44 protein-coding genes (2 of these 44 cut by a window edge) are annotated in these 57,671 nt (G+C 47.9%); 21 read left to right on the forward strand and 23 right to left on the reverse strand.

Features of this window, described 5'->3' with window-relative positions; genetic code table 11:
* From Q369_RS0107720 to Q369_RS0107735, 4 genes are all read left to right on the forward strand, one after another.
* On the forward strand, window positions 1-1,609 hold the 3' portion of the coding sequence (locus Q369_RS0107720; protein ID WP_031527228.1) for an FtsX-like permease family protein. It extends 791 nt beyond the left edge of the window; the window shows 1,609 of its 2,400 coding nt (coding positions 792-2,400); its start codon lies beyond the left edge, outside the window; the stop codon is at window positions 1,607-1,609.
* A 72-nt stretch (window positions 1,610-1,681) separates the two neighbouring features.
* A complete protein-coding gene (locus Q369_RS0107725) occupies window positions 1,682-4,036 on the forward strand; it encodes an FtsX-like permease family protein (protein WP_031527229.1) in 2,355 nt (784 codons plus the stop codon).
* 110 nt (window positions 4,037-4,146) lie between these two features.
* Complete coding sequence (locus tag Q369_RS28280) at window positions 4,147-5,571, forward strand: 3-keto-alpha-glucoside-1,2-lyase-like domain-containing protein (RefSeq protein WP_051663961.1); 1,425 nt, start codon at window positions 4,147-4,149, stop codon at window positions 5,569-5,571.
* Window positions 5,572-5,899: 328 nt separating this feature from the next.
* Window positions 5,900-6,268: a type II toxin-antitoxin system HicB family antitoxin gene (locus tag Q369_RS0107735; protein ID WP_031527231.1), complete on the forward strand. Its 369-nt coding sequence runs from the start codon at window positions 5,900-5,902 to the stop codon at window positions 6,266-6,268.
* 5 nt (window positions 6,269-6,273) lie between these two features.
* Here the strand turns inward: Q369_RS0107735 and Q369_RS0107740 are convergent, their stop codons facing one another.
* The 4 genes from Q369_RS0107740 to Q369_RS0107755 form a co-directional block, all read right to left on the reverse strand.
* Window positions 6,274-7,848, reverse strand: coding sequence for an FG-GAP repeat domain-containing protein (locus tag Q369_RS0107740; RefSeq protein WP_031527232.1), 1,575 nt, complete (start codon window positions 7,846-7,848; stop codon window positions 6,274-6,276).
* A gap of 127 nt (window positions 7,849-7,975) precedes the next feature.
* On the reverse strand, window positions 7,976-9,094 hold the full coding sequence (locus tag Q369_RS0107745) for a DUF4932 domain-containing protein (protein ID WP_031527233.1): 1,119 nt from the start codon (window positions 9,092-9,094) through the stop codon (window positions 7,976-7,978).
* 102 nt (window positions 9,095-9,196) lie between these two features.
* On the reverse strand, window positions 9,197-10,285 hold the full coding sequence (locus Q369_RS0107750) for a helix-turn-helix domain-containing protein (RefSeq protein ID WP_084165672.1): 1,089 nt from the start codon (window positions 10,283-10,285) through the stop codon (window positions 9,197-9,199).
* A 33-nt stretch (window positions 10,286-10,318) separates the two neighbouring features.
* Window positions 10,319-14,155, reverse strand: a complete 3,837-nt coding sequence (locus Q369_RS0107755) for a PVC-type heme-binding CxxCH protein (RefSeq protein WP_031527235.1) — start codon at window positions 14,153-14,155, stop codon at window positions 10,319-10,321.
* 111 nt (window positions 14,156-14,266) lie between these two features.
* On the opposite strand from Q369_RS0107755, the gene Q369_RS0107760 reads away from it, so the two are divergent.
* Window positions 14,267-15,157, forward strand: a complete 891-nt coding sequence (locus tag Q369_RS0107760; protein WP_031527236.1) for a hypothetical protein — start codon at window positions 14,267-14,269, stop codon at window positions 15,155-15,157.
* Window positions 15,158-15,196: 39 nt separating this feature from the next.
* On the opposite strand, the gene Q369_RS0107765 is transcribed toward Q369_RS0107760, so the two are convergent.
* From Q369_RS0107765 to Q369_RS0107790, 6 genes are all read right to left on the reverse strand, one after another.
* Entirely contained in the window at window positions 15,197-16,105 is a 909-nt protein-coding gene (locus Q369_RS0107765; protein ID WP_031527237.1) for a bestrophin family protein, read from the reverse strand.
* Between the two features lie 44 nt (window positions 16,106-16,149).
* Window positions 16,150-16,611 (reverse strand): hypothetical protein, encoded by a 462-nt coding sequence (locus Q369_RS0107770; protein WP_031527238.1) that lies wholly within the window; start codon window positions 16,609-16,611, stop codon window positions 16,150-16,152.
* Window positions 16,612-16,755: 144 nt separating this feature from the next.
* Window positions 16,756-18,123: a sensor histidine kinase gene (locus tag Q369_RS0107775; protein WP_031527239.1), complete on the reverse strand. Its 1,368-nt coding sequence runs from the start codon at window positions 18,121-18,123 to the stop codon at window positions 16,756-16,758.
* Window positions 18,107-18,799: a response regulator transcription factor gene (locus Q369_RS0107780; protein WP_031527240.1), complete on the reverse strand. Its 693-nt coding sequence runs from the start codon at window positions 18,797-18,799 to the stop codon at window positions 18,107-18,109. The genes Q369_RS0107775 and Q369_RS0107780 overlap by 17 nt, the downstream gene beginning before the upstream one ends.
* Window positions 18,800-18,979: 180 nt before the next feature.
* Entirely contained in the window at window positions 18,980-19,240 is a 261-nt protein-coding gene (locus Q369_RS0107785) for a hypothetical protein (RefSeq protein WP_031527241.1), read from the reverse strand.
* A gap of 494 nt (window positions 19,241-19,734) precedes the next feature.
* The gene (locus tag Q369_RS0107790) at window positions 19,735-19,983 is read right to left on the reverse strand and encodes a transcriptional regulator (RefSeq protein WP_031527242.1); all 249 of its coding nucleotides are present in this window, start codon (window positions 19,981-19,983) and stop codon (window positions 19,735-19,737) included.
* Window positions 19,984-20,100: 117 nt separating this feature from the next.
* Here Q369_RS0107790 and Q369_RS0107795 point away from each other — a divergent pair, with 117 nt between their 5' ends.
* On the forward strand, window positions 20,101-20,949 hold the full coding sequence (locus Q369_RS0107795) for an aldo/keto reductase (RefSeq protein WP_031527243.1): 849 nt from the start codon (window positions 20,101-20,103) through the stop codon (window positions 20,947-20,949).
* A gap of 67 nt (window positions 20,950-21,016) precedes the next feature.
* Here Q369_RS0107795 and Q369_RS0107800 read toward each other — a convergent pair whose 3' ends face one another.
* From Q369_RS0107800 to Q369_RS0107810, 3 genes are all read right to left on the reverse strand, one after another.
* The gene (locus Q369_RS0107800; protein ID WP_031527244.1) at window positions 21,017-22,183 is read right to left on the reverse strand and encodes a Gfo/Idh/MocA family protein; all 1,167 of its coding nucleotides are present in this window, start codon (window positions 22,181-22,183) and stop codon (window positions 21,017-21,019) included.
* 93 nt (window positions 22,184-22,276) lie between these two features.
* Window positions 22,277-23,104, reverse strand: a complete 828-nt coding sequence (locus tag Q369_RS0107805; RefSeq protein ID WP_031527245.1) for a DUF481 domain-containing protein — start codon at window positions 23,102-23,104, stop codon at window positions 22,277-22,279.
* Window positions 23,105-23,153: 49 nt separating this feature from the next.
* Window positions 23,154-23,603: an RpiB/LacA/LacB family sugar-phosphate isomerase gene (locus tag Q369_RS0107810; protein WP_031527246.1), complete on the reverse strand. Its 450-nt coding sequence runs from the start codon at window positions 23,601-23,603 to the stop codon at window positions 23,154-23,156.
* A gap of 240 nt (window positions 23,604-23,843) precedes the next feature.
* Between Q369_RS0107810 and Q369_RS0107815 the strand changes: the two genes are divergently transcribed.
* Complete coding sequence (locus tag Q369_RS0107815; protein ID WP_229206769.1) at window positions 23,844-27,116, forward strand: DEAD/DEAH box helicase; 3,273 nt, start codon at window positions 23,844-23,846, stop codon at window positions 27,114-27,116.
* A gap of 3 nt (window positions 27,117-27,119) precedes the next feature.
* Here the strand turns inward: Q369_RS0107815 and Q369_RS0107820 are convergent, their stop codons facing one another.
* The 4 genes from Q369_RS0107820 to Q369_RS0107835 are packed head-to-tail and all read right to left on the reverse strand — an operon-like array spanning window position 27,120 to window position 32,003.
* Window positions 27,120-28,262, reverse strand: a complete 1,143-nt coding sequence (locus Q369_RS0107820; RefSeq protein WP_084165673.1) for a glycoside hydrolase family 18 protein — start codon at window positions 28,260-28,262, stop codon at window positions 27,120-27,122.
* A gap of 15 nt (window positions 28,263-28,277) precedes the next feature.
* Complete coding sequence (locus Q369_RS0107825) at window positions 28,278-29,744, reverse strand: fibronectin type III domain-containing protein (protein ID WP_051663963.1); 1,467 nt, start codon at window positions 29,742-29,744, stop codon at window positions 28,278-28,280.
* A 39-nt stretch (window positions 29,745-29,783) separates the two neighbouring features.
* Complete coding sequence (locus Q369_RS0107830) at window positions 29,784-30,686, reverse strand: magnesium transporter CorA family protein (RefSeq protein WP_031527250.1); 903 nt, start codon at window positions 30,684-30,686, stop codon at window positions 29,784-29,786.
* 54 nt (window positions 30,687-30,740) lie between these two features.
* The gene (locus Q369_RS0107835) at window positions 30,741-32,003 is read right to left on the reverse strand and encodes an NAD(P)/FAD-dependent oxidoreductase (protein ID WP_031527251.1); all 1,263 of its coding nucleotides are present in this window, start codon (window positions 32,001-32,003) and stop codon (window positions 30,741-30,743) included.
* Between the two features lie 254 nt (window positions 32,004-32,257).
* On the opposite strand from Q369_RS0107835, the gene Q369_RS0107845 reads away from it, so the two are divergent.
* Window positions 32,258-33,115, forward strand: coding sequence for an SDR family oxidoreductase (locus Q369_RS0107845; RefSeq protein WP_031527252.1), 858 nt, complete (start codon window positions 32,258-32,260; stop codon window positions 33,113-33,115).
* A gap of 58 nt (window positions 33,116-33,173) precedes the next feature.
* Here Q369_RS0107845 and Q369_RS0107850 read toward each other — a convergent pair whose 3' ends face one another.
* Genes Q369_RS0107850 through Q369_RS0107860 form a run of 3 tightly spaced genes read right to left on the reverse strand, consistent with a single transcriptional unit; the run spans window position 33,174 to window position 39,310 of the window.
* A complete protein-coding gene (locus Q369_RS0107850) occupies window positions 33,174-33,554 on the reverse strand; it encodes a response regulator (RefSeq protein WP_031527253.1) in 381 nt (126 codons plus the stop codon).
* A gap of 14 nt (window positions 33,555-33,568) precedes the next feature.
* Window positions 33,569-35,440, reverse strand: a complete 1,872-nt coding sequence (locus Q369_RS28285) for a tetratricopeptide repeat-containing sensor histidine kinase (RefSeq protein WP_031527254.1) — start codon at window positions 35,438-35,440, stop codon at window positions 33,569-33,571.
* 9 nt (window positions 35,441-35,449) lie between these two features.
* Window positions 35,450-39,310 carry a PAS domain S-box protein gene (locus Q369_RS0107860; protein WP_031527255.1) on the reverse strand — a complete coding sequence of 1,287 codons (3,861 nt, stop codon included), beginning with the start codon at window positions 39,308-39,310 and terminating at the stop codon, window positions 35,450-35,452.
* A gap of 246 nt (window positions 39,311-39,556) precedes the next feature.
* Here Q369_RS0107860 and Q369_RS0107865 point away from each other — a divergent pair, with 246 nt between their 5' ends.
* Together Q369_RS0107865 and Q369_RS0107870 are read left to right on the forward strand one after the other, a co-directional pair.
* Entirely contained in the window at window positions 39,557-40,921 is a 1,365-nt protein-coding gene (locus Q369_RS0107865) for an amidohydrolase family protein (RefSeq protein WP_051663964.1), read from the forward strand.
* 76 nt (window positions 40,922-40,997) lie between these two features.
* Window positions 40,998-41,366, forward strand: coding sequence for a VOC family protein (locus Q369_RS0107870; RefSeq protein ID WP_031527257.1), 369 nt, complete (start codon window positions 40,998-41,000; stop codon window positions 41,364-41,366).
* Here Q369_RS0107870 and Q369_RS0107875 read toward each other — a convergent pair whose 3' ends face one another.
* Complete coding sequence (locus Q369_RS0107875) at window positions 41,367-42,245, reverse strand: alpha/beta fold hydrolase (RefSeq protein ID WP_031527258.1); 879 nt, start codon at window positions 42,243-42,245, stop codon at window positions 41,367-41,369.
* A 215-nt stretch (window positions 42,246-42,460) separates the two neighbouring features.
* Here Q369_RS0107875 and Q369_RS0107880 point away from each other — a divergent pair, with 215 nt between their 5' ends.
* The 8 genes from Q369_RS0107880 to Q369_RS0107915 all read left to right on the forward strand — a co-directional run bounded on the left by Q369_RS0107880 (window position 42,461) and on the right by Q369_RS0107915 (window position 51,792).
* On the forward strand, window positions 42,461-43,483 hold the full coding sequence (locus tag Q369_RS0107880) for an SGNH/GDSL hydrolase family protein (RefSeq protein ID WP_031527259.1): 1,023 nt from the start codon (window positions 42,461-42,463) through the stop codon (window positions 43,481-43,483).
* Window positions 43,483-44,646, forward strand: a complete 1,164-nt coding sequence (locus tag Q369_RS0107885) for a glycosyltransferase family 4 protein (RefSeq protein ID WP_031527260.1) — start codon at window positions 43,483-43,485, stop codon at window positions 44,644-44,646. Before Q369_RS0107880 ends, Q369_RS0107885 begins: the two co-directional genes overlap by 1 nt.
* Window positions 44,647-44,678: 32 nt before the next feature.
* Window positions 44,679-45,836 (forward strand): glycosyltransferase, encoded by a 1,158-nt coding sequence (locus tag Q369_RS0107890; protein WP_031527261.1) that lies wholly within the window; start codon window positions 44,679-44,681, stop codon window positions 45,834-45,836.
* Between the two features lie 48 nt (window positions 45,837-45,884).
* The gene (locus Q369_RS0107895) at window positions 45,885-46,811 is read left to right on the forward strand and encodes a glycosyltransferase family 2 protein (RefSeq protein ID WP_031527262.1); all 927 of its coding nucleotides are present in this window, start codon (window positions 45,885-45,887) and stop codon (window positions 46,809-46,811) included.
* Window positions 46,768-47,334: a putative colanic acid biosynthesis acetyltransferase gene (locus Q369_RS0107900; RefSeq protein WP_031527263.1), complete on the forward strand. Its 567-nt coding sequence runs from the start codon at window positions 46,768-46,770 to the stop codon at window positions 47,332-47,334. The genes Q369_RS0107895 and Q369_RS0107900 overlap by 44 nt, the downstream gene beginning before the upstream one ends.
* Window positions 47,331-48,080 carry a glycosyltransferase family 2 protein gene (locus Q369_RS0107905; protein ID WP_031527264.1) on the forward strand — a complete coding sequence of 250 codons (750 nt, stop codon included), beginning with the start codon at window positions 47,331-47,333 and terminating at the stop codon, window positions 48,078-48,080. Before Q369_RS0107900 ends, Q369_RS0107905 begins: the two co-directional genes overlap by 4 nt.
* A gap of 136 nt (window positions 48,081-48,216) precedes the next feature.
* Window positions 48,217-49,425 (forward strand): MraY family glycosyltransferase, encoded by a 1,209-nt coding sequence (locus Q369_RS0107910; RefSeq protein ID WP_031527265.1) that lies wholly within the window; start codon window positions 48,217-48,219, stop codon window positions 49,423-49,425.
* Window positions 49,426-49,521: 96 nt separating this feature from the next.
* The gene (locus Q369_RS0107915) at window positions 49,522-51,792 is read left to right on the forward strand and encodes an NADP-dependent malic enzyme (RefSeq protein WP_031527266.1); all 2,271 of its coding nucleotides are present in this window, start codon (window positions 49,522-49,524) and stop codon (window positions 51,790-51,792) included.
* Window positions 51,793-52,081: 289 nt separating this feature from the next.
* On the opposite strand, the gene Q369_RS0107920 is transcribed toward Q369_RS0107915, so the two are convergent.
* Entirely contained in the window at window positions 52,082-53,929 is a 1,848-nt protein-coding gene (locus Q369_RS0107920) for a glycoside hydrolase family 2 protein (RefSeq protein WP_031527267.1), read from the reverse strand.
* Between the two features lie 195 nt (window positions 53,930-54,124).
* Between Q369_RS0107920 and Q369_RS0107925 the strand changes: the two genes are divergently transcribed.
* Both Q369_RS0107925 and Q369_RS0107930 read left to right on the forward strand, forming a co-directional pair.
* A complete protein-coding gene (locus Q369_RS0107925) occupies window positions 54,125-55,186 on the forward strand; it encodes an isoaspartyl peptidase/L-asparaginase family protein (RefSeq protein ID WP_031527268.1) in 1,062 nt (353 codons plus the stop codon).
* 140 nt (window positions 55,187-55,326) lie between these two features.
* On the forward strand, window positions 55,327-56,436 hold the full coding sequence (locus Q369_RS0107930; protein WP_031527269.1) for a T9SS type A sorting domain-containing protein: 1,110 nt from the start codon (window positions 55,327-55,329) through the stop codon (window positions 56,434-56,436).
* Here the strand turns inward: Q369_RS0107930 and Q369_RS0107935 are convergent, their stop codons facing one another.
* The gene (locus Q369_RS0107935) at window positions 56,437-57,354 is read right to left on the reverse strand and encodes an alpha/beta fold hydrolase (protein WP_031527270.1); all 918 of its coding nucleotides are present in this window, start codon (window positions 57,352-57,354) and stop codon (window positions 56,437-56,439) included.
* Between the two features lie 186 nt (window positions 57,355-57,540).
* On the opposite strand from Q369_RS0107935, the gene epsC reads away from it, so the two are divergent.
* A protein-coding gene (gene epsC, locus Q369_RS0107940; protein ID WP_031527271.1) for a serine O-acetyltransferase EpsC crosses the window boundary here: on the forward strand, window positions 57,541-57,671 show its beginning. Its footprint extends 700 nt past the window's final position; only the first 131 of its 831 coding nucleotides appear in the window; its start codon is at window positions 57,541-57,543; its stop codon lies off the right edge, out of view.

Raw genomic sequence — 57,671 nt, forward strand, 5'->3', positions numbered from 1 at the left:
ACAGCCACTTGCCAACATTCACTTCAATGAAAACTATGATGGCAAGATACGCAGGTCCATTCTATGGATCTTAGCCGGTGTCGGCTTCTTTCTGGTACTGGTAGCAAGCATCAACTTCATCAATATGGCCACGGCGCAGGCTGTAAAACGTTCCAAAGAAATCGGGGTACGCAAAGCATTGGGCAGCAGCAGGCAGCAACTTTTCTGGCAGTTCAACATGGAAACACTGCTGATTACCCTGGTGGCCGCATTCGTTTCCACGTTGTTTTCCATTGCGCTTTTTACCCCGCTCAACAACTGGACGCACACGCAGGCTTTTCAACCCGGGAACCTCCTGCAAATGGAGGTACTGCTTTTCGCCTTGGCCACAGTACTGCTGATCGTATTGCTCGCAGGCTTCTACCCGGCGGTGATCCTCTCGGGCTTCAATCCGGTCGCTGCGCTGAAAAGCAAACTCATTTCCCGCCAGGTTGGTGGCATCGGATTGCGGCGCTCACTGGTGGTGGTACAGCTGATGATCGCGCAGGTAATGATCATCGGCACGCTGGTCATGATGCTGCAACTTGATTTTTTCAGGAATGCGGACCTTGGTTTTGACCAAAAAGGCGTGATCAGGATAACGTTGCCCAAGCAAAATGGAGAAAGCAATAACAGACAGGCTTTCCGCAATGCACTGCTCCAATATCCGGAAGTGAAATCGGTAACCTACCAGTATGATGCGCCCACATTGGATATGGGATTCGGCGGCTCTGTCCGCTTCGATAACCGGACTGAATGGGAAAAATTCGTTATCAAGGTAAGATTTGGAGACGCTGATTACCTCAAAACCTACCAAATGCCGCTGCTCGCCGGCCGCAGCTTTTCCGATCGTAATTCCGTGCGGGAGTTTGTGGTCAATGAAGAGTTGATGAAAAAACTTGGTGTCCGCGACCCGGATCAAATGATAGGCAGATCAATGGAAGATGGTACCTCTGGCTACAAGGGGCGCATTGTGGGTGTGGTCAAAAGTTTCCACCTGAGCTCTTTACACGACGCAACCGAACCCTGCGCCATTTATGCCCAGCCGGAACAGTACCGTGAAGTCGCCATCCGGCTCGACCTATCTTCTCTCACAAACTCTATTTCCCATATCCGGAAAGCCTGGCAGGCACATTACCCCGGCGAGGTTTTCGGCTGGGAATTTACTGAAGAGAAAATTGCCTCATTTTACGCCAAAGAAGAACAGTTAACCAACCTGATCCGGCTTTTCGCCTGGGTCGCGATTGTGATTTGCTGTCTGGGTTTATATGGAATGATCTCTTTCATGGTCACTGAAAAAACCAAAGAAATCGGCGTCAGGAAAGTGCTTGGTGCCAGTGTAGACAGCATTTTAGCCCTTTTCGGAAAGGAGCTCCTGGTATTAACCGGCATTTCCTGTCTCCTTGCAGTTCCGGCAGCATGGTCGCTCATGAACACCTGGCTGAGTCACTTTGCCTACCGCATTGATCTCCACTGGTGGCTTGTCGCAGCCGGTAGCCTGTTTATTGTCCCTGTGATCGTGCTGACAATCGGCTTCAAAGTAATGCAGGCCGCAAAGATGAACCCGGTAAAGAGCCTGGCGAGTGATTGAGATCGGGCGGGCTAAGTGCCACACATCTTGTCTGCTTCCCGTAATAGCAGTAAACACCTGGCCTTTTACAATATGATCCTGAACTACTTCAAAATTGCATTGCGCAGCCTGCGCAGCGGCGGCTGGTATTCGGCACTTAATATCGGCGGATTAGCCGTTGTACTTGCTGTTAGCCTGCTCCTTTTCTGGTGGGTTAAAGACGAGCTGACTTTTGACAGGTTCCATCCGGATGCAGAGCGCACGTACCTCATCAACTCGCATTTCGGAAGTGGACCCGATGAAAATACATTCACTTCCACACCTTCGCCGATCGCAATTGCAGCTGCAACCATCCCCGATATCGAGGAAGTCACCCGCACAGCCCCTTTTCCCGGCGCCATTTTCCGGGCAGGTGCAAACACGTTCAAAGAAAAGACAGGCATTGCTTTCGCCGACACCAATTTCCTGAGCATTTTTAAAGGATTTAAGGTAATTGCCGGAAATGCTGAAAAGCCTTTTACTGCGCATAATGCGATTGTTATTTCCGAAAAACTGGCGAGAAAATACTTCGGAACTATTGACGTCCTCGGAAAAGCTATTGAAAACATTGACACCAAAACAACTTTTGTAATCAGCGCAGTGCTGGCCAATGCACCCGACAATTCATCACTCAGAAACGACATTTACGTCAACATGAACGTCCGCAAAGCCATTGACCCGGACAGGGGCGGCCAGAAGCTGATGGATGAAAGCTGGGACGATTTCGGAGTAGAAACTTATGTCAGGATAAAACCGCATACAAAGATCACAGTCGTTAACCAAAAGCTGACAGCCGCACACGCAGCTTCGGTTGACGGCAAGGCTCAATCTGATTACCGGCTTCAATTAATGGCCGATACCCACCTTCATCCCGTAGAAGGCGGCGATTCGCCTGAACAGCAAGAGAAGATTTTGGGCATTGTGGCAGTGCTCCTGCTCAGTATCGGCTGCATTAACTACGTCAACCTGACCACCGCCCGGGCGACAAGGCGGCACAAGGAAATTGGGGTGAGAAAAGTAGTAGGTGCCGGTTCAAGGCAGCTTGCAGGACAATTACTCATCGAGTCGCTGCTGACTTTGAGCATTTCACTTGTCCTCGCCGTAGCATTGGTGCAGGTGCTACTACCCTTTTATTCAAATATAACCGGCAAATCGGGACGCTTCTCACTTGCTGATCCTGCTGCCTGGCAGTTGCTTGCAGGCATTTTGCTCTTTTGCTTTTTAGCAGCCGGTATCTACCCCGCCATGCTTACTTCCGGATTCAATCCCATTACTGCGCTTCGTGGCGGCGCCAGGCTAACCGGAGCGGCAGGCTTGCGAAAGTCGCTTGTTGTTGTGCAGTTTACATTGGCAACTGTACTCGTCGTGGGGACATTTGTCATTGGAAACCAGCTTCGGTTTATCCGCCAGCGCGACGCCGGTTTTAATCGTGAACACGTTTTTACTTTCGAAGGAAAAGTATTTGCCCAGCAGTTCAAGCAGGCATTGGCGGGCGAAGCGAGCGTTTTGGGCGTAAGTACTTCAACCGACACCCCTGTTAATGTGCAGACAGGTACCGCATCCTGCGACTGGGACGGCAAGCCCAAAGACCGGACACTGGTCTTCGCCCAGATAGGTATAGACAAAGATTTCATTCCAGATTTTGATATTAAGCTGATAGCGGGCAACAACTTTCGCGGAACAAAGTCTGATTCGGCGCATTACATATTGAACGAAACGGCAGTAAGGCAAACGGGCATACAAGATCCGGTAGGTAAGCGTTTCGAGGGCGATGGTGGTGAGGGTATTATCATCGGCGTTGTAAAAGATTTTAGCATGATGTCTGTGCGTGAACCGATGTGGCCGCTGGTGCTGTACAGCGACCCGCCATCTCACCATATTGTGAATGTACACACGACCGGAAAACTTGCGCCGGCTGCATTGGCGGCCGCTGAAAAGCTGTGGAAGCGATACCAGCCCGAGGTTCCTTTTGAATATACATTTCTGGATTCGACTTACGAGCAGCTTTATAAGTCGGAGCAGCAAACCGGACAACTTTTCAACTTCTTTGCGGGCATTGCGATCCTCGTTTCCTGTCTCGGCTTACTCGGCCTCGCTTCTTTTGTTACAGAGCAGCGCACCAAAGAAGTGGGCATCCGGAAAGTTCTGGGCGCGACGGTCATGCACATTACCACATTGCTTACGACCGATTTTGTCAAATTGGTCCTGATCGCAATTGTAATTGCGACGCCTGTTTCCTGGTATCTGATGGATCAATGGCTGAAAGGATTTGCATTCCAGGTTGAGCTCAGTTGGTGGACATTTGCCTTCGCAGGCGCGCTCTCCCTCTTCACAGCCTTGCTTACCGTAAGCTATCAGGCTGTCAAAGCAGCTTTGATGAACCCTACCCACGCGATGAAGGCTGAGTAAGCATCGAAACCAACCCCTGCACACAACTTGAACCAACTTGACGCGCATTTGAACGGGATTTAGCAGGTTTCCAGGCCATTTTTGCCCAAAAACAAACAAGCAAAAATGCTATGAAAAATCTCGTTCACGTTCTGTTCATTCTCTGCGCAATGCAGAGTTTTGGTCAAAAGAAAAGCAATCCCTCCACATCTAAAAAGGTTGATTACACTATCCCGCTCACACCTGAAAAGTGGCAGTTCCAGGCTGACAAAGTAAGTTTTGAAGATCACAATGGAAAAAAGGCGATGAAGCTCGCGCCAAATTCGGGTCAGGTGGTATTGAAAGATTTGGTATTCAGAGACGGCACAATTGAGTTTGACATTGATCCCTCACCGGCGGAATTTGCAGAGTCGGTTTATTTTCACCGGAAAGATGCCAAAGAACAGGAGATTGTCTACCTCCGCATGTCCAGGGTCGGCAACAAGGTGGCAAACCAGGGCATTCAGTACTCGCCTTATTTTGATGGAATCAATATGTGGGATATGTATCCCGACTATCAAGCGCCTGCGATGGCAAAAGCGGGTGAATGGAATCACGTGAAGCTGATCGTGTCGGGCAAAAGGCTGCAAGTCTTCCTGAACAATGCACCTCGGCCGGCGCTGGATATCCCGGAGTTGCAAGGCAGTGAAATGGAAGGCAGTATCGCATTTGAAGGCGCTTCGCATATCGCCAATGTTCAGGTAAAGCCCAACGAAACGGAAGGTTTGAGTCCGCTGGCGCTTCCCGATTTAACCGATCACGACGGGCTCTATCTGCGAAAATGGGCTTCCACTGCGGCTTTTGATCTTCCGGTCGGCAGTGAACTGGCTTTTCAAAATCAGGCGAAACCCGAGTTGTTTACAGATAGCATTGCAGCTGAACGTGCTGGTCTGGTAAACCTTACCCGCAAGCACGGCGGCAACACAACGCGTAAGGCGATCTGGCTGAAAACAAAAATCAGTGCCAAAGAAGCTGTGAAGGTTGGTCTGCAATTAGGTTTCAGCGATGAAGTATGGGTTTTTCTAAATAATCAGATCATTTTCGCTGATAAAAACCTTTTCCAACAAAATATGAAACGTTATCCCGACGGGCGGATCTCAGTTCAGAATGCGACTGTTAAACTGAATCTCGACAAGGGTGAAAACGACCTGCTGATCGGCGTTGCAAACGATTTCTACGGCTGGGGCATTATGGCGCGGCTTGAATACAGCGAAGCAATCTCTGAAACCGACCATATTACAGGCATTGTCAGCCTGGCGAAAGAGATCGCCAACATGGATCTTGAACCTTACATCGGAACTTACAGCAATCCCGAAGTACAGTTCAAGCTTTCGTTCGCGAAAAAAGATAACGCAATTACCGTCCAAGCCACCGGCCAGCAACCAGCCGAACTACGGCCAACTGGCAAGCATGCCTTCGCCTACCCCTCCGCAGCTATCCTATTCGAATTCTCCCCCACCGACAAAAAGGTAATATTCCGGCAAGGCAGCGAGAGTCGGGTGTTTGTAAAGGAGTAATGCGGGGATTGAAGTGAGTTACCATTTTCTTCAAGATCTTGGTTGAATGCGCGGCTGCATTCAACCAAGATTTGTAAATCTCATATTTAAAAATATATTTGTAACTAATATTTAGTTACACGCTCCTTTCTATACACACTTGTGTCAGTATTAGCGTTCTACGGATATCGTGAATTGCCTACAGGAGCAACTGGCGGATCGAGACGAAAATTTGCTGATTCATCGAAGCATATTATTAGTCTTCACAAACCTCATCCAGGGCAAATAGTTAAAGTTTACGTGATAGAACAAGTAATTGGGATTCTCAAAGAAAATGGAAAAGTCAAAAATGATTAACGCACTGTTCTACAATGGATACACAGCAAATATCCATTACAGCCCGGCCGATGAAGTGTTTTTTGGAAAGTTAATCGGTGTAAACGACCTGGTGACCTTTGAGGGTACCTCGGTTGAAGCCTTGAAGCAAGGCATGCAGGAAGCAGTCGACGATTACATTGAGACTTGCAGGGTGCTGGGGAAGCAGCCTGAGAAGTCTTACAAAGGTGTTTTTAATGTACGCGTTTCATCTGATCTGCACAAAAGAATAGCACTGCTGGCTTCCCAGTACAATGTTACGCTGAATGATTTTGTAAAATCTGTTTTACAATATGCATCCTCGCATCAGGAGCTTGGCGCTGAGGTTTTCGGCGAAAAGTAGCTCTCCTACCTAACCGTATTTTCCAAAACAATCACCGAAGGCCCGCTTTCCAGCCACTTTTTGCCAAGACCGGTTTTATCACCCATGGGTAGAAAGTAAACAAACGAACCCAAAACAAGATCAATGTCGCCATCGCCATCGAGGTCGCCTGCGTCCATCACGGACCAGCGCCCCTCGGGCGATTGCGGGAATGAAGCGTCTTTAAATCTGAGCTTTCCCTTATTTTCGAGGTAGATAAAACTTTCCTGCGGGTAACGTGCATAGTCCGGGAAGAATGAGATCGCGGCAATATCGAGGTCTCCGTCCAGGTCATAATCACGCGCCATTGCCTTGTAAGCACCGTTAAGGTGGTAAAAGTAGCTTTGCTTAAAATTCGATTTCCCGTCATTCAGGAAAATGTAAACGCCGTGGTAATCTTTCAGAATAGGCGTTTTATCCGCATTATCTCCGCATACGTACAGAATATCGTCAAAACCATCTTTGTTAAAATCGGCTACTTCCATGTACTGCGAACCGTTGAGCGGCGAAAAAGTGAGCAGGCGTTTTTCCTGAAACCTACCTCCACCCTGATTTTCATAGAGGAGAATGCGCTCGTCGGCTTGCGCCATTAATACAAAAATATCCGGCAATCCATCGCCATTGGCATCCCTGATAATCGTGGTGATCGCGCCCGGGTGCTCGTTCAAAACGTGCCTTTCGTAACCGCCTCTTCCATTGTTCGCATACCATGCAAGCTGCCCCGTTTCGTTGCCGAATTCGCAGGCGACAATGTCTACGTGACTATCCCCATTCAAATCTCCGAATGCTGTGTGAACCGGTCGGCGCAGATTTGGAATGGGAATGTCCGCAGGCGCATCATGTTGCTCCGGCCCACTTTGAACCCACCGCTGAACGGCCCCTTCCGCAGCGTCGGTCGGGAAAATGTTACGGCCAGCTGTTGTGAGGTATATTTCTTTCGACGTTTGATGATAATGCACTGGCGCAGACTCCAACTCCACAGTATATCGTTCCCGCAAATCTGCATTCAGGTAAGTGAGCTTTTTCCGGCGACCTTTGGCGTCGCTGAATACAATCCCCTGCTTATCAGGCAGGATCTTCACCATGGTTGTCAATGCAGGGCGATGTGTCAATGCTGGCCTGCGGTACCTGAAATGCCGGAGACCTATTCTGATTGGATCTTTTCGCATTGGCGCAGGAACGCTGTCGGGCGCATTTTGGAGGTAGTAAGCTTCAATTTTTCGCCAATCTTCTTTCGCCAGAATGGGATTTTCGGGAAAAATACCGGCACTTCTCACCAGTGAACCGCCCGTTTTTGGATCAAATAAACTGTCAGGTCTGCTGCCGCCCGCGTAAATCCCCATTCTTTGTCCCATTGCCGGTAAAACTTTTCGCCAGCTCGACTTAGGTAACATCTCAGGACCGACCAGCAAATGACACCGGCTGCAATGCGCGATCGCGAGTTCCCTGCCAGAGCTATTGGAAACAGCAGGCTCCTGCACACGGACAGCTTCGTTCTGTCTTTTGGATTTACATGAAAAAATAAGCGAAAGGAGAATGCAAAAAAGAAAAGTCTGTTTCATCAATATGTGAAATGCAGTAGAATAGCGCTTTGTTAACCAGGCAAAATAGATAACTCCTCCACCCCAATTTCAGACTAATACCTGTCAATTAACATTCGTGCAAATTCGTGCATTCGTGGCAAAAAACCTACCGCCGCGCCTCTTCCACCAACCTTCCCACCGCAAGCCGCACCGCATCCCGGTACGATCGCTCCCGCTTTCGATTATACTCTTCCAGCTCACGTAAAATCACCGGCAGATAAATGAACTTGCGATCCTGCACATAATGCTGCATCAGTCGCTCTGCGTCCGCTTTCCTGCCCAGATTTCCCGCGATCACAACTTCACCGGCACGCACAAAATGCTCATACAAACATGCTTTCCACGTAGTATAACCCTGATCTGACATCCTGCTTTTAACGGGTGTAAACAACTTTTCAGTGGATGTGATCAGCTCGCCGGACAACTGGTCGATGATGGGATTTACAAATGAATGCGCAAACTCGTGGGTACTCAGCTCCTCCAAATGCTTTTTATCATCAAAGCCCATATCCAAATCTGATTCATCCTGAAAACGCGGCGCAGCAAATGCGCCAAATACATTGAATGCGTGCGACTCACCTGGCGAGCTAAACTTCACGCCGAAACCCATTCCCGCAGGGATCGTCAGACTTGGCACCAACGAATAACTGTCGAAATGCCCTTGGTAAAACTCTTCCATAGCGGGAATAAACAAACTGTCGGGTAACCCGCTCCTGACCTGTGCGAGCGCATTTTCGTATTTCCGTTGATTTTTGGTCAGATAAGAACCAAAGTCCACCTCTTTGTAAAGCTGGTTCAATGCATTTATGAATGCGGTTGCATTTGCAATGGCGACCTCGCGGTCACCCGTTGGCGAAAACCGTTTATAATAACTAAAATCAATATCCTCGCTCAGCTGCGCGTTGGGGAAATCATCGAGCTGCACCAGCAGATTGATAAAATAGTCCAGCCAGATATCTTGTGCAAAGCCGATTGCAACAGCCAAATGCGGACTTTTCTCGTGGGTTCTGTACTGCTGATATAAATCCAGCCCGTAAGCATAACGCATTCGCCGCTTTTCAGAATAGTCGCTGCTCCTTGCAGCATGTGCGCCTTCATAGCCCAGAAAGTAGACGAATCCGAGTAGCTCGACATTTTTGTTGATTTTAACCTGGATCTGATTGTTTTGAGCCGCTGAAAACGGAGCCCAGCCGAGGGTTAGCAGAAGTAGAAGTTGCCTGTACATATGAACAAAATTGCTTGTGAGTAGTGGGACAAAACAAGCAAAGGAAACAACGCAACTCGCCCTGAAACAGAAGTCCGGACGTCCGTGATCATGATTCCGGACTCATTTATTCACTAAAAGGTACTCCGAAGGTGCCTTACCGGTATGCTGCCGGAACACCTGATTGAATGTAGATTTTGAACTGAAACCCGCTTCCAGAGCTAATGCAAGCAATATCTTATGTTGCTCTCGCGGATCCCCGAGTTTGCGGATTACCTCTTCCACGCGAAACGCATTCACGTAATGATTAAAATTGGAACCGTGATGCGTATTAATCAGATAGGAAATATACCGCGGCGGCAAATGCAGCTTGCCGGCAACCTCTTCCAGCGTGAGCTTTGACTGTGTGTACAGTGCATTCCCGCGGAAAGCAGCTTCGAGCCGGTTTAACTCCCGCGCGTCATCGTAGTAAGCAAAAGTCGGCTTTTCAGGAGATTTTGGTTTTGGTAAAATCGGCAACTTATAGAAGTCGGGGTTGACATAACCTGCATAGCCGAACGCAAAGAGACAAGCTGTAAGCAAAATCTCTATCATCGAAAACACGCGCAGATTAAACCACACTCCGGCAGCCCAGAGCATGGTTAACGTTGTTAGAAAAGCAAACAGCCCGTAGATTCCAATTACCTGATACACGCTGAGACGCTCACCACGTCCAAACCATTCTTGCCGAAACCGGAACAATTTCCAGCCGTAAAAACCGAGAACTGTAAACATTCCCAGAATCGGCAGGATCTCGGTGACAAAGAACCAGGCGGGATTGTCAAGCAAGGAAGGAACGCGCTGATCGATGTGACGCCAATATAGCCGCCACGTTGTTTGTACCAAAATTTCAAACAATGAAGGCGCAAAGAGCAACCAGGGCCACCTGGGCGCGCTATAATCTGGTACCGTAGTATATTGTACAAAAAACCATAGCGAAACCGGCAGCACCAGGTAGCTCTGCAAATTCCAGAATGGAAAGCTGTCGGGGCGGCTATGATAATGCACCTGCATTCCCCACGCATTGAGTATTTCCAAGGCAAGGATATACAGTATCAACCCCAAAAACAGGTTTGCCCGCTGCTGTGTGATACCTCGCACGATCAGTGAAAGGCTCAGCACAATACCCTGTCCGAATGCCAGCAAATAGACAATAGCCTTCCAATTTTCCATGTAGTTTGATATTCTACTATTTGTCAGCTTTGTTTACTTCTTTGACAATGGAACCTGTGCGCTTGTTTTCAGGTATGCGATCAGCTCGGTCACTTCCTTGTCGCTGAGGTTATCAAGCAGTCCCGGCGGCATCATCGAAGCTTCATTTACTTCGCGTGTTTGAATATCGGCTTTGTTTACCACCACTGCATCTTGCCCCACAACACGCAGGGTAAGCTGGCGATCAGTTTCTTTGGCGACATTGCCTACGTAAGTGCGGCCGTCACGCATCGTCACCACGACCATTTTGTAGTCGTCCTGAATCTCGCCGCTTGGATCGAGAATGTTGCCGAGCAGGTAATCCAGGTTCGCTCGGTTGGAGCCTGTCAGCTCGGGGCCGATTGCACCGCCTTCGCCGTACATTTTGTGACAAGGCGCACAGGTACGCTGAAACACCAGCCGGCCCTCCGTTTTGCTCGCGGCAGAAACGGATTTGTCGGTGAGCAGGTCTTTGTACTTTTTATAAGCTTTTTCGTCAAATGCAACGTGATCAATCGGTCCCCAGACTTCCACAAACCCACTGCCCACTACACGCCGGAGCTGGCGGGCTACGTAAGTCGGAACATCCTTTTTCGGGATTGTTTTATCGGAAATTGCCTGGGTCAGCAGCCAGCCAGACTTGGGCCGGGAAGCAAGCGTTTGTATCACTTCCGACTTTTCCGACGCAGAGAATCTGGGATAGTTTTCGATCAAATACTTAGCCAGCGGCTCACTTTCAAATGCAGCCACACTCCTGATAGCATCGAGGCGCAATGCAGGGTTATTCAGTAATGCCGGCAATTCAGCTGCAAGTTCGGGACGCTGGCGGACAGTCAGGGATTGGAGCGCTTTCCGCTTTTCTTCAATGGGTGCGGTTTTACTTTTCAAAGTAGCTAAGTCAGCTTTGGCGGCTTCGGTGTTTCCAAATTGCCGGTTGAGCTCCAATGCAAGCGCCGCAGTAGCTTTGTCAGCTTGTTTTAATTTAGCGAGAACAGCAGTCCAGTTAGCCGGTGTTTTAATGTCGGTCCGGTCAGATAATGCATCCTGCATTCCTTTCAGCAAATCCATTCTGTTCACAGGTGCTTTCCCGATTGCGGCTACAAGTGTCTCCACCTGGTCAGCGTCTACTGTCCGCCTGGCGATGTACGCTGTCACCATCGGGATTTTCGACTTGGCAGACAGTTCAAGTGCTTTGGCGGGATTTTCCTTCACGAGCCGCTCTATGCCAAACCAGATCATTTTAGGGAGATTATGATCGCCTGCATCTTCGCTGTGCGCCACGAGGCCCGCAGCTATTTTCCATTTCAAATCCGTATTCACACGCTGCAATGCAGAAGCCAGGTACAACCGCACTACCGGCGAAGGATCTTTCACCGACATTTCTGTGAGTCTGGCACTTACCTGGTCCGAAGGCTGCCCGTTTTCACATAGAAACTGGATCGCCCAGGCGCGTACGTGTGCATCTTTGTCGGTAAGCGCATCAGCTAATTGGTTTTGGTTCAATGCATTGGTCACCTGCAAAGCCCACATCGCACGCAGCCGCTCGTCGGCGGAACCCTCATTGTAAATCGTGTTCAGCTTAGCCAATGCTGGCTGGGCAATGCTGCCTTTTACCGCGCGGTTTTGAAGGATCACTCTTGCCCGTCGCGCGTGCCAGTCGCTTTTGCTGGTTTGCAGCGAAGCCAGTTCCAGGTCGCTCAGTTTAGTAAGATCCGCGTACCGGCCCGGGAAGTTTTCCGCCAGGGAATTCTTCGGTGTGATCCTGAAAATACGGCCCGTTTCAGAGTTGAGTACGTCGGAGCCGCAGATATCGGCGTCGTGCCAGTCGAGCACATACATCGCACCTTCCGGACCAATTTCCATGCTGAAACCAACCCACTGCGCATTGTTGGCCATCATAAAATCATCTCCATGCTTACCACTGAATCCTGAACCTTTGGGAATCAATATATCTGACAAGATGCCGTGCTCGTGAATGTTAGCCATAAATATTTTCCCCTTTTCCGATGCCGGAAATGCATCCGACTGGTAAATGCGAGCTCCTCCGTGCGCCGAGCGGTGACTGTGATCGGCGATGGTTTTGATATCATTGTACACGTAAGGATTGAAATGCTGCCCGCCCTGCCGGTGATAAATGCCGCCAGGTACCACGTGCCACAAATGCGGGATCACGCAGGCAGTAATGAAAAGCTGTCCTTTGGCATCATGGTCGATCCCCCAGGGATTTGAGAATCCGTGTGCAACCACCTCAAACTTCTGTTTTGTAGGATGATAGCGCCACACACCGCCATTGATTTCCTGTCCGTCCTCCACCGGAATATTTTCAGGGAATGGATCTTTGTGCTTATAAAGCTTCCCTTTTCCAACCGGCTTGCCCACCGTAGAAGGTGTTGCGAAGCCCTGCAATCCATACAACCAGCCGTCGGGACCCCAATGGAAACTGTTCAATGTTTCGTGCCGGTCGCGGATACCCCAGCCAGTCAGGCGGACTTCGATATCGTCCATATCAGCCTTATCGTCGCCGTTTTTATCGGGAATGAAAAGCAGATTAGGCGGCGCGCCTACAAACACACCGTCGAAGCCTACCGCCAATGCAGCAGGAAATGCGATGCCTTCTGCAAAAACCTTCCTTGAATCTGCCACTCCATCTTTGTCTGTATCTTCCAGAATCAAAATGCGGCTGGTACCTGCATTGGAAAACCCTTTGCCGCGCGATTCGTAATCCTTGTTTTCTGCAATCCACATTCTCCCCTTGTCGTCCCAGCAAAAAGCCATCGGCTGCGTCATCATCGGCTCCGATGCCCAGGCATTTACCTGGTATCCCTCTTTGATCGTCATTGCGGCGACTGCCTCCTGCGCACTGAGAAACTTGGCCTCTCTGCCCTCCTTTTGTGCCAGCGCCCACAGCGCAGTGGCACTGTACAGGCCGTTATCTCCCACAAATTCACCAAAAGTTTTATTCAGCTCCACGTCATTAAGCTCGCCGGTATAAATCACCAGTTCGTGCTTGATGGTTTCCGTTTCCCCTTTTTTAATGTACCAATCTCCTTTCCGTGCCCGCGCCGGACCGGCACCAAGCTGGTTATCTACCCGCCAGATCGTGGGGTAACCTTTATTTTGTTTGTGATCAAGGATCGCAATGTGCGCCAGGTCGCTCCTGCCCTCGACTTGCATGCTGATATCCACCCAATGTGCTGCCTGACCTTCCGCTTTTTCGTTCTTCTGCCTTGCCGCATTCACTACCTCTCCTTTGATCCCTTCTTTCCAGGGCATACGCACAAACAGCCCGCCATAATCGTATTTGCCGATTGTCACGTCGGTCTGCGCTTCTCCATTCCATTCCAGATCGAGCAGGTATTTGCCGTCTTTTTGTCGCATTGTCCAATTTTGTGTTTCGGTCAAAACGGCGGTGCCTGCGGAGTCAAGAAGGTTATAGACTGTCTGCCATTTGACTTCCGTCCCTTTTCCTTCAATAATCTTTGCAGACACTTTTTTCCAGTATCCGTCGGCGGGATGGTGAAAGTAATCACGTCCGTTTACGCGGGTGTAGCCCCAGTAAATACCGGTTTGGTGTTTGTGGTGGCCGGGGCTGTATTCGGTCAGGATACCTTTTCCGTCGGGGGCCACAATGGGGTGCAGGTACGGACGGAAATCGGACCTGGCATTTTGGGTTAATACTGGTTTACTTTCATTGCCGCGAAAAATCTGGATCATTTCTCCGTCAGCGCTTTGCACAGCGCGAAGCGCCAATTCTGCAGGCAATTTCTCGATTGCCTCCGGCTTTGTTAAAGAATAGTTGAAATTCGCAAATAAAAAAACGAGGAAAAGAGCCGCGGAGTTAATGATATTCATAGAAAAATACGGATTTTAGTAAGCAGCTGGATCGGTTTTTAACAGCCTTCAAGTCCATTCTTAAGTAGGATATATCCTGAAATTACTCCTGCTTTTTTCAAGATCATCAGCATGACACTCATCAAACTAATATTCCTATTTGTACTCATCATGATGATGCAGTATCGCGGCATTATCTACCGGACCGGTAAAAAGAATACCGCCCGCGACGAGCTGCGCGCGATCAGGGAATCTATTCTGCCGAAAAGTGCGAACATGAATGGATCCTGGCGCATGTATGGTGTCAACAAAACTGATCCGTCTGTGATCATTCCAGGCGACAAAGGGGTTGACAATACACCTTTCAGCGAGAAGGAGCTGTTTATCTCATTCTTCCCTGACGGAAACTTCACACAGATACGTGACAATGCAGATTACAACGTTGGAAAATGGTCCTACGACAGCAGCTCGCAGTCTGTCTTTCTTACCTCCGAGCGGATGACGCAGGAAGTGGGGGTCCAATTCAGAATGGCGGAAGGCGGTATCCGCGTGATGAATTTCAGCTTCAATCCCACGGAGGGAATGCTGTTAATGGAGTTTGCTAAGCCGGTTGTACCTTTTCGGGAAGACCCATTTTATCCTGAAAACAATACGTGGCGGATCAAGCCGGCCAAGTCTGAAAACGATGCAGAGATTCGCGCGAGATTACGCAACTACCTGCTTCATAATGCCTATATTCTGAAAGCAGCTAAAAGCCGGGAACAGGACAATGTATCATGGGAGTTTTCGGAGGGTATCATTAAAATTTACAATCCAGGAATCGGTATCGTCAAAGTTGACAAGATACCAGCTTCCTGGATTGATGGTTTTTATTCGAAAGATGAAGCGTTGAAAGCTTACCGGCTGTTTGAGCAGCAACTTAAATTCACCCGCCACAAAGGCGGCGGGAAGGGAAATTGGGTGGAACAGAACTACAACATTCTGTATGATATTTACCAGGGAATGGGGAAAAGCCCAAAATAGCGGGCGCGCAGCTGGCCGCGCGCCCCTGATCGTGAGGGTTTACAGAATGTAGAATTTGTCAGGTTCGTATGCCGAAGGCACCTGATCGTCCCGCATCATCTGTCTCAGATCGCGTTCGATATTTCTTGAAATAGTTAAAACAGGAGTGTCAGTAGGCTTGTTCTCAAACGGGTCCTGCAAGTGAATCGCCATTTTCTCGATCAAAAAGAAGCAGGCAGTGATCACGATCAGCACCGGTACCATTAGAAATCCGAACAGCTGAACCAAACCAAACGGCAGCAATAAGATGAAGAAATGGAGTGCCAGGTGGATATACAAGCTGTAAGTCGACGGGAAAACGGTGTTTTTGATCCGCTCGCATTTACCCATTGAATCACAAAGTCTGGTTAGTGTCCCATCGATTTCGATCTGCTGATACGGGTTTACCCAGCCTTGTTTCAATGCATTTTTAAGATCGCGGGCATGTAGTTGAAGCAGGCCCACGTGCTTGTTATCATAATCCTTCACAAATTCATACTCCTCGTCCGTAACAAACTTCCGGATCAACGGCATCGGATCATCCTTTCTCAAACCTTTACCCAGCGCATAACACCATGCGATCTGTCTTTTGATCATCCGCTGCTTGAACCCGTCGATACTTTCGGATCCGTAAGGCTCTTCCATTAAATGGATGATTTGCCTTGCCAGCGTGCGCGAATCGTTCACAATAGCACCCCAGATAATCCTGGCTTCCCACCAGCGATCGTATGCCTGATTGGAACGGAATGCCAGAAGCAGGGAGATAATAGTACCCAAAACCGTCGGAACGGTCATCGGGATGGAGATGTTGGTGATGTGAAAATTCTGGTAGACAACCTCGATCGCTACCCCATACACGGTGACAAACAGGATTTCATATTTTATTTTTCCGAAAATATAACGGATAGGTATATTCTTTTTAAGCAGCATAGTTTCGTCACTTTATCATGATCACAAATTCTCTGGACGCGAAATCACTGCATACTGTTTGCGTGGGCAAAGGCAGTCACACTGATCAAATCAGCATTCACCATTGGAATGCCGCATTTTTTTAAAACCGGGAGTGCATCGAGACTGCTTTTGTTTAGTTTGGGAAAGCCATATTGTTCAGAATAGGCAATGCAGTCTGCTTCGTGGTATTCGAGGAAGTTTTTCAATCCGGCGATCTTATTGCCGTAGAAGAAGTCAATTTTAATGCTTTGCAGCTTGTCAGAATAGTCTCTCTTCAATGCGCGACAGTCGGCCCAAAACTGTTCGGACACAAATTCGTACTCTTTTTCGCGGGCATTTGAGAATAGCAGGTCTTGTATGTCGTCTGCAACGTGGAAGAGGTGTGTAAACACCAGCTTCACATCTTCATTCAAATCTCTTACAATTGTCTCTGCAACCTGAATACCCTCATTTGTAAAATCCGTCGGAATCATTACAGTTTTCATACAACTCTATCGGTTTGATTAACAATGATTTTGCTGATTAAATCAGTGATACAATGTTACGGCAGAGTTATTAGGCTGCACTAAGAGCTACATTATAATACGGTGAGAGAGTTATTAGAATGAATTAAAAGTATTAAAACGAGATTAGAGACCCTGATAACAGAACGGGAGATAGGTTTTAAAGCGCGTTCCTTCACCTACTTTGCTCCAAACTTCGGCTTTACCCTGATGCATGCGGATAATGTTATGTGCAAGCGGCAGCCCGATCCCGTAGCCTTTGTACCGCTCCGTATTGGAGGCGCGGAAGAATGGAACAAAGATCTGACCGATTTCCCGGTCGGGTATCCCGATTCCCTGATCGGCCACTTCAACAATCACATAAGTCTCATCGTGCCTGATGGACACCTGGACCGGGCGGTTGTCGGAATACTTGCAGCTATTCAGTACAATATTACTGAAAGCAGCTTTCAGGAGTACTTTATTGCCGTTAATTACCAGCTTCTGCTCCTCTTCCGGCAAGTTTTCGAAGTTAATGGAAACCTTGTTGTCGGGGATGATTTTGTCTGCTGCTTCTTTCACGGAAAGAATCAGCTCATCAACCCGCAATGGACCCCATTCTTCTTTTTTCCCGTCAAAACCAGTTTGCGCGAGACTTAACATACTGTTGGTGAGATGTTCAAGCTTTTCGGATTCCCGGTAAATATTTGTAAATGACTGCCGCGCGCTTTCCGACAGGCCCGGCGTAGAAAGCCCGATCTCAGCCTCGGCGCTGATCACCGTGAGCGGCGTCTTAAATTCGTGCGAAGCATTGCTGACGAAATTGTTCTGTATCTCGAAGGTAATTTCCAGCCTGTCGAGCATATCGTTGAAAGTGCGTGACAAATCCTGGATATCGTCACCGGTATCGTCTACAATCAGTCGCTGGTGCAGGTTGCGCGCGTTAATACCTTTTACATTGCGGACAATCCGCTGTATCGGTTTGAAGATCTGGGAGGAAAAGAGCTTGCCGAAAGTAAAAACAAAAACGAGCGAAATGAGCACGCCGATCATCAGCACGTTTTTCAGATTATCCATCTCGGCCAGACCGTACAAATCGACTGCCGATGAAATCATGATTACCTTTCTGTTGCCGCTGACAATGTACCGGCCCACATAAGCTGTGTCGCTTTCGAAAAAGCGGGCCTGCCTTGTTTTAGCAAGCTCGTCGTAAAAAACCTGCGGAAGCGGCAGCTTCTTCTTCACGCCCTCGTCATTCAATGAGAGCAGGATGCGGTGCTTTTCAAAAGGCAGGTCACCCAAATGGCGCTGTTTGATATCGTAGTAAATCGGCTTTTTTGATTCGTTTTCTTCCAGCACCGCATGGCCGATAATGTCGGACCGCACTTCGAGCCGGTGAAAAAAGCTGGCGGAAATGCTTTCTGAGCCGAAAACGTAAACGAAGATGCTCAAAGCCAAAATAATGCTCGCCGAGAGTACCGTGAAGATCAGCGCTATCTTATTTTGAATCTTCATGAGACTGACGAATGACGTAGCCCATTCCGAAGACGGTATGAATCAGCTTAACATCGTGGTTTTTATCGATTTTCTTACGCAGATAGTTGATATACACGTCCACTACATTGGTACCCAGATTGAAATTGATATCCCATACATTTTCGAGGATTTCAATCCGGTTCAATACGCGGTTGGTATTGGAAAGCAGGTATTCGAGCAGGCGGAATTCGGTTGCGGTCAGATCGATCGTATTCAACCCCCGCTTCACCGTTTTAGTAACCTTATCGAGTACCAGGTCCCCAATGCTCAGAATGCCGTCGTTCCGCTCCGGCTCGCGGCCGCGCCTGGTCAGCGTGCGGAGCCTGGCTTCGAGCTCGGCCAGTTTGAAGGGTTTCGTCATGTAATCGTCAGCACCTGCATCCAGTCCCGACACGATGTTTTCAGTAGTTCCCAATGCAGTCAGCATTAAAATCGGTGTGGTAAACTGCGCACTACGCAGCCGCCTGCACACCTCCATACCGTTGATCACTGGCACCATCAGATCAAGGATCACAATATCAAATGCATGTTGAAGCGCCATTTGCATACCCGATTGCCCGTCCATCGCCACCGCAATCTCGTGCCCTGAGGCCGAAAGCCCGCGTTGAATTACGGAGATTACACCAGGATCGTCTTCAATAAGCAAAAGCTTCAGCAGGGTTTTCATTTGTAAATGCAATGGGTGAAATAGTCTTCAAGGTATAAAAAAACACTGTTCGAGCGACTGGTTCATTTGTTAATTTGACAGATAGGCAATTTTGGGCACAAAAAAAGGGAAGAAATTTTCTCCCCTTTTTACTTAAACTTTAATGACCTCTGTAAAAGGTCCGTTCAATTACTTAGCTGAATTGCTTTTCAATTGAAGTCCCACGATTGCTGCTTTCTGAGCAGCGTTGTGCTTATTGGTGTCAGTTGTCAATTTATCCTTTTGTGGAGCCGGGCTTTCCAAAGCAGGAAGCGAAGCGGGCAATGCCGCAGACGACACGCCTACTTTAGTTTTCTCTTCTGTTGTATATGTAGCATTGTTCGCATTGGCATAAGTTGCGATAGTCATAACCATCATGGCAGTAGCTATCATTGTTTTTGCATTTTTCATTGTTCTTCTTATTTATTGGTTCTTGTGATTTGTCTCTCATTTGACAGCACAAATATACTACAATATTTTGTCAAATAGCGTTCATTGACATTCATTACAATACAATGTTCTGTCAAAAACCTTGAAACGATATACCAAACCAACTAAAAAGTCGGCTCATGAAATGGTACTATTCAAATATATGTTTCGTGAAAATAGATCAGATCGGCTTATTTGGCTCAAATAAGATTTGGCAGTGTAAGTAACCTTGCTGACGTGAATGTTAACCTTACGTTCACATTGGAATAGTCTTTGGCACTTGGCTCTTTTACCGGAATTTTGTTCTGAGTGGATTTTACCAACACCCTTTTTTCGGGCAAATTCCTGATGTGGACAGGCCGGAAACGAAAAAAAATTTTGAATTAGCTTCAAAATTTTTTTCATAAATGATTAAACGGCTGACTTCAAGCTGCTTTTGTGCAGATCAATGTCGCAAAAAAGAAGAAAAATACTGCTTACATCGGCGTATTCGGAGTCTCCACAGAAGGTGTATGGATCGTCATTCCAGAGATCTGGCAAAGCGCCAGAAATTCGGACAGGGAGGGGATACCTCCGTTATTCAGAATATTGTCTGCTGTTTCCTTGGAGATACCAGCCTCTTCCAGCGCCTTGTCAAGGTCAAGTGCTTTTACCTCGATGATCTTCTTGATCTCGCCGATCAGTTCTTTTGCGCGTGCTTCGTAGATTGTGATATCCGTGTCCATAGCTCTGAGTTTTTACCCTGAAAAGATTAAAACTATGCCACGCTACGCATAAAGGATGATTCATTTTGGCGTGGGATTTGTTGATGCTTCCAAGACGAACATTAATTGATTCACATAATGAGCACCACAACACAAAATCCGGCTACGTTCCGCATCGGTGGAGAAATAGAAATTAACCGTCTGGGATACGGCGGTATGCAGCTGACTGGCCACGGTGTATGGGGCGATGCGCCTGACCGTGAAAATGCAAAGAAGGTATTGCAGGCTGCATTGCAGGCAGGAGTCAACTTTATTGATACGGCAGATTCTTACGGTCCGCATACCAACGAAGTACTGATTGCCGAGGCGCTGCACCCTTATCCTGAGAACCTGCTGATCGCCACCAAAGGCGGACTCGAAAGAACCGGCCCGAACCAGTGGCCGGTAAACGGAGACCCGAAACACATTCGCGAAGCTATCGAAGGCAGCTTAAAGCGGCTTAAACTCGACGTGATCGACCTCTGGCAGCTGCACCGCTTCGATTCCAGGTTCCCGATTGAAGAGACACTCGGCCCGGTCGTCGACGCGGTGAATGCCGGCAAGATCAGGTTTGTAGGACTCTCAGAAGTAGACGTGGCGCAAATCGAGCGCGCAGAGAAAGTAGTACCGATTGTTTCTGTTCAAAACCTTTATAACCTGGGTAACAGGCAATGGGAAAGTGTGCTGGATTACACGGTGCAACGCGGAATGGCGTTTATCCCCTGGTTCCCGCTCGCTTCCGGACCAGACAAAATGAAGGACAAGATCGAGAAAATTGCGACTGCACACGGAGCGACTACTGCGCAGATCGCACTGGCCTGGCTATTAAAACGTGCGCCGAACATTCTGCTAATCCCGGGAACCAGCTCACTGACGCATTTGCAGGAAAACCTCAAAGCAGGTGAAATTGAGCTTTCCGAAGAAGATTTCAAAACATTGTCCGAATAGCATTAGTTAGTACAAAAGAAAACCCTGGCTCGGCGACGAGTCAGGGTTTTTTCGGTATAGATGGCGTTTAGCTCACCGCGGCAACATTCTGGGCCTGCTTTTGCGCTTTCAATGCAAGTTCAGTGGCGAGAAAACAATGCTCCTGCGACATCGCGGTTTCAGTCCGGTTCAGTACATCATCTACCAGCTGCCTGCCGTAAGGGAGCTCCGTCTTGCTGCAATCCACATAAACCGTTTCCTTATTATTAACCAAAAACAGGTGGTTACCTCCTTCCCGACCGCCGATGTCGATGTTTTTACGTATTTCTATAAATCCTTCGGTACCCAGCACAGTAAGCCGGCCGTCGCCCCAGGATTTAAGTCCGTCAGGAGTAAACCAGTCAACCCGGATATAACCAGACCCTCCGTTCCCTCGTAGCATAGCGTCGCCAAAATCCTCGAACTTGGGATATTGCGGGTGGTTTACATTTCCTACCTGGGAGGCAACCACCTCTGCTTTTGTGGAATTTGTAAAAAACAGGAACTGGTCAAACTGGTGTGAAGCTATATCGCAGATAATGCCGCCAAAGCGCTTTTTGTCAAAAAACCATTCGGGTCTCGTTTTCGCATTCATTCTGTGCGGCCCGAGTCCGATAGTCTGCACCACTTTTCCGATCGCGCCTTCCTTTACCAGCTCGCCCGCCTTGATCGTCGCGCGGTTTTCGAGTCGCTCGCTGTACATAATGGAGTAAATGCGCTTGGTTTCCTTTTGTACCTTGCGTACCTGCGCAAGCTGGTCGAGACTGGTAATACCCGGTTTATCCACCATGTAATCCTTTCCGCTTTTCATTACGCGGATACCCAGCGGTGCGCGCTCGTCAGGTATTCCCGAGCTCAGTATCAGCTGAATGCTTTTATCATCCAATATTTCCGCCTCGCTTTTCGCCTGTTTTGCGTTAGGATACCTTTTAGCGAAAGCAGCTGCGAGATCTTCTTCTTTGGCATAAAATGAGATCAGCTCTCCGCCCCCTCTCGTAACTGCCTCTACCTGGCCATAAATGTGACCGTGATTCATTCCGATCACCGAAAACTTGATTCTGGGCGGCATACTCATTACAGGTTCAGGTTGCGCATGCTCCCTTACTACGGGCTTTGCGATTAGGTTATCGGTCAAACCGGGAAGCAGCATCATGCCGGCTGCTGAATGGACAGAGTTTTTGAGGAACTGGCGGCGGTTATCCTGTGGATCTTTCATGCTTGGATTGAATGATGTGATGACGATAAAAGCACATTTTCTTCATATATAATGTACTATTCTGAATTACCCCTTGGTCCCCTACAAGTCAGACTACTTGTTACCTACCGAAATACCGAACGTAATGCGTGAATCATTACGCTTCCTCGTGGCCTCTACGACGCTTTCGTAAGAATTTTCAAAGCTGGTCCGCAGACTGATCCACTTGTTGAGCGGCAGCTCCACGGAAACGATGGTGTTCCACCGGAGATTGGAAATATCGTTCAATGCCGGTTGTAGGAAAGTAATGTGGTTAATGCGCACTTTATCCTGGGCAAAGGAATGCTTTCCTTTTACCCGAAAAGAATTCCGGATCGTTGTGACAGTTGGTATCTCAGCGAAATTGGTGGACTCGTACAAGATCGCATTCGTCACACTCAGGTCGTTTTTCGGAGTTTTAACCGCGCGGTATCCGATTCCGGCACCCGCCATTTGCCGCACATCAATGCGGCGGAGGTTGCTGTTTTCGAGTACGCCCAATCCGAATACGTAAGTTCGCCGCTTTTTAAATACATCGACAAAAACGTCTACATAGCCGTCGCGTTCTGCGAGGATGCCACTTTGTTTCCCATACGTAAAGCGTGGGTTGGAAGCCACATTGATCACTGGCCCGCTAAAAATAAGCTCCGCCCGCAGCACCATCAGGCTGCGGTTCACATTGCCTCTGGTGAAATTTCCGTCCCCCGCGAACCGGTACCTGATCGTGTCGATCAAAACCTGCTTCGGCCGCAGCGAAGTATCCGGTCGGGAACCCGCAACCGAGTCGGCAGGCAATATTTTGATTGCTTTCGAAGTGGAATCCTGCGCAATGACCGGGGAAGAAAATACAAGTAAGAGGAATGCGGCAAGCTTTGCGAAATGGTAGCGAGTCGAATTTTTCATTACCGCGACAATGCAAAATAATAATGCCAAAAATGCACCAGCACGCTGCTCAGCCATTTTTTTCAAGATCTTTGACTTTTGCAAGGCGGCGATTATGTCGTTCCAGGCCGGTGAACTTTGCTTCCAGAAATGCTTCAACCAGCTCCTGCGCCGCGTTGGTTCCGGTGACGCGCCCGCCAAGACAAAGCATGTTCAAATCATCATCCTCCACACCCTGGTGCGCCGAAAAATGATCCTGAATCAATGCAGCGCGCACACCTGCCACCTTGTTGGCCACCACCGAAGCGCCTACCCCGCTGCCACAAACGGCAATGCCCCGCTCTACCTCATTGCTCACAATTGCACGTGCCAATGGAACCACGAAGTCGGGATAATCATCCTGATTGTCAAGCTCAAATGCGCCATAATCTTTAACCGAGTATCCCTTGGAGGCCAGGTAAGATTTGAGCTGTTCCTTTAAATCAAATCCGCCGTGGTCAGCTGCTATTCCGATTTCCATATTTGCTGTTGTTAAGTATCACAAGTTGCGCGGCAATTGCCACGGTTCAATTACGGCAATTTCCGGCTAAAATTGCCAGCACCGTATTTCTTTTCGGGTTTAGACATTAGTTGGTTATTTTGCTTCATGATAAACAATGAGCCGTCGGAAACTGAGCGCCCGAGCCTGCATAACTTTATACTACCCAATTTTGATACAGGCAATTTTTCTGTCAGCCACATTCTGCAGAATTGTGCCACAATGCCCGATACCGGTAAGCGGGGCTATTTTGAGATTCAGCCTGCGGAGATTGACATTCATTATGCCAACTTCAAACTGCAGGGGCTCAGCGGCGAGCTCAACAAGGTCATTGTAAAACAGAATGCTAGCCTCATTCAGATTTACTGCGGATGCGGCCAGCCCAAGAAGAAATTATGTGAACACCAGGTTCAGATCCTTTATAACCTCTTACAGCGTAAAGACCTGCGTGTGTTTTTTGATCAAAAATTAAGAACAGCCCGGATACGCGAAGTAGCAGTGGATTACGGTTTGGAAAACGAAGCGGACCTGGATACGTACTTTCTGCTGACCTATACCAACCGCGAACTGCTGATAAAGCCCAGGCTTAAAGAACTGCTTCCGGTAGACAATCACTCGGTAACAATGCTGGGTGACAGCCTCCTGCCTTCCACTTCGAGAATGCTGCCGGAGAGCGACCAGCGCAAAGAAGTGCGCCAGCTCGTCGTGCTCGGCCATAATAAATATTATGAAAACTTCTTCGCCGAGCTGTATGAAGCCGCAACCACGCGTGACGGGAAGATCAAAAACCCGATCTTACCGTTGAACCCACTTGAACAGATATGGAAAACGGAAAATACAGATGCTGTCAAATTCTTCACCGCTATTGCCGGCTTCCAGAATAACTTTCGCAAGAAACAGTTCGAAAGCGACGTTGCCGGGTTAAGGGCGCTGGTTAAAAATCCTGTTAATGCAGATTTCTGCTACCACAATCCCGACGTTTCTGAAAATATCAATGCAGCCTCGGTTGTCCCGGTCAAATTACAGCAGGTACCCGTTGATCTGCAATTACGGATCGACCAGAAGAAGCCGTTTTTCCATATTTCAGGCGAACTGATTCTCGACGGGATCTATCTCGACCTGGAAAAAGTAGAGCTGCGTTTTGACTATTTCGTACTATATATCCGGGATCTGTACCTGATTGACCGGGAAGATATCCTGAAGACCATCCATTTTTTCAGACAACATAACCAGAAGATCTACATTCACGAGTCCAAATTCGAAGCATTTCGCCTGGGCTTGCTGGATAAGCTCGAAAACAGGATTAAAATCACGTATTCCTTTCTTAAAACTGCAACTGCCAGCCAGCGCGAGGAAACCGGCTTTCATACGGACGTCAAGAAGCTTGTTTACCTGGAAGATTTTGGAAATTATGTATTGATCACCCCGGTCGTGAGATACGGACAGGCTGAGGTACCGTTGTTTTCAAAAAAACAGATTTACTCGGTGGATAGTCACGGGAACCCATTTACGGTGGCGCGAAACGCTGATGAAGAGCTCCGGTTTATCAGCGCGATTGTGCGTCAGCATCCCGACTTTGAAGATCAGCAAGGCAGAGACTTCTTTTATTTACATCGGGGTCAATTCCTGGATGAAAACTGGTTTCCGGATGCATTTGAGGAATGGCAGAACCAGGGTATCAGCATTCTTGGTTTCAATGCGCTGGGTAAAAACCGCCTGAACCTGAACAAGGCGAAGATATCGGTCAGTGTGGTGAGCGGGATCAACTGGTTCAATACAGTAGCCTCCATTAAGTTTGGAAAACAGCAGGTTACACTCAAACACCTGCACAAAGCAGTGAAAAACCGCACCAAATACGTGGAGCTCGGCGACGGGACTATGGGCATTCTGCCTGAGGACTGGCTGGCAAAATTCACTAAATTCTTTGAAGTAGGCGAAATTGCGGAAGAAACGATCCGAATGCCCAAAAGCAGCTTTGTGGCGATCAGCGAGCTCTATGAAGCCGAAGTACTTACACGTGAAGTGCGCGAGCAAATCGACTTTTTCAAGACCAACCTTACCGATTTTGAAACAATTCAGCCGGTTGCAATTCCCGCCGGGCTGCGAGCCACACTGCGCAAATACCAGCAGGAGGGACTCAATTGGCTCAACTTTCTCGACGAATTCGGCTTTGGCGGCTGCCTGGCCGATGATATGGGGCTCGGCAAGACAGTCCAGATTATCGCATTTCTTCTGTTGCAAAAGGAAAAGCGCGGCCCAAGCACGAGCCTGATCATAGTGCCTACCTCGCTGATATTCAACTGGCAGGCGGAAGTGGAGAAATTTGCCCCGGATTTGAAAATGCTGACCATTTACGGCGCTGACAGACAAAGGGAGATCAATGACTTTGAGAACTTCGATATCGTGCTGACCTCCTACGGCACGTTGCTTTCAGATGTGAATTTTCTCAAAAAATTCATGTTTAACTATGTGATTCTAGATGAATCGCAGGCAATCAAGAACCCTGAATCGCAGCGGTATAAAGCGGCGAGACTGCTGCAATCGCGCAATAAACTTGTGCTGACAGGTACGCCGGTGGAGAACAATACATTCGATTTGTACGGGCAACTTTCGTTCGCATGCCCGGGATTGCTGGGCAGCAAAACACAGTTTAAAAACCATTTCTCCGCGCCCGTCGACCGGTTCAAAGACAACGAGCGCGCGCGGGAATTGCAGCGGCGGATCAATCCTTTCATTCTCCGGCGGACGAAGAAGCAGGTTGCTACGGAACTGCCGGACAAAACCGAGATTGTGCTTTATTGCGAAATGGGCGAAGAACAAAGGAAAGTTTACAATGCGTATGAGCTGGAATTCTTCACATTCCTGAATACTCGCAATGAAGTGGATATACCGCGGGAAACGCTTCACATTTTGCAGGGACTGACCAAGCTGCGGCAGATATGCAACTCTCCTGCATTGCTCAATGATGATCTGTTTTACGGAACTGCATCTGCAAAAATCGATGCATTGGTGGAGCAGATAGAAAGTAAGTCGCCACAGCACAAGATCCTTGTTTTCTCACAGTTTGTAACCATGCTCGACCTGATCAAAACGGAACTGATCAGCAGGGACATTGAATTTGAGTACCTCACAGGCCAGACCCGCGACCGCGAAGCCCGTGTGACGAACTTTCAGAACAATGAAAATGTGCGCGTTTTCCTGATCAGCCTCAAAGCAGGCGGAACGGGCTTAAACCTCACTGAGGCGGATTATGTGTACCTCGTGGACCCTTGGTGGAACCCCGCTGTTGAGAATCAGGCGATAGACAGGAGTTACCGGATCGGACAGAATAAAAACGTGATTGCGGTAAGGCTGATCTGTCCTGATACGATTGAGGAAAAGATTATGGAGTTGCAGAAAACGAAAAAAGATCTCGCCAACGACCTGATCAAGACGGATAATGCAGTTTTAAAAAACCTTAGCAAAAATGACCTGCTGAGCCTGGTATCGCATTGATTTTCAATCCAGGTTCCTGCTGATTTCATTAAGGAGGTATTCTTTGGGATCACTGAAATATTCCCAGAAGAAGATACCGGCTAAATTGTGCTTTTTGATGTATTTACATTTCAGCCTGATCGATTTTTCGTCTTCGTAAGTGATCAGGACTTTTGTTGAATCGTTGAATAAATAAGGCGCTTTTGCCTTTTTATCATAATATTTTTTGTACCCGTTCTGGTTGATCAGTGTATCTTTCAGCTTCGTATAGCCGCCTCCCTGAACTGACTTTACCCGGGCTTCTCCTAGTCCGTTGTTTTTAGCCGAAGCAGCCTCCCATCCTTTTCCGTAGAATGCAGCTCCCAGCACAATTTTGCTCGCAGGTACCCCCGCTGCCATGAAATTCCTCACTGATCGATCGGCCGAAGAGCCTTCTGCATCGTAATCGTACAAATTAGTGTGGTGGCCAACAGTCCCATTCCTGCCGCCGTAATCGTAAGTCATGATGAAGATGTAGTCTGTAAAAGCTTGCACGAGGCCCATTTCAGTATTCTCCAAAAACGATTTGGAACCTCCTACCGCAGTGGTAAGCTGGAACTTCCGTCCTTTTTCCTTTTCCAGCATATCGAGCTCAGCGCGTATCGCTTTGAACATCAATGTAAAATTCTGCTTATCCACCGGTCGGTAAACATTGCCCTCTTCACCGGGCATGGCGGGATATTCCCAGTCAATGTCGACACCATCGAGATTGTACTGCCGGATAATATCGACACTGGATTTCGCAAATTTCAAGCGGGATGATTCAGTAAGTACAGCATCAGAAAAGTTCTCACTCCACGCCCAGCCACCGATTGAAATCAGGATTTTGAGATCCGGATTTTTGGTTTTCAATGCATTTAAATTCCTGAAATTGGTACTGTCCGTCGCAAGGTTGGTAAGTACCGCCAAACTATCCTTTACATCCACAAATGCGTAATTGATATGCGTCAGCTTTTCAGCGTCAATCTCCCCCGTGTTCACCAGCCCGCGAAAGCCGCCTACATAGCCATTGACAACGTATTTTTTCTTTTGCGCAAATGCATCACCCGGGCCTAAAAGCATCAAAGTGAGTGCAGCCGCCAAATGCACCGAACCAGCAACCAATCGCGTGAGGATAGATGTTTTCATTTAAATGATTTTTTATTAATAAAGCCAGATCCGCCTGGATATTACTTCTTTACCACCTTCGATCACCACGATGTAAATGCCCGCAAAAAGTCCATTCAGATTGATTTCTGTTGGGATCAGTGTCGTTACCTCCTTCTGCTTCCTTCCTGAAATATCGAAGACCGAAATCCGGCATTTACCCGTCAGCCTGGCATTCACAACCAACGTGCGCCCGAAAGTGTAGATGCTATTCTCGACCTGCGGATCCTTTGTGCCTGTGATAATGGAACCGGCGCGAACAATCGAAATCAAGCTATAAGGTGAGCTGCCTCCTGCATTCACCGCCTTGATCCGGTAGAAATAATCTACCTTTTCGAGCTTGGAAGTATCCTGAAATTGTGAAACCGCAGCCGGTACCGTGCCGATTTGCACAAAATTTTCGTCCGCTGCCATCGCCCTTTCTATAACCACTGAAACTGCATTGCCGGTAACGGGAGTCCACCTGAGCTGCACAATTTGTGGGGCGAGCGGTACGGCGTTGAAGTCGGCGGGCCGGTCGGGAACCGGAATATTAAATGTCCGCACTGAAATTGCGCCGCTATAAGGTGAGGCGCCGGCCGCATTGACCGCACGGACCCGATAGTAGTAAAGCGTGCCTGCAATGAGACCGGTGTTTTGATAAGTCGTCACGTTGGCAGAAAGGTCAGCGATTTTGGTGAAAGTGGATCCGTTGGTGGATCGTTCCAGCTGATAGCCTGTTTCGTTGTCCGACCGATCGGCCCAGGCTAGATTGATCTGAGTCTGAGAAATGGCAGTTCCGGTAAGACTGTCCGGAGCAGCCGGCGCCACCTGCAAGGTTACCGCGAGAACGATGCTGGTGTAAGCAGATTTCCCGGCTGTGTTTTTGGCAAGTACACGATACCAGTACCGTGTGGCTGGTTTTAAGCCTGTATGCTGATATATAAGAGTGTTTGCAGCGACGTCTGCAATCTTTTCAAACTTCACACCATCGATGGAGCTTTCCACTTCGAAGGCAGTTTCGTTATTGGCGTTGTCTGTCCATGCGAGGTTTATTTGGTATCCCGAAACTGGTGTAGCAACAAGCGCAGAAGGCGGTTTTGGAACCGTAACAACAGGCGGCAGGGTCGTAGCAGAGGCTACATTGGAATAAACAGAGTACCCGTTCGCATTTTTAGCCCGCAGCCGGTACCAGTATTTCGTAGCAGCAGTCAGACTGTCATGAATGTAATTAACAGCGTTAGATTTTAAATCAGCGATTTTAGTGTATTTGACCCCGTCAGTCGCACTTTCCAGCTCAAATGTGATTTCATCGGCAGAATTATCGGTCCAGCTTAGATTGATCTGGCTGGGCGATACCGCCACGGAGGTAAGGTTGGAAGGCGCCTTCGGAATGGCGAATGCAGATGCATTCACTGCAACTGCCAGTCCGGCCAGCGTAAGCAGCAATGCGGCAAAGCAACCTGGAAGAACAAGTTTTCTCATATTTTAGTGACAACTCAATAAGGGGGTAAAACGCGGGTCTTAAAGCCAGCCTCTTTTCTTGAACCAGATATAAATACCACCTGTGATTGCCGCCATAAGGATCATCACTGCGGGATACCCATATCTCCATTCCAGCTCCGGCATTACCTTGAAGTTCATTCCGTAAATACCTACTATGAAAGTCAGCGGCATGAAGAATACGGAAAAGACGGTAAGTACCCGAACAATGTCGTTTGTCCGCTGTGAGGAAATGGAAAAGTAGATCATTACAAGCTGGTTTACGTTCTCGAAAAGCGTATCGTAGATGCTGTGCAGCTTGACGTAAAGGTCGCGGGTATCTCGGGTGTAGGTATTGGATTCTTCCGGCGAGTCGATCCTTTCGATGATATCATGAGAAAGCATAATTACGCGCCGGGTCACTTCCACTTTTCTCCGTAAATAATACAGCCCTTTCAACAGCAGCGTATTGCGGTTTTTCAGGAACATATTTTCCTCATAATACTCGATGTCGCGGGTAAGCCTGGCGGAGGGCTGCTCGTAGGTGCTCAGACAAACTTTCACGATCTCATTAACCAGCTGGTGCGTATTTTCACACGCATGCTGGCTAAACCGCGTCTCCTTAATCTGCTCCGGGCCCGACCATGCGTGCTTGTGCAGGGTGATTACCCTGTCTTCAAACATAAAAATCGCCACCTTGTTTGTCAGTTCCGTTACCGTATCGGCTTCAACGGAAGTCTGCTCAGCGTGTACCCTGAAAATGATAAAAGCGTAGCTGCCCACGTACTCGAATTTCGGTAAGTGGTCGGCTTGCAGCCAGTCTTTTATCGACGATTCGTGCAATGCATATTTGCTGGTCAGCTCGTCAAGTTCTTTTTGATCGGGATCTATTATATCCAACCATTCAAAGGGGTGCTCTGAATGGTCGGTAATACTTTGCAGCATAGGGTTTAATTGAGGAGAATAACACTGTTAGATTTCATCTGGCAGTTGGCATGGTCACTCTTCTGGCTTGGTATCAAGTATAAAGCGCAGCGACTGATCCCGGGTGAAAAATGCGACGATCCAGTTGTAAAGCGTTTTAACCTGATTACGGTAGCGGATAAGCGAGAATAAATGCACCACCAGCCATAGAAAGTAAGCTATAAAACCTTTGAAATGCAAACCGGGCAGATCTGCCACTGCCTTATTGATCCCGATAATGGCCATTGACCCTTTGTCTTTGTAAGAAAACTCAACGAGCGGTTTCCCTTCCTGCAACAGGCGCAGGTTTTTAGCCAGGTTCCTGCCTTGCTGAATGGCCACTTGCGCGAGTTGCGGGTGACCGTTCGGGAAGTCAGTGTCGCCTTCCATCAAGCAGATATCACCCAGAGCATATATGTTGCTAAACCCTTTTACTTTGTTATGCCGATCGACAAGCACGCGCCGCCCACGTCCGAATACCTCCTTAGGCAGGCCAGGCAGCTCAACGCCCACTACGCCGGAAGTCCAGATCAGCGTCTCAGTTTCGATCGTTTTTCCATTTGCAAACGTGACTACGCCATTGTCATAATCCTTCACGGCGTGATCCAGCAGCACCTTGATCCCGAGCCCTCTCAGCTCTTCCAGTGTTTCTTCCTGCGCTTTTTTGCTCATCGGATTAAGTACGGTAGGTAGCGCATCAACGAGGTATATTTCCACTTCGTCGCGGTTCAGTTCCGGATAATCCTTCTTGAAAATGCCTTTGTGCATCTCTGCAAGCATACCCGATATTTCTACGCCAGTGGGACCGGCTCCCGCCACCACAATGGAAAGTACCCTCCGCCGCTCGGCCGGATCGGTGATCTTGGTGGCTCTTTCCTTGGTTTTCAGTACGTGGTTTCTCAATGTCAATGCATCCTTGACCGTCTTCATGGAAACCGCATTCTTTTTCACGTTCTCCATTCCGAAATAGTTGGTTTCGGTTCCGGTGGCAAACACCAGGTAATCATAGTACAATTCCCCCGTATCTGTAATAACGCGGTTCTCGGCAGGAATTACCTCTTTAAAGGAGCCGAGACTGAACCGCAGATTTGATTTTTCCTGAAAAAACTTCCTGAATGGATAGCTTATATTGGAAGCTTCCAGAAATCCGGTCGCGACCTGATAAAGTAACGGCGGGAAAAAATTGTAGTTATTCTTATCCACCAGTGTAATGTCAAATTGCTTGTCTTTGGCCAGCTTCTGCGCCAAATTGATACCAGCGAAGCCTCCGCCGATGATTACTACCTTCTTCGTAGCCATGTTTTGTCGATTTAGAATCTTTTTTGCCCCGTGATCAATATAATTGTGCCGGGACATTTTGGGGTGCATATCGGTATTAGCAAATGCACTTTCCATATCAGAAAACCTGGCCCTGACTGTGAAATTCTTTACTCATTACAGGAATATCTGCCTGACACTGATCAACGTCAGCACAGTTTGGGCAACTTCCGGCACGTGGCATATCGTTTTTGAAGGGGGTGGCTTTCGCATTTATCAACATAAAAAACCTTATCATGAATTACGACATTGATACCAAAGGGCAGACGCAGGACAAGCAGCCCGGAATCGAACAGCAAATGGATCCCGCACCGATAATCATCCGTGAAAATTACCGCGGAAGTGGCAAGCTGCAGGGAAAAACAGCCCTGATCACCGGCGGAGACAGCGGAATCGGCCGCGCAGTAGCGGTGCATTTCGCAAGAGAAGGCGCTGACGTGGCTATTGTGTATCTTGATGAAACCCAGGATGCCGCTGAAACCAAATCTCTGGTGGAAGCAGAGGGGAAAACCTGCCTGCTGATTCAGGGAGATATCCGGAATGAGGCTTTTTGCAAAGATGCCGTAAGCCAAACAGTGCGCGAGTTTGGAAAATTGAATATACTGGTCAACAATGCGGCCGAGCAGCACCCTAAGGATGATATCCGGGAAATAACGGCGCAGCAGCTTTCAGACACGTTCTCTACCAATATTTTCTCATTCTTTTACTTCACGCAGGCTGCGCTGGAACATCTGAGTGAGGGAGATTGCATTATCAATACCACTTCTGTAACTGCATACCACGGCAGCCCGAGCCTGTTGGATTATTCTTCAACAAAAGGCGCTATCGTAGGTTATACCAGATCACTGGCAGGCAGCTTGTCGGAGAAAGGTATCCGCGTAAATGCAGTTGCGCCAGGCCCGATCTGGACACCATTGATCCCCGCCACATTTGATTCGGAACGTGTGGAGAAATTCGGAAAAGATACTCCTATGAAACGCCCCGGACAGCCGAGTGAAGTTGCAACTTGTTACGTTTTCCTGGCAAGCGACGATGCTTCATACATGAGCGGGCAAGTACTTCACCCCAATGGCGGGCAGGTTGTGAACGGCTAGTCCGGATACCCCAGCAACGATCATCTTTGGAATTCCGGACTGGCCGGAATTCCTTTTTTTATTCCAGCTGCTGAACTGCGGCTTCAATACTGCTGAGCAGCTGTGCCTGGCGGTAAGGTTTTGTAATGTAGCCCGCGGGGTGGGTTTCAGACGCGCGCCGGACCGTTTCCTGGTCCATATAAGCAGTAAGATAAATAATCGGGATGCCGGATTTGATTTCGCGGACCCGGAGCGCGGTGTCAATGCCGTCGATATCTCCTTTGATGTGAATATCCATAATGATCACGTCCACCTCCTCACTATTCACGTAGCCGAGTACTTCCTCACTATTGTCGGCAATGCCCACAACTTCATACCCTGCCTGATCAAGCGTTTCTTCAAGCCCCATTGCCTGAATACCTTCATCTTCGACGACCAGAATTTTGATTGATTTCTTCATAGTGCAACTTTTTCTCAGGCAGCTTTTACCTGCTTGCCCGCATCGACCGGGGTGGGAATTTCCATTATAAATGTCGTTCCTCCGGAAACGTCCACCCTGCATTTCGCATCGAGTTGTCTGGCAAGTACCTGCACCAGCTTCATCCCAAATGACCCGGAAGGCTTCTTCCACTTTTCCAGGCTCATGCCCGGTCCATTGTCGACAATCTGCAGGAATAGCACACCAGTGGATTCTATTCTTGGCTCCATCCGGGATTCCATCTGGGATTCCAATATAACAGATAATCGCGGTTCAGTGGTGGTTTTATAAGCATACTTGAAATAATTGGTGACCCACTCGTTGACAATCAGCCCCGCAGGCATCGCGATATCAATATCAATTTCCATAACAGAAACTTCCACACGCAAATCCAGGTCGGCAGGCGCAACACCAAAGCTCTGCATAACGCTGTCGATCAGATTACCCATATACTCCTTCATATCCACCAGGTTGACTGCATCTTGCCTGTACAAGCTTTTGTGTATCAGCGACATAGCTTCAATGCGCTGCTGCCCCGCCTGCATACTGCTCCTTGCATCATCATCGGTCAGCCGGCTGGACTGCAAACTGAGCAAACTGGATACCGTCTGCAGATTGTTTTTCACGCGGTGGTGGAGCTCTTTCATCAGTACTTTCAGCTTTTCGGCCTGCTCATTGATCTTTGCATTGTTACTTTCAAGCTCCTGGTTGGCCCTGGAGATAGTCCGGTATTGAAAAAGCATGAATACAGACAGCAGCAAGAACACTGAAAGGCCGGTTAGCGCCCAAATCGTTTCCCGTGTCTTAACTTTGTTGATCTCACCCAGCGTACTGATCTGCTGGTCTTTTTTCCCGGCCTCGTATTGCTCCTGCATCTCCCCTATCTGCCGCACGTTCTCCAATACACGAAGCGAATCGCGGATCTCAATGTACCGGGTATAAGCCTCTAATGCATCCTTATAGCTGTTCATTTTGTTCAATGCGCGATAGAGGTAGCGGTTTACCTCCATTTCACGGAAGGGATTTTTCAGGTCTTGGGTGATCTTCAATGCCTCTTTCAAGTAGCGAATGCAGTTCTCCTGGTCGCCTTCGCCCATATACACCTGCGAAAGCCACGTGTAGGAGTAGGTGAGCGACAATTGCTGGTTGTATTTTTTAGCAAGATCAATGCCTTTGGTGACGTAAAAACGCGCTTGTTCCAGCTCACCCCTTTTCACGCAAGCCTGCGCGATATTGTTATAATACCCAATCCTTTGTTTTTCAAAACGCTCCGAAGATTCGGCGAGTTTAAGCCCCTCGAGATGCATTCTCAGTGATTTGTGGATCAATGCGGTATCTTCTCTGTCAGAGCCCAGGCCCTGCGTAAACATCGCTTCGAGCCGCGCCATATAAATCACGGAGGCAGTGTCCCTGTTCTTCCTGGCAACGGACATACCTTTGTCTACCGAGGCAAGCGCCATGCTATAATTGGCTTTTTCCTTATGCAAATTCCCGATTACCGCGTAAATATCCGGGATTTCGCCGGTCAGTTTCCACTTCTCGGCGTCTTTCAGTGCCAGTATAGCCATTTGCATAGCCTCTTTGTGGTTGCCAAGCCGCCACAATGCCTGCGCATGATAGCGGGTTCCGCGCACAATTGCACGCGCATCATTCAGCCGCATTCCTTCTTTTTTGATCAATGCAGCTATCCAGCGCAGCGAATCGGGCGAGCCTGTGGTGAAATTGTCGGCTTTTTCAAATAAATCATTGAGCTGTGTGGTGCGCAGCTTTTTACCGGTCATTGAAACAACCGGTTCAGCCGCAGCTGTAACCAGATTTGCTGCGAAAATGAAGACAATAAGAAAGAGTGATGTAAGAGATCTATGCATCCGGGGCTATTACGTCTTGATCAGCCATTTGTAAATAGCCTCTTCCAATGTATCTTTTAATACCGGCTTGGTCAAATAATCGTCCATTCCTGCCTCAATGCACTTTTCTCTCTCTCCTACCACAGTGCCAGCGGTAAGCGCAATGATCGGTACGTGGCTGTTTTGTTCCAGGTCGCGAATACCGCGCGCGGCTTCGTATCCATTCATTTCCGGCATCTGAATGTCCATAAAAATAATATCGGGCTTGTTTTTGTGAAAAGCATGGATTGCCTCACGCCCGTTAGCCGCTTCTATGATATTTGCATTGGGTACAATTTTCAGGAGCATCGATTTGACCAGCAACATGTTAATCAGGTGATCTTCTGCAATCAGCACCGTTATAGGTGAATCATTAATCTCGTGTTCAATCGTCGGCTCCTCTTTTTGCGGGGCAACTTCCTGTTTTTTACCTAAACTGGAAATCGCCGAAAAAAGCTGCTGGATCTTGACGGGTTTGAGCAAAAAATGCTGCACGTTCAGCTCCTCACGAACTGCATTCAGCATCTCATCTTCAAAAGAATCGTTGAGCAGAACGACAGGCTGCTGCTCAGCGCCGGGTACCTGTAATTCCCTCATCCTCCGGATAGATTCGACGCCGCCCATTCCGGGCATTTTGCAATCCATCAAAATTACGTCGAAGCTTTCTCCGCTGGTAAGCAAGTCGAGCGCCTCCTGCCCGCTTCTGGCATAAGTTGATCCGATGGCCTTGTTGGACAACATTTCTCGCAGGATCTTCCCATTGTTTTCGTTATCGTCCACGATCAGTATCTTCTTTACATCCTCCGCGTTTTCCCATTCAAACAGATCCTGACCTTCCACGGCGCTGAATGTCACGTCAAAAAAGAAGGTACTGCCTTTGTCAACGTCACTTTCGAGCTGTAAGTGGCTCTTCATCAGGCCGAGCAGCCGGTTGGAAATGGTAAGTCCCAACCCGGTGCCGCCGAAACGTTTGGTCGTTGAAGAATCTTCCTGCGAAAATGCTTCGAAGATCCGCCGCTGATTCTGCGGCTCTATTCCAATACCGGTATCTCTCACCGAAAACCGGAATGTATAACGGTCCGGCTCCGATTTGGTCAACACCTCGATTTTCAGTTCGATCTCACCTGTGAGCGTGAATTTGACTGCATTGCTGAGCAGGTTAACCAGGATCTGGCGTAACCTAAGCGGATCGGCCCAGACGAAATGAGGTATTTCCGGCGGGATATTCAGCAACATTTCCAGCTGCTTTTGCTGCGCCTGGTAAGTTACCATATCTGATACCTGGCCGCATACTTCCAGCAGATCGGTTTTCTCCAATGTGAGATCCAGTTTTCCGGCCTCGATTTTCGAAAAGTCAAGAATGTCGTTGATGATATCCAGGAGCGAATTCGCCGACTGAAAAACCATCGACATATATTGTTGCTGCGTCTCGTCCAAATTGGTCTTCATCAGCAGATCCGTAAACCCTACGACCCCATTGAGCGGTGTCCTGATCTCGTGGCTCATATTCGCCAGGAATTCAGATTTTAGCTTGCTGGCTGCCTCTGCATGCTCGCGCGCTTCCAGCAGCTCCATTTCGGCGCGTTTCCTGGTAGTAATATCCCGGATAACTGCCTGTATAATATCCTGATCATTTACATTGATCGAATTCAGCAGTACTTCGGCGATGAAGCTTTCCTTCTTTTTGCCAAACCTCCGGTAAACCCACTCAAAGCTGTGGCTTCCTTTCTGGTAGACAGAATCGATGTGGAAGCCGGAGACACGCACTGCAGTTTGTTCTTCATCTTCCCGGCTTGACAAATCGCCCAGCTCCATCTGCCGCAAAGTTTCAACGGAATCCAACCCGAACATCCGCAACGCAGCTTCGTTACAATCCAGGTAACCGCTTCTGTTAAAAAGCATCACTGCATCGCTGGTGGAATCGTACAGGCTCCTGAACTTCGCCTCCGAATGCATAATCTCCACCTGCGCCTTCTTTTTGGTAGTAATATCCTGAAATGCACCATAAAGGCGCACGCAAGTTCCGTCCTTCATTTCTGCTTTCCCGATGGTGCGCACCCAAACTTCATTGCCTTTCGCTGTCACGATCTGAAGTTCAAGGTCCCAGCCGGTACCATGCAGCAAGCCCTCCTTCACCGCTTCCTCGATTGCATTCCTGCTCGCTCCTTCCTTGTAGAAATGGATCGCGGTGGCCACATCGGGCTGGTAATCTTCATCGACTTCATGCATTTGCCGGGTCATGGAAGACCAGTACAGCTCGCTTGTTTTAGGATAAAGCTCCCACCCGCCGATCAATGCGACGTGGTTGGTTTGTTCCAGCATTTCGGTGATCCGCTGCAGCTCGTCAGCGGACTTTCTGCGGGCGGTGATATCCCGCTCGATCGCGATATAGTTTGTACAAACCCCGTCTTCGTTAAATACGGGGATTACTTTCAGGTCGATCCAGAACTTCTCTCCCGTTCTGGAATAGCAGAGGATTTCTTCTTCAACAACCAGCTTTTCTTTGCTGCGGTTGTAAATGCGTTCGATTGTTGCCAGGTCGGTTTCAGGACCTTTCAGCAGATCCGCCGGTTTTTGGCCCCGTGCTTCTTTACGGCTGTACCCCGAGCGTTGCTCGTAGGCTTTATTTACCCAGGTAATAAGTCCTTTTCCGTCGGTAATTACAATGTAATCGGTTGTATTGGAAGCCACAATGGCCAGCTCTCTTAACCTTTCGCGCGAGTTGCGCAGCTCGGTGATGTTGTGGCTCGTGAGAATGATCTCCTGGCTGGTTGGATCCACATTGGCTGTGGTGTTACTCCATGACCAGCTTCCGTCGCGATGCCTGATCCTGTGCTCCACTCCGCCAGGCAGCGGCTGGCCCGTTTCGATGGTTTCGCGGAGAGCCTTGTAGCAGATTTCGAAGTCATCGGGGTGAATGAATTCTGAAAACAAATGCCCGACAGTCTCCTCGATCGGGTGCCCATAAGTAGTTGTCCAGCTTGGCGATACATATGTAAAAACGCCTTTTCTGTTGACTGTAAAAAGCACATCCTGCATGTTGGATATCAGCACAGACAGGTCTTCTTCCACTTTGACCTGCTGGGTTATATCATAGCCAACGCAGAAAAGCTCCGTTACTTCTCCGGCTGCATTCGTTATTCCCGTGAATTCCCATTGTGTCGTTTTGATCCCGCCATTTGAACAATACTTCCTGAGCTTGACAGGATGCGGCACATTGGGAACCGTGAGACAACGGGCACCGGTGCTCACGCATTTTTCTATATCCTGCGGAACAATGCCGGATATAGACGAAACGCCGAGAACATCCCGGCGATCGAGCTGAAATGATTTGCAGAAAAAATCATTGACATACACATAATTACCAGCCAGATCAATTCCCGCGACGTACACTGTCTGACTACTCAGAAAAGTATGGTAGAGGCGACCTTCACTAACGGGCGCTCCGGTGATCCTGTCTGTTGCTTCAAACGCCGTGAGGATATAGCGCGCATTTGTCCCGGGATCCGAGAAAGCGAGAGAACGTACCTGTATATGCGCAATATTCCCTTCGGCACCGAACAAAACGATCGTGCTGTCGTGAGTCGCGCCACTTTGCGAAAAATGGTTAGCTGCATTCTCCCGGAAATAGCTGAACTGTACGCTACCTACCAGCTCAGAAATTGCCTGCTCTTCACTTTCCAGTTTTAAAAAACGGGCGAGAAATTTGCTGAGCCTTGCATCGGCCCATTCATTTTGCGGATCGGAATGCTCCCAGATCAGAGTTCCGTCAATTGCTGCATTCTGTACAAAGTCAAATACGTTTTCATCCCTTTGCAGCAAATTGAAAAACTTCTTTCTAATCTTATTCATGATCAATGGCATCCCAAATTTTCAGCGCAGGAGTGTCGCTCACTTTTAACCTTACAATATATAGTTTTTTAGTTACTTAATATAAGAGAATGAATTACTTCGACAAACCTTAGCGCTTGCGTATTTTGATATTTCGCAGCCGCTACACCATTTTACCGGATTGATTATTTAATTTGATTTTTCAGTAAGCTTTATGAACGCGATCCTGACCAGCTTCATCGTGCTACTTATTTCAAAATTTCAAATATGCGACCATCCAGACCAATCCTATCCCATTGCCGAAAAACAATATTGCTGGCCGCTCTGACACTGCCGGTATTTGCAAACGCACAAACCTTCTCACAAGCCAGCTCAAAGCTTTTAAAGAATGTCACTCTCATTGACGGAACCGGAGCTGCACCCCGGAAGAATGTCGATATTCTGATCGAAGGAAAAAGGATTAAAACGATCGGCAACAACCTCAAAGTCAAGGCCGATACCATCCTCACTTTGACGGGACAAACCGTAATCCCCTCCCTGATCTGCGCCCACGCGCATATCGGCACTCTGAAAGGGACTACTTCGAATGCGGAGAATTACACGAGGGAAAACATTTTGAGACAATTGCTGAAGTACCAGGACTATGGCGTCAGCGCAGTGCTTATAATGGGAACCGACCGGCCGCTGATCTTCAATGGACTGCGCGATTCAACTGTCGCGGGGTTGCTGCCTGGCGCAAGATTATTTTCGGCCGGGTTCGGGTTCAACACGCCGGATCCAAATCCAGGATCTTGGATGAACCTGCTGCAAAGACCTGCGACGCCGGAAGAAGTGCCTGCAATGGTGGAGAAAGTGGCTGCTTTGAAACCTACTGTCCTGAAAATGTGGGTAGACGATCACGGTGGCGGGCAGAAAATGAAGCCTGAAATTTACAAAGCGATCATCAGTGAAGCGCACAAAAGGAATATCCGCGTGGCTGCGCACCTCTTCTACGCCGAAGATGCCAGTGCATTGATCGACGCGGGGCTGGATATCATCGCCCACAGTATCCGCGACAAAGAAGTTGATCAGGCACTTTTAACCAAAATGAAACAGAAGAATGTGGTTTACATTCCAACGCTGACGCTCGATGAATACCAGTTTGCCTACGCAGGGAATCCGAACTGGATCAATGAGCCGTTTTTCAAAAATTCACTTGAACCAGGTGTTTTCGAGATGATTACTGACATAAGTTATGGAGAGAAAATCAGGAACTCGCCTGACTATGCCCGCAATATGGAAGCAAACAAAATCGCGATGCGTAATCTTCAAAAAATCGCTGCGGCAGGTATCACAGTCGCACTCGGAACGGACTCCGGTGCTTTCCCTGTACGAACACAAGGATTTACCGAACATCTTGAAATGGAAATGATGGTGGAATCGGGGATGGATGCGCTGCAGGTACTCACAGCAAGTACCAGAAATGCCGCACGCGCATTACAGATAGACAAAGATTTTGGCACGCTGGAAGCAGGCAAGATAGCAGACCTGCTTATTCTTGATGGCGACCCGTCGGTAGATATACGGAATACACGTAAAATCAAGGCGGTTTGGAAGGAAGGGAAAATGGCAAGCAAAGGTCCGCTGAAATAAGGTTATTTTGCTGGCAGAATGGCTAAAAGCACATGATAACATCAAAACAAATTGTTACAAAGACACTCCTTTTTTCATGAAAATCGCATTTAAAAGACTGGATCACATTATGCTCTGCATTCCGGAAGGTACCGAGGAGCAGGCGCGGGATTTCTATACCAATGTGCTTGGTCTGGAAGAATTGACAAACCTGGGCTACCCGCTACCAAACGGGGCGATCTGGTTTCAGATGGGCGACATTCAGCTGCATGTGAGGGCTGAAAAGAACCACGATGGCTCTTCCCAGCGTCATCCGGCATTTGAAGTACATAACCTGGAAGCAGCGCGGGCTGTATTGCAGGAACATGGAATCGAGCTCAAAAATGAAAGCAAAATCCCGGATAGAAACAGATTTTCTTTCCGGGATCCATTTGGTAATCGCATTGAGCTGATCGAGATGCTGTGATCAGCCGATGATATCAGTATAAGGATTGCTGATCGTCACGATCTCTTCGTTGATAAATTGCACCAGGTTTTCATTCAGGCGCTCTTTATGGGTAACGAACAAACCGTGTGGTGCGCCTTCGTAAACAATGTACTCAGCCCCGGGCAGCATTTCAGAAGTCCGGTCGCTGCTTACTTTGATCGGAACAGTTTTGTCGGCTTCGCCGTGAATGATCAGAATGGGGACATCCAGCAGAGAAATTTCATCCCGAAAATCTGTTGCACTGAAACTGCGGATGCACTGTGTGGTAGCGCGGCCGGAAGCCTGCAATGCAAGGATACTGTGCCACTGCAGGATTTCATCGCTTACCGCATTGTTCAGCAGACTGTTCCCGTAAAAATCTTTCGCAAAACCAGCCAGGAAATGCGGGCGATCGTTTTCCACATCCTTTACAAAGCTGTCGAACAGGCTCTGCGGAACACCGTCAGGATTGTCATCCGTATGTAACATATAAGGAAGCACAGAGCTAATCAGCACAGCTTTGGATACGCGTGAGCTGCCGTACCTGCTCAGGTACCTCACTACTTCGCCTCCGCCCATTGAAAAACCGACCAGGGTAACTTCATTCAAATCGAGCGATTCGATAATTGCATTCAGGTCACCCGCCAGCGTATCATAATCGTATCCCGACCATGGTTTGTCTGACTTGCCAAAACCACGGCGGTCATAACCAATGCAGCGGATGCCGTGCTTGGGTAATACATTGAACTGGTATTCCCACATTTCGTGGCTGAGTGGCCATCCTGATATAAAGATCACCGGCTTGCCCTGTCCCACTTCGTGAACAAACAATTTGACCGGTTCTCCCGAACTTCCAGCTGTTGATTCGATCAATTTCATCATATTGGTTTTTAGAATGGATTTTGGACTTAAAATTAAAATCCGGCATAGAAGCCGCTGAGTACTACCCTACCATTTAAATTATCATTCCACCCATATACGAAAGCATAGCTCCGGGGAGTAAGTTATTTGGCGAACAAAAGGGCAAAAAATCGCTTTTGGTAAAAGTAATCCTAAATTTGCCCCACATTCGACGTAGATAAGAACTTCACTTGATGTTAAAGTACCTGTACGGATTGCTGATCGGCATTGTCATTCTCGCCGGAATAGCCGAGGTTGTATTGAGAGTAAAATACGGCTTCTGCAATTCGCCTCTTTACGTTTCTGATCCCGATTTCGAATATATCTATGCTCCCAATCAGGACGTGGAACGGTTTGGCCAGGTAATCCGGACAAACCAGTTTTCAATGCGGAATGAAGAGATACTTCCTTCTGATTCCCTGATTATCCTGCTCATCGGCGACTCTGTTGTAAACGGCGGCAGCCTTACCGACCAGGACAGCATCGCTTCCACAATCCTGGAAAAGCGTTTTCAACAAGATTTCAAAAAGCGCGTGCGGGTACTAAATATCTCCGCAGGCTCCTGGGGACCTGATAATGTGGCAGCTTACCTTAAGAAGTATGGGGTTTTTAAGGCAAAGCTGATGTGCCTGGTGACGAGCAGCCACGACGCCCACGATATCATGTCGCACCAAAGTCCGGTTGGGATTGATCCCGGCTGGCCTGACAAGCAGTATAAAGTAGCCTTGTACGAGCTGTGGGACAGGTACCGATGGATTTTCTTCTATTATATAGATACTGTTCTGTTTACCAAAGAACCCGAAAAGCCTGCAATCACTGCGCAAAGCAAACCCGAGCCGGTCAAAGCAGATACCGTGCAACTCGATTCCACGAGACAGCAAACGCTGAATCAGGCCGGGATCAGAAAACCAGGTATCGACTTCAATCCGGGCTACCAACAGTTGCTCGACATTGCGAAAGCAAACCATATCCCATTTTTCATTTACCTGCATCCCGAAATTTCAGAAGTCGAAATGGGGCATTTCAATGATCAGGGAAAAGAGATCATCGCATTCGCAAAAGAAAACGATGTGCGGCTGATCAATGAATTACAGCTGGGGGTATCTACCAAATTGTATCGCAAAATGGATCTCGTGCATTACAATCCGCAAGGACAGATATTTATGGCTGATAACCTGTATCCATTGTTCCAGGAATACTTAAACCTGCCCAGATAATGCGTGTTCTAGTTGTACATAACCAGCTCTGGGCTCATTACAAGTCGAAGCTTTTCAGCGACCTGCACAAGGTTTTCAAAAAGCAGGAGCCGGGCAGTCAGTTCCTGGTTGCGCAGATCGGGCTGTACGAAGCCAGCAGGGCTGTGATGCAGAATGACGAAAAAATTAGTTACGAGTACCCTTATCAGCTGCTTTTCAACAAAAGTCTGGATCAGATCACAATGGCTGAGCGGCGGGCGGCGCTTTTTCAGGTCTTCAGAGAATTTAAGCCGGATGTGCTCAATATCACCGGTTGGGGCGATATAGCGCAGGTGCAGCTGATGTTTTATGCCAAATGGAAAGGTGTCAAAGTGGTGATTTCATCGGAATCATCCTCCCAGGACCATGTGCGTTCCAGCTGGAAGGAGGCATTTAAAAGCTTCATCATCAAAAGAGGAAATGCGTTTTTCTGCTTTGGTAAAACCTCAGCTGATTACCTGGAAAGCCTGGGCGTGAAGCCGGAGCAAATTCCCGTGCGGAATGCTGCTGTGGTCGACGATCAGGTGATTATGGAAAATTATAGAAAGGCAAAATCCGCATTGAAAAACGCAGATACGTCGCAGAAGTTAACCCGGAGGTTTGTGTATGTTGGCAGGCTTGCGCCGGAGAAAAACCTGGAAATGCTGATCCGTGCATTCGCCGAAATCCAAAAACCGGAAATTGCGGTAAGTATGTGGGAGTTGCTGCTGGTGGGCGACGGTCCGGCCAGGGGTGCCTTGGAAACGCTTGCCCAAAAGCTCGGTGTGGACGAGAAGGTAATTTTCGCAGGCGGATTCCCCTGGTATGAAGTGCCGGGCTGGCTGGCACAAAGTGACGTGCTGATTTTGCCAAGCAAATCTGAACCCTGGGGATTGGTAGTAAATGAAGCGATGGTTTGCGGAATGCCCGTGATCGTTTCAAATAAGTGCGGCTGTGCGCCTGACCTGGTCGGGAACGCCGGAAATGGCTTTACATTCAATCCCGAAAACCAGAAGGAGCTTGAAACAGCGATGTTGTTTTTTGTAAGAAACCCTGGAAAGATAGCTGAGATGGGCGCAGTATCACTTGAAAAAATCAAACCGTTTTCTTCCGAAAAAGTAGCTGAGGAAATGGTAAAAACATACAAAATACTGGCGGAAGCGTAGAAATCGCGGCGCCATTCACACTCACCAAAAGAATGCGGATTTTAAATATTTGTGCATATACCTGGGCAATAGGCGGACCTGCCCGGATCATTTACGATCATACCACAGAAGTACTGGCGCAGGGTCACCAGGTGGATATACTAAGCCCGATGACACCCGGCGAGAAGATGTACCCGGCACCGGAGGGCGCGCGCCTGATCCCTTGTGCGAGGACCACACCTTTGAGCAACGTTTACCGCGAGTTTTCGGTTGAGATGTACCAGTACCTCAAAGCACACATTCACGAATACGATGTGGTACATATGCACGGGATCTGGCATTTCGGCAGCCTTTCGCCTTTTCTGATCCCGAACAAGGCGGTGAAAGTGATCACGATCCACGGGCTGCTCGACAAATGGGCTGTGGCGCACAGTAAATGGAAAAAGCAGATCGTTACTGCACTTTACCAGAAGCGTCTGCTTGGCAAAGCCGACCTGATCCAGATTAACAATACTGACGAGGAAGAAGATGTGGTGCGTTACCTCGGTTACCGGCCCAAAAACATGGTGATCGTGCCGAATGGAATGAAGCTTACAGACTATCAAAACCTGCCCGCAAAAGGCATCTTCCGCAGAAAACATCAGATTTCCGAAGATAAGCAGCTCGTCCTCTTCATGGGCAGGCTGAATATCAAAAAAGGACTCGACCTGCTTCTTCCTGCTTTTCACAAGATATACCAGCAAGTACCCGATGCAATGCTGATCCTGGCCGGGCCAGATGATGGTTATCAGGCGGAATGTGAAGCGTTTATTCAAAAACACCAGCTCTCAGATCGCATTAAGCTGGTAGGAATGCTGACGGATACAGACAAGAAAGAGGCGTTTTCGGACGCGGAGCTTTTTGTGCTTCCCTCCTACTCGGAAGGGTTTTCCATTGCGGTACTCGAAGCGATGACGTGCAAAATACCTGCGGTTGTTTCGGACAGAGTGGGTTTTGGTGACTATATCAAAAGGTACGATGCGGCATTTCTGACGCCATTGAATGCAGATGGAGTGGCGGAGGGTATTCTTAAAATATTACAAGATAAAAGCTACGCGGAGACCGTGGCAAATCGTGCCTACAAGATGGTAACTGAAAATTTTGACATTAAAGTGGTTGCCAATCAGTTATTGGAAGAATACAAGAAAGTTAAAAAAAGCGGCTATCTTTGAGCATTTAAGTAACCGCTGAGAACCAAACCGGAAACGTTTTACCTGGATATGATTGACTTATCGGTCATTATTTTGACCCACAATGAATCGAAACACATCGGGCGTTGCATTAAAAGTCTTCATCAGATAACAGACAAGATTTTTATTGTCGACTCTTTCTCTACGGACGATACGGTTGCGATTGCTGAAAGTCTCGGGGCAACCGTGATCCAGAATCCCTGGGTTTCCTATTCATTCCAGTTCAACTTCGGTATTGCCAATAATCCATTTGAAACAGCCTGGCTTATGCGGATGGACGCCGACGAATACATCACGCCAGAACTCGCCGCTGAGCTGAATGCGGGACTTTCGCAGGTAGCACAGACAGTTTCCGGATTGTATGTCAAAAGGCGGGTGATCTTCATGGACAAATGGATCAGGCGCGGCGGTTACTATCCGATCTGGCTGCTCAGGCTGTGGCGCCGCGGGACTGGTACCTGCGAAGAACTTTGGATGGACGAGCACATCAAGCTCAGCAGCGGAACAGTCGCCAATCTGAACCACGATATTGTCGATCACAACCTCAATAACCTGACCTGGTGGACGCAGAAGCATAACAATTATGCAATACGCGAAGTCATTGATTTATTGAACATTAAATATAATTTTGATAGCAAGCCCACTGTCGATCCGAAGTTTTGGGGGAGCCAGGAGCAACGTACGCGCTATCTGAAAGTCAAGTACGCCAAAATGCCCCTTTTTACGCGGCCATTTGTTTATTTCAGCTTTCGGTACTTCCTGAAACTGGGCTTTCTGGATGGCGTTAAGGGATTGATCTGGCATTTTTTGCAGGGATTTTGGTACAGGTTCCTGGTTGATGCCAAGATTTACGAAGTGTACTACCGCGCCGGAAGGGACAAAGAGCAGATTATAACACATTTCAGAACGGAATATGGAAAAGACCTTAAAAGCCCAAACCGATCTGTCAAAGTATGACAACAGCTGGTACAAGCCAGGGAATGTCGTCAAGCAGATCCTTTGGTACTTCACCGGCCGCCTGTTCCTGAACACACACCTGCCATATCCTTCGTCATTTAAGATATGGTTGTTAAAAATGTTTGGCGCGAAGATCGGAAAAGGGGTTGTGATCAAACCTAAAGTAAACATAAAGTACCCCTGGTTTTTATCGATTGGTGACTATACCTGGGTCGGCGAAAATGTGTGGATTGACAACCTCACATTGGTGACTATCGAAGCAAATGCCTGCTTGTCACAGGGTTGCATGCTACTGACCGGAAATCACGATTATACCAAGAGTGCATTTGACCTGATCGTAAAGCCAATTACACTTGGACAAGGAGTGTGGATCGGTGCGCAGGCGACGGTTTGCCCGGGCGTAACCGCCGGCTCGCACGCTGTATTGACGGTCAACTCTGTTGCGACGACAAATATGGAAGCAAACGGCATTTACCAGGGAAACCCGGCCAAGTATGTTAAAACAAGAACCATAGCGCATTGAAAGTAAGCATACTCACCGTCGTTTTTAACGGAGCTTCAACCATCCGGCACTGCATTGAATCCATTATCAATCAGGATTATCCGGATATCGAATACATTGTAGTCGATGGAAATTCGAAGGACGGGACGCAGGATATTGTGAAATCGTTTGGGCATAAGGTCAGCAAATTCGTGAGCGAGAAAGACGCGGGAATTTACGATGCGATGAACAAGGGCATACAATTAACAACCGGTGATATCATCGGGATATTGAATGCAGACGATTTTTATGCTATGCCGACCGTGATTTCGGATGTTGTGAATCTGATGCAAACCGGAAACTACGACGCGTGCTACGGCGATCTTGAGTATGTCGACTTTACAAACGGCGAGATCGTCAAGCGGAAATGGACATCGGGATTGTACCAGAAAGGTTCGTTTCTAAATGGCTGGATGCCGCCGCACCCGACTTTTTTTGTACGCAGGGAATTGTACGAAAGATTGGGAAGGTTCAGGCTCGACCTGGGAAGTGCGGCAGACTATGAGCTTATGCTCAGATTTGTACACAAGGCAGAAATCAAAATCGGATACCTGCCGAAAGTAATGGTGAAAATGCGGAGTGGCGGGGTTAGTAACAGTTCTTTAAAAAACAGGATACTGGCTAATAGAAACGATCTTAAAGCCTGGAAAACAAATGGTTTGAAACCGCGATTTTATACATTATGGTTGAAACCGTTGCGAAAGGTCTTTCAGTTTATCGTAAAATAACAAACGGTCGCAAAGCCGCTTAATAAATATTTTAGGTTTCGATTATTTGTATATTTCTTATATTGAAGTAATTTACGTCTTTTGATCAGGAATTTACTCTTGCTCCTTCTTACACTTCATAAATAAGGCAGACACTATGGAATTAAAGCTACCTCTTCAAATACTAAGTGAAGGCAACTTTGGCAACATCATTCACCACGATGTTTATCAATGCCTCCTTTCATTTTTGATTGCCTGTTTTCTTTCGATTATCTCCATCCCGATCATTATAAATCTCTCAAACCTGCTGCATTTAACAGCAAAGCCGGGTTTCAGAAGCTCTCACGAGACGGAAACGCCGACACTCGGAGGGATTGCCATTTTCGCAGCCACACTGATCGCCTACTTCCTCTGGCCACATTCTGAGAATATTCTGGATTCCAACCTCATCAGTCTGGCTATGACCGGAGTGATCATACTCTTTTTTCTCGGAATCAAAGACGATATCCTGGCCGTGGACCCTACCAAGAAGCTAATCATTCAAATATTCGCGTCGCTGATTCTGGTGGCGATGGGCAACTTCAAAGTGGATAATTTCTACGGCATATTCGGCATTCATATCGTTTCCGATTTCGTGAGTATCCCGCTTACCGTGTTTATTTTCATCGCCATTATCAATGCAATCAATCTGATCGACGGAATCGACGGGCTGGCTGGCGGGATCAGTCTCATTGCCGGACTTGGCTTCGGGATCTGGTTTATATTAAATGATCATTTCTCGTTCGGCTGTCTCGCATTTGCGATGTCCGGCTCGCTGCTCGGTTTTTTAAGGTTCAACTTTTCGAAAACCAGCAAAATTTTTATGGGCGACACAGGCTCGCTGATCGTAGGTTACCTGCTTTCCATATTCTCAGTTGAATTTTTATCACTGAATGTTGGCTACCTGCACGATCCGAATGCCTATTTCAATGCACCGATCATTGTGATGGTCCTGCTGATCGTTCCGATTTTCGATACACTTCGCGTTTTCATCGTACGGATTGTAAAAGGCGGCTCACCTTTCCTGGCTGACCGTAACCACATGCACCACATTCTCATTGACAATGGGCTCAACCACTTCTGGGCTTCGTTCACATTGTGGATGGTAACTATTGTTAACACCGCGCTTTTCTTCGCTTTTCACGGAGACATTACCAACACAGCTTCAATGTACATTTACATTGGAATGTTCGGCGCGTACATGCTTTTTGCATATATTCTCAAGAAACGCGTCGTGACTGTAAAAGAGAAGAAAAAATTGGTAAACAGTCCTTCTTTCAACGAAAACGACCTTCCATCCACCAACAATTCACGACGGGAATTCTGATCTGAGGGCTGATGATTTTACTGTGAATAGCCACGTAAAAATCTTTGCCATGAACCTAATGTTTGTACCTTAGCACGAAATAATTGCTACACAGGTATGAACAAAAAGATCAGAAAAGAAGACGCGCTATACTACCACTCCAAGGGTCGGCCGGGTAAAATCCAGGTTATTCCGACCAAGGAAACCAGCACGCAACGAGACCTTTCACTGGCCTACTCTCCCGGAGTTGCAGAGCCCTGTCTTGAAATCGCCGACAATGTCGAAAATGCCTATTTGTACACTGCAAAGGGTAATCTGGTTGCAGTAATCAGCAATGGAACTGCGGTTCTTGGCCTGGGCGATATCGGCCCCGAAGCTTCCAAGCCTGTTATGGAAGGAAAGGGTTTGCTCTTTAAGATATATGCTGATATCGATGTTTTTGACATTGAATTAAATACCAAAGATGTGGACGAATTTGTCCGCACTGTAAAAATCCTTGAACCTACTTTTGGCGGTGTAAACCTGGAAGATATCAAGGCTCCGGAATGCTTCGAAATAGAAGCGAGATTGAAAAAGGAGCTGAATATCCCGGTCATGCACGACGATCAGCACGGTACCGCCATTATCAGCGCTGCAGCCATGCTCAATGCATTGAAGCTCGTAAAAAAAGACATTGCCAACATTCGCGTAGTAGTGTCAGGAGCCGGCGCATCGGCAGTGTCCTGTACCAAGCTTTACATTTCACTGGGCGTTGATCCCAAGAATGTGGCGATGTTTGATACAAAAGGACATATTCACAATGGCCGCACGGACCTGAGTGATATGAAGAAGCAATTTGCGACCGATATCGCTTACGATTCGCTTGATGCTGCAATGGTAGGAGCTGATATATTCCTTGGCTTGTCTACCGCTGATATCGTTTCCAAAGAGATGGTGAAATCCATGGCGAAAGATCCCATTGTACTCGCCATGGCGAACCCGAACCCGGAGATACCGTACCCCGACGCGGTTGAGGCGAGAGAAGACGTAATTATGGCTACAGGCCGCTCCGATTACCCTAACCAGGTTAATAACGTACTTGGTTTTCCATACATCTTCCGCGGCGCGCTCGACGTAAGAGCTACCGAGATCAACGAAGAAATGAAGCTGGCGGCAGTACACGCGCTGGCCGACCTGGCTACAAAGCCCGTCCCTGATATCGTGAACCTGGCCTACAATGAGACCAACATTGTTTTTGGCAAAAACTACATTATCCCAAAGCCGGTTGACCCCCGCCTGCTGACTACCGTGGCACCTGCGGTCGCAAAAGCAGCGATCGAAACGGGAGTAGCCCGCAAGATCATTACCGATTGGGATGCTTACGAGCAGGAATTGTCAAGCCGCCTGGGTCGCAATGAGCAGATTTCAAGAGTAATCCTGAACAAAGCGAAACTAGCCCCGAAACGCGTGGTATTCGCAGATGCAGAAAATATCCAGGTACTAAGGGCCGCACAGCAAGTGCGCGACGAAGGGATTGCGATTCCGATTCTTCTAGGAAGCAAGGAAACGATCCTGCACCTGATCCACGAAAGTAAGCTGGACCTGGGCGATGTTTCTATCGTGGACCCGCGTGCCGAAGAAAACGAGCATATCATTGAAACTTACGCAGCCAAGCTTTACGAGAAAAGACAACGTAAAGGATTGACTCCGATAGAGGCCCGCAGGACCATTTATTTCAAGAGCTACTTCGGCTCTATGATGGTGGAAAACGGTGAGGCCGACGCATTCATTTCCGGACTTACACGTACTTATCCTGACACGATCCGTCCGGCGCTGCATGTAATCGGGAAAGGAGCCGGCGTAAATAAGGTAGCAGGTATGTACATTCTGCTCACACCACGCGGCCCGCTCTTCTTCTCGGATACCACTGTCAATCTTGATCCTACTGTTGATGAACTCGTAGAAATCACCGAATTGACGGCCAAGGCAGTCGAGCGATTCAACATTCAGCCCAGGATTGCATTGGTAACTTATGCCAACTACGGAAGTGCAGGCGGTAAAGACGCCGAGAAAATGCGGGAAGCAACTGCAATTTTGAAGAAGAGAAACCCGGCGATGGTTGTAGAAGGAGAAATGCAGGCGCACCTTGCATTCAACACCGAACTCTTGAAAGAAAACCACCCGTTCAGCGACCTGGTTGAAGGAGGCGCAAACACGCTCATTTTCCCAAATCTATCGGCCAGCAACATCGCCTATAACCTGCTCAAAGAAGCAGCAGAACTAGAAACAATCGGACCGATCCTGCTCGGAATGAAAAAACCCGTTCACGTACTCCAACTCGGAAGCTCCGTAAGAGAAATCGTAAACATGGTAGCGATTGCAGTGGTGGAAGCGCAGATGAAGGGTTGAAGTTAATTTTGAATGATTGAATGATTGAATACTTTAATGAGTGAATTATGAATGAGTGAATGAGTGAATATCTGAATAAGTGAATTTTGAGTTAGTGAATGCTTTTGCTGAAATGGATAGATCCTTTTATTATCTCTAAGTCTAAACTTTCCGAAAAGGTTAACATTAAATCAAAACTCAAAATCCACTCATTCACTCATTCACTCATTCACTCATTCAATCATTCAAAATTGATTAATTCACTCATTCACTCATTCACTCATTCAGTCATTCACTCATTCAAAATTCCTCACTCAACCACTACCCTATAAAGCGGCGTGTGGATTTGCTTTAGTTTTGCTTCGGGGAATTTGATTACTTTTCTGTCGTAGGTCATTAGCCCGTTTGTTTCTATCTCTACGTCTGTTGTTTGGGTGTAAACTGCGGCGGAGAGTCCTTTCTTGATTAAAGCTTCAAATCTGCCGATGAACGTTTCGTAGCGTTTGTAAAGGTCTTCCTGGTTTTTGAAGCTCTGGTATCCCCAGTTATCTTTTTGCTGCCAGGTATGCTGGTCGACAGGTAAACCTAGTCCGCCAAATTCTCCCAGAACAATAATCTGCTTTTGCCCAAACAGCTCGGGTTTCGGCATAGCGGGTGCCGGGTAATTGTGCAGGTCAATAATGTGGCCGACCGGGAAAAAGTTACCGCCACTTGCGCTGTTTACCAGCCGACTCGGATCATACTTCATGGTCCACTCGGTAATTTCCTTTGTTTTAAACTGTCCCCAGGCCTCGTTGAATGGTACCCACACCACAATCGACGGGAAAAAGCGGTTGGCATCCATGATCGCCTTCCATTCTGTTCTGAAAATATTCTCCGATTCAGGGGTGCGCTCGCGCTCGGTTTCATCGCCGGTAATACCCGGATGTTGGCCCCAGTTATTACCCATGTCGCCGCTTGGCATATCCTGCCAAACCAGCATACCCAGCTCATCGCAGTAGCGGTACCAGCGCGCCGGCTCCACTTTTACGTGTTTACGGATCATGTTGAAGCCCATTTCCTTCGTCTTCACAATATCAAACTTCAAAGCTTCGTCGCTTGGCGCGGTATACAGTCCGTCCGGCCACCAGCCCTGATCCAGAGGCCCGTATTGAAACAAAAATTTATTGTTCAAGGTCATTCTTTGAATGCCATTTTTATCCGGCTGCATGGCAATCTTGCGCATTGCAAAGTAGCTTTTGGCCTCATCCACTACTTTCCCGTTTCTAACCAGTACAACCGTAAGGTCATACAAAAATGGGCTGTCCGGTGACCATAGCTTGGGATTTGCAATATTCAGCTCGGCACCGGCGTCTGGGGCAACTTCCATCTCCGCTACCTTATTGGCACCATCGAATGCAGTGAACCTGACCTTATCGCCCGTCTTCGCATTCCTGATTTCGGATGTAATGCGCACAACTTGCTTGTCGATGTCAGGTACCGGCGTCAATGCGGCAATGTGAGTGGTAGGGACAGTTTCCAGCCAGACTGTCTGCCAGATCCCCGTGACCGGTGTATACCAGATTGCGTGGGGATTTTTGATCTGCTTACCCCGTGGCTGTGGCCCGTCGCTGCTCGGGTCCCATACTTTCACAGTAATTTCCTGCTGCTTCTTTTTGACCAAAAGATCCGTTATGTCAAAAGAAAATGGATCGTAACCACCCTGGTGCGTACCCGCCGGCTTTCCATTTACAAATACATCACACTTCCAGTCAACAGCTCCGAAATGCAGCAGCACGCGCTGGTCTTTGAGTTTTGGTGAAAAATCAATGGTACGCTGGTACCACAGCACACTATCCTTGCCCACAGTGCGACCTACGCCTGACAACGCAGATTCAACAGCAAAAGGAACCAGGATCTTACCGTCGAACGCAGCGGGTTTTGTCTCTGCTGCGGCTTGCGGAACAATGGAGTAATTCCACAAACCATTGATATTTTGCCAATTACCACGCACCAGTTGCGGCCGTGGATATTCGGCATGTACTGTCGCCGGCGAAACTTTCTCGGCCCATTCTGTAACGATCTTACCTTGTTTATACTTCCATTCAGTCGCATTTTGCGCTTGCAGGATCGGGGCCGTAATAAAAAAGGCGCCAAGGTAAAGGAGTACTTTTTTCATTCAATTAAGGATTACTGAAAAATATTTAAACTAGTTATTTCAAAAGGTGCATACCAGCGGGCTTTACTGTGACCGGAATACGCATTGGCGCAATGCTATTGGCGCGCATACTTTTGAAAGAATGAAAATACGAACTGAGCCGGAAATGCAAACATTAGTTATTAGATTTGAGTAAGTCACTCTAATTACGATAACATGAAACAGCTTTCTGCAATGCTTCTTTCTGTGCTTAGCCTTCCTGTTTTTGCGCAGGATTTTTCAGATAAAATGACCGTCGTTATTCACGGCGGCGCTGGTACTATCACACGCGCTAACATGAGCCCTGAAAAGGAAAAAGCTTATAAAGCAGCTTTAAATGAAGCATTACAGAAGGGTTATGCAGTTCTGAAAAATGGAGGCACCAGCGTAGAGGCTGTTGAGGCCACGATCCACGTAATGGAGAACTCTCCGCTATTCAATGCAGGAAAGGGGGCGGTGTTTACAAACGAGGGCAAAAACGAACTCGACGCATCCGTAATGGAAGGCAAAACGCTTAAAGCCGGCGCCGTGGCAGGTGTAACGAACATCAAGAATCCGATCAGTGCGGCAATTGCAGTGATGAATAAATCGGAGCACGTGATGATGGCAGGGCCTGGCGCTGAGAAGTTTGCCAAAGAACAGGGTCTCGAAATCGTCGATCCGTCTTACTTCTATACCGAAGCACGGTTTAATGCACTGGAAAAAGCAAAATCGGCTGACAAAACAGAGCTAGACCACGATGCAAAGGAAGAAAAGCAGATCAGGAAAGCACCTAAGACCGGAAGAATGGAGCAGCGCGAGCTCATTTTCACAGAAGGCCGAAAGTTCGGAACAGTCGGATGTGTAGCTCTGGACAAGTTTGGCAACCTGGCAGCAGGTACTTCCACGGGCGGCATGACGAACAAGAAATACGGTCGCATAGGCGACGCGCCGATCATAGGAGCTGGTACTTACGCCAATAATGCCACCTGTGCAGTTTCGGCGACTGGTCACGGAGAGTACTTTATCCGCTCGGTTGTGGCCCACGATATCTCTGCATTAATGGAATACAAAGGGCTTTCTTTGCAGGAAGCAGCCGACGAAGTGGTGATGAAGAAACTTGTCGAACGCGGCGGCGAGGGTGGTATTATCGCATTGGACAGGAATGGAAATGTTACAATGCCTTTCAACAGCGAAGGAATGTACCGGGGGTATATTAAAAGCAATGGAAAAAGTGAGGTACTGATCTATAAAGACTGATTTTTAATCTAATAACAACAAAAAAACAGGTGCGCGACAATCCACGTTTATCTGCATTTCTTTCTGTCTGCAACCATACAAAAGCGCAAGCTTTTAACGTTGTGATTTCAGTATGTAACTTAACGCCGCCTTTCATCTCTATGAAATCAATCTACGGAATACTTTTTCTGATAGCGTTGTTTTGTAACGCAGCTAATGCTACCCATTTTAAGGGCGGCGAGATCCTGGCCAAGCATGTTTCGGGTTTAACCTATGGGATCACCGTAAGATTATATCTTGATACACAGGTGGGCCAGGGAGCAACTGATGCAATGTCGGAAGTTACCGTTTGCTTTGGTAACGGCACCACACTTAATGTACGGAGGACGAAAGTTGCGCCACTGCCGAGTAATGCAAATATACTCGTTGCTGACTTTGAGGACCAGTACACCTTTGCTTCTGCAGGGGTCTTTCAAATATCTGCTTCCATTGAAAACCGCAGCGCCGGGTATCTTAATCTTGAAAATTCACAATTGACACCGGCATTCCTTTGGACGGTTATAGACGTCACTGCAAGGAATTCTACACCTGTCTTACCTTACCTAAACTTCGATGCAGGTGTTAAGCAAGTGTTCTCAGTTGATCTTAGTCCAACTGTTCCGGATGCGGACAGCGTTTCTGTCAAAGTCCACAAGCTGAGCAAAGGCTCTCCCGGCACTTGCGGCGTTCGCATGATCGATCGCGCCTACCTCTTCCCCAATGAAATTACCAGTAACGGTACATTCAAGGTAGATCCTGCCTCTAACAGGCTGGTTTGGACTGCACCGGAGTTGGTTGGGAATTACCTTTTTGCAATGGTCGTGACAGAATGGAGAGCTGGCAATATCATTTCCGAAAGTTACCGTGAGGGCAGCATTACTGTTGTTGATAAGCCCGGCCCGCCGGTTGAAATTCCTCCTTATGAGTCCGCAGAATTCGGAAATCCGATTACTTCCATTCCGAAGGTAAGTTCGACAGAAGTTTCAATGGCGATAGAAGCTTATCCTGTGCCGACGGATGACATTGTGACTGTAAAAGCATACAGCAAAACAAAAGCCGTGATTCGTCTGCAGCTGGTTGACTTGAATGGAAGGATTCTGAGGGAGATATCTTCAAAAGCACCTGTTATCTCAGTTCAGGAGGAGTTTGACCTGCGTAACATGGCGCATGGAGTTTACCTGATCCGCGCAGATAATGCGACTCACTCGGTTACTCAAAAGGTTGTACGCTGATTAATTCCCCGAAACTTCCTGCAAGTCAGGAGTAAGGTCTATAGAAGTGATCTGATCTTTGAAAAGCAAACCTTTCAGCAGCATTTCTTTGATCATCGACAAGTGCGTGTAAGTGATCATATGACCCGCATTATCCAGGAAAATATACTGCGCCCGCTTACTCTTGATATGTTTTTTGGCAAAATCAATGTTACCCGGATCTGCAATCCAGTCATTTCCGCCCTGGATAACAGTAGTAGGAACATACAGATTGTTCCACACAGGCAGCAGCTTTTTCAGTTCGTCTGAATGGCTGTACTTTTCAGCAGTCGCTGTATTGAATTCACCAGGGAGGAAAAGCTGTATGAAGGAATTCCTGCCCCATTTCGAAAACCAGTAGAATTTTTCTTTCTCAGGATCGATTACCGGCGAAACCATGAAAAGTTCTTTTACCTGGTCAGGAACCAGCGAAACGAGCTTTGCAGCGATCGGAGCTCCGTAAGAACGGCCGAGTACAGTAACCTTTTCTTTGCTTTTATTTAACTCAAAAACGGGTAGCAATGCATTCGCTTGAGTAGCAATGGAGGTAACAAACCGTCTTTTTTTGAGTCTCGATTTACCATACCCTACCCTGTCGACTGACACGATGTGGAAGCGCTTCTGCAAATCTTCATCATCCATTAAATTCATATATCCCCAAAGCGAGCCTGGCGCGCCGTGGATCAGTAGCAGCATTGGTAAAGTATCGGCGCCCACGCTGGCAATGCAGAGAGAAAGCGTATCATTTTTGATAATGCGCTCGGTAGGTTTGACTTTCTTTTGAGCGTAATGCTTCCTTACCTGTTTCGCAGAGATGATGTATTTCGAAAAACAGGAGCTAAGAGAAGCCGAAATAAATAGCAATAAGGCGGCTGTCCGAAGGAATTTAAAACGAGGCATACAAGGTATTGTTACTGCATTTACAATCCACAGGATACTTAATATACGACCAAAAGGTCAAAAAGCGTGCCGTTATTTGGTTTTTTTTGAAGAATTTAAAACAAACAAATTTTTCCCGGCGTTTCTTTGTTGTTGAAAAACCAAACGTCCTGCTATCTCAGACTTGCGACTCAATCTACTTTCTTAATGACTGCCAGCCACCAGAACTCATTTTTCCAGCGCCTGACGGAGCAAAATGAAAAATACCGCTACAAGCTTCCATCCAGACAAGACGCGGGGAAATTCATTCAGGACCTGATCAACTTCCTGTTTCCGAT

Origin of the sequence: Dyadobacter crusticola DSM 16708, from assembly GCF_000701505.1 — a bacterium.
Classification (GTDB): domain Bacteria; phylum Bacteroidota; class Bacteroidia; order Cytophagales; family Spirosomataceae; genus Dyadobacter; species Dyadobacter crusticola.

What these genes read in the sequence shown, in the direction of transcription:
- Q369_RS0107895 (WP_031527262.1), top strand. Translation starts at nt 45,885, where the DNA reads ATGATTGACTTATCGGTCATTATTTTGACCCACAATGAATCGAAACAC.
- Q369_RS0107775 (WP_031527239.1), bottom strand. Translation starts at nt 18,123, where the DNA reads ATGAAGATTCAAAATAAGATAGCGCTGATCTTCACGGTACTCTCGGCG.
- Q369_RS0107885 (WP_031527260.1), top strand. Translation starts at nt 43,483, where the DNA reads ATGCGTGTTCTAGTTGTACATAACCAGCTCTGGGCTCATTACAAGTCG.
- Q369_RS0107910 (WP_031527265.1), top strand. Translation starts at nt 48,217, where the DNA reads ATGGAATTAAAGCTACCTCTTCAAATACTAAGTGAAGGCAACTTTGGC.
- Q369_RS0107740 (WP_031527232.1), bottom strand. Translation starts at nt 7,848, where the DNA reads ATGAAACAGACTTTTCTTTTTTGCATTCTCCTTTCGCTTATTTTTTCA.
- Q369_RS0107915 (WP_031527266.1), top strand. Translation starts at nt 49,522, where the DNA reads ATGAACAAAAAGATCAGAAAAGAAGACGCGCTATACTACCACTCCAAG.
- Q369_RS0107865 (WP_051663964.1), top strand. Translation starts at nt 39,557, where the DNA reads ATGCGACCATCCAGACCAATCCTATCCCATTGCCGAAAAACAATATTG.
- Q369_RS0107800 (WP_031527244.1), bottom strand. Translation starts at nt 22,183, where the DNA reads ATGAAAGATCCACAGGATAACCGCCGCCAGTTCCTCAAAAACTCTGTC.
- Q369_RS0107870 (WP_031527257.1), top strand. Translation starts at nt 40,998, where the DNA reads ATGAAAATCGCATTTAAAAGACTGGATCACATTATGCTCTGCATTCCG.
- Q369_RS0107875 (WP_031527258.1), bottom strand. Translation starts at nt 42,245, where the DNA reads ATGAAATTGATCGAATCAACAGCTGGAAGTTCGGGAGAACCGGTCAAA.
- Q369_RS0107820 (WP_084165673.1), bottom strand. Translation starts at nt 28,262, where the DNA reads ATGAAAACATCTATCCTCACGCGATTGGTTGCTGGTTCGGTGCATTTG.
- Q369_RS0107880 (WP_031527259.1), top strand. Translation starts at nt 42,461, where the DNA reads ATGTTAAAGTACCTGTACGGATTGCTGATCGGCATTGTCATTCTCGCC.
- Q369_RS0107770 (WP_031527238.1), bottom strand. Translation starts at nt 16,611, where the DNA reads ATGAAAACTGTAATGATTCCGACGGATTTTACAAATGAGGGTATTCAG.
- Q369_RS0107810 (WP_031527246.1), bottom strand. Translation starts at nt 23,603, where the DNA reads ATGGAAATCGGAATAGCAGCTGACCACGGCGGATTTGATTTAAAGGAA.
- Q369_RS0107890 (WP_031527261.1), top strand. Translation starts at nt 44,679, where the DNA reads ATGCGGATTTTAAATATTTGTGCATATACCTGGGCAATAGGCGGACCT.
- Q369_RS0107830 (WP_031527250.1), bottom strand. Translation starts at nt 30,686, where the DNA reads ATGCTGCAAAGTATTACCGACCATTCAGAGCACCCCTTTGAATGGTTG.
- Q369_RS0107795 (WP_031527243.1), top strand. Translation starts at nt 20,101, where the DNA reads ATGAGCACCACAACACAAAATCCGGCTACGTTCCGCATCGGTGGAGAA.
- Q369_RS0107845 (WP_031527252.1), top strand. Translation starts at nt 32,258, where the DNA reads ATGAATTACGACATTGATACCAAAGGGCAGACGCAGGACAAGCAGCCC.
- Q369_RS0107900 (WP_031527263.1), top strand. Translation starts at nt 46,768, where the DNA reads ATGGAAAAGACCTTAAAAGCCCAAACCGATCTGTCAAAGTATGACAAC.
- Q369_RS0107725 (WP_031527229.1), top strand. Translation starts at nt 1,682, where the DNA reads ATGATCCTGAACTACTTCAAAATTGCATTGCGCAGCCTGCGCAGCGGC.
- Q369_RS0107825 (WP_051663963.1), bottom strand. Translation starts at nt 29,744, where the DNA reads ATGAGAAAACTTGTTCTTCCAGGTTGCTTTGCCGCATTGCTGCTTACG.
- Q369_RS0107785 (WP_031527241.1), bottom strand. Translation starts at nt 19,240, where the DNA reads ATGAAAAATGCAAAAACAATGATAGCTACTGCCATGATGGTTATGACT.
- Q369_RS0107790 (WP_031527242.1), bottom strand. Translation starts at nt 19,983, where the DNA reads ATGGACACGGATATCACAATCTACGAAGCACGCGCAAAAGAACTGATC.
- Q369_RS0107815 (WP_229206769.1), top strand. Translation starts at nt 23,844, where the DNA reads ATGCCCGATACCGGTAAGCGGGGCTATTTTGAGATTCAGCCTGCGGAG.
- Q369_RS0107755 (WP_031527235.1), bottom strand. Translation starts at nt 14,155, where the DNA reads ATGAATATCATTAACTCCGCGGCTCTTTTCCTCGTTTTTTTATTTGCG.
- Q369_RS0107935 (WP_031527270.1), bottom strand. Translation starts at nt 57,354, where the DNA reads ATGCCTCGTTTTAAATTCCTTCGGACAGCCGCCTTATTGCTATTTATT.
- Q369_RS0107860 (WP_031527255.1), bottom strand. Translation starts at nt 39,310, where the DNA reads ATGAATAAGATTAGAAAGAAGTTTTTCAATTTGCTGCAAAGGGATGAA.
- Q369_RS0107805 (WP_031527245.1), bottom strand. Translation starts at nt 23,104, where the DNA reads ATGAAAAATTCGACTCGCTACCATTTCGCAAAGCTTGCCGCATTCCTC.
- Q369_RS28285 (WP_031527254.1), bottom strand. Translation starts at nt 35,440, where the DNA reads ATGCATAGATCTCTTACATCACTCTTTCTTATTGTCTTCATTTTCGCA.
- Q369_RS28280 (WP_051663961.1), top strand. Translation starts at nt 4,147, where the DNA reads ATGAAAAATCTCGTTCACGTTCTGTTCATTCTCTGCGCAATGCAGAGT.
- Q369_RS0107835 (WP_031527251.1), bottom strand. Translation starts at nt 32,003, where the DNA reads ATGGCTACGAAGAAGGTAGTAATCATCGGCGGAGGCTTCGCTGGTATC.
- Q369_RS0107750 (WP_084165672.1), bottom strand. Translation starts at nt 10,285, where the DNA reads ATGGAAAATTGGAAGGCTATTGTCTATTTGCTGGCATTCGGACAGGGT.
- Q369_RS0107930 (WP_031527269.1), top strand. Translation starts at nt 55,327, where the DNA reads ATGAAATCAATCTACGGAATACTTTTTCTGATAGCGTTGTTTTGTAAC.
- Q369_RS0107765 (WP_031527237.1), bottom strand. Translation starts at nt 16,105, where the DNA reads ATGCTGCTTAAAAAGAATATACCTATCCGTTATATTTTCGGAAAAATA.
- Q369_RS0107735 (WP_031527231.1), top strand. Translation starts at nt 5,900, where the DNA reads ATGATTAACGCACTGTTCTACAATGGATACACAGCAAATATCCATTAC.
- Q369_RS0107760 (WP_031527236.1), top strand. Translation starts at nt 14,267, where the DNA reads ATGACACTCATCAAACTAATATTCCTATTTGTACTCATCATGATGATG.
- Q369_RS0107850 (WP_031527253.1), bottom strand. Translation starts at nt 33,554, where the DNA reads ATGAAGAAATCAATCAAAATTCTGGTCGTCGAAGATGAAGGTATTCAG.
- Q369_RS0107920 (WP_031527267.1), bottom strand. Translation starts at nt 53,929, where the DNA reads ATGAAAAAAGTACTCCTTTACCTTGGCGCCTTTTTTATTACGGCCCCG.
- Q369_RS0107925 (WP_031527268.1), top strand. Translation starts at nt 54,125, where the DNA reads ATGAAACAGCTTTCTGCAATGCTTCTTTCTGTGCTTAGCCTTCCTGTT.
- Q369_RS0107745 (WP_031527233.1), bottom strand. Translation starts at nt 9,094, where the DNA reads ATGTACAGGCAACTTCTACTTCTGCTAACCCTCGGCTGGGCTCCGTTT.